Origin of the sequence: Dyella sp. 2HG41-7, from assembly GCF_021390675.1 — a bacterium.
Lineage (GTDB): Bacteria > Pseudomonadota > Gammaproteobacteria > Xanthomonadales > Rhodanobacteraceae > Dyella_B.
The window spans coordinates 172003-228059 of record NZ_JAJEJV010000004.1 but is presented as its reverse complement, the minus strand read 5'-3'; the positions used below and the strand labels follow the sequence as shown (position 1 = coordinate 228059).

Here is a 56057-nt window from a genome sequence, read left to right as displayed (position 1 = left end):
ATATTGAACGCCCCATTCGACCGCATCGACACCGCGCTTCAACGAAGCGGCTGTTACGATGCCGCTTCGATTCCCCCGATTTGATGCCTCATGAGCCTGCTTCCTGTTGTCGAAAGCGAAACGGCCGCCCATCCCCTGTACAGCGTCATCTGGCTGCACGGCCTGGGCGCGGACGGCAACGACTTCGCGCCGATCGTGCCGGAGCTGGTGTCGCCGGATTGGCCGGCGATCCGCTTTGTGTTTCCGCATGCGCCGATGCGCGCGGTCACGATCAACAACGGCATGACGATGCGTGCGTGGTACGACATCTACGGGTTCGATCTGGTGGCGCAGCAAGACGAAGTCGGCATGCGCGAATCCATCGCGCAGGTGGAAGCGTTGATCGCACGCGAGCAGGAGCGCGGCGTGCCGAGCGAACGCATTCTGCTGGCGGGTTTTTCGCAGGGCGGCGCGATTGCGCTGGCCGCCGGCTTGCGTCATCCGAAGAAACTCGCGGGCATCATCGCGTTGTCCACGTACTTGCCGATGGCCGGTTTGCTGGCGGCCGAGCGCAATGCCATCAATGGGAACGTGCCGATTTTCTGGGGACACGGCACGTTCGATCCGGTGGTGATCCTTCAGCGCGGTGTTGATTCGCGCATCGCCCTCGAAGCGCTCGGGTACAAGGTCGACTGGCACACCTATCCGATGCCGCATTCGGTTTGCCCGGACGAAATTGCGGATCTGCGCCGGTGGATCGGCGAAAGGGTGCGCTGAAAGGCTTAACGAGTGCGTGCATACTGCGCGCATGCCGCAATCCAACGCCAAGCCGCCCGCTTCGCCACGCAGCCCGTTGCCGGACTTTTGCAGCCTGCCGGTGATTTCGGCATTGCTGGTGGTCGGCGCGTTGTGCGTGACCTTGGCGTGGCTGGCGCCGCAAAGCACGCGCGGATGGCGCGGCTACAGCGTCGGCATGTTGTTTGTGGAATGGGTGGCCATGGTGATGGGCGTGGCCTTGTGCAAGCTGCGTCCGTGGTTGCTTCGATTGCCGGGCTTGCTGCCTTACGCGGGCGTGTGGCTGGTGATGGTGTTGATCGTGGTGTTGGGCAGCATCCTTGCGCAGGGCATGGATGGCATGTTGCAGATGCAGCTCGTATCTCACAGCTCATTCGCGTTCGTGCGCGACAACGCGGTGATCGCCGCGCTGCTTGGCGCGGCGATGCTGCGATATTTCTATGTATTGGCCGAATGGCAGGCGCGCTTGGCTGCCGCCGCGCATGCCAAAGTGGAAGCGCTGCAGGCGCGCATTCGTCCGCATTTTCTGTTCAACAGCATGAATACGGTGGCGGCGCTGGTGCGCGTGGATCCGGCCGCGGCGGAACGCACGGTGGAAAATCTTTCCGAACTGTTCCGCGCCGCACTGGGGCATGACGATACGCACGCCGGCACGCTGGGCGACGAGCTGCAATTGGTGGATCGCTACTTGGCGATTGAGCAGTTGCGGCTCGGCGAACGATTGCGCGTAAGGCGAGAACTCGACGACTTGCCGATGGACGCCGCGATGCCGCGCCTGCTGCTGCAACCGCTGGTCGAAAACGCGGTGCGTCACGGCGTTCAGCCGCTGCGCGAAGGCGGAGAAATCGTGTTACGCGGCATGCGCCACGGTTCGACGATGCGCATTGAGGTCGACAATCCGCTCGCCGACAATCCCGCGACGCGCGGCAGCGGCCATGGCTTGAACAACGTGCGTCAACGCGTCGCTTATCACTACGGACCGCGCGCAAACGTCGAGGCGGGACCTGCGAATGGACGTTTTGTGGTGACTTTGCATCTGCCGGTCGAGGCGCGCCATGCGCATATTGATCGTTGACGACGAGCCGCTGGCGCGCGCACGCCTCGATGCGCTGCTGAAAGAATGCGGCGACGTGGACGTGGTGGGCAGCGTGGGCGACGGCGAAGCGGCCTTGGCGGCACTGGCGGACACCAATCCGGATTTGCTGCTGCTGGATATCAATATGCCGGGCCTGGACGGCAAAGCGCTGGCGGCGAAACTTGCCCATCGCGCGCGTCCGCAGATCGTGTTTTGCACGGCGTACGAGGCGCATGCGGTGCACGCGTTCGAATTGGGCGCGACCGATTACTTGCTCAAACCAGTGGGCGTGGAACGCCTGCGCGATGCGCTCAAGCGCGTGCGCCAACGGCTGGAGTCGCAACCGCGCGAACCGGCCGGCTGGTTGCATGCGCGCGTGCGGGGCGAGCCGGTACGCATGGCCTTGGACGAAGTGATCTACCTGCTGGCGGAAGAGAAGTACGTGGTGGCGCATCGCGCGGGCGATCAGTTGCTGCTCGACGAATCGCTGCGCCAGTTGGAAGAAACGTATCCGGACCGTCTGATCCGCCTGCATCGCAACTGCCTGGTGCCGGCGCACCGGCTGGTCGGCCTGAAGACGCTCGCCGACGGTCGCGTGCTCGCGCGGCTGACGGGCACCGACTTCAGCCCGGAAGTGAGCCGCCGCAATCTGCCAGCCGTGCGCAAACTGCTGCGCATGGGTTGACGGCTGAGCGACAATAGCCGTAGTCGCCGTTTTCGGAGCCGTCATGCCGCTGTCGCTTCTCCGCATCGCCACCCGCAAAAGCGCGCTCGCCCTGTGGCAGGCCGAGCACGTCGCCAGCCTGTTGCGCGCCGCGCATCCGGGCTTGCGCGTGGACTTGGTTCCGCTCAGCACGCGCGGCGACGAGATTCTGGACAAACCGCTGGCGACGATCGGCGGCAAGGGTCTGTTCCTCAAGGAACTCGAAGTGGCGATGCTGGAAAACGGCGCCGACCTCGCCGTGCATTCGCTCAAAGACGTACCCGCGGAACTGGAACCCGGCTTCACCCTGCCTGCCATTCTTCCGCGCGCGGATGCTGCCGACGCGTTCATCAGCAACGACTTCGCCGATCTGACCGCGCTGCCGCACGGTGCGCGCGTGGGCACGTCGTCGTTGCGCCGGCAAGCGCAATTGCGCGCGGTGCGGCCCGATCTGAGCTTGCTCGATCTGCGCGGCAATGTCGGCACGCGTTTGCAGAAACTCGATGCGGGACATTACGAGGCGATCCTGTTGGCGTGCGCCGGTCTCGAACGACTTGGCCTGCACGAACGCATTCGCAGCCGACTCGCCGCACCTGCGTGGTTGCCCGCACCAGGTCAGGCGGCGATTGCGATCGAAGCGCGCGCCGACCGCGCCGACGTGCTGGAAATGCTCGCGGTGTTGGACGACGCGGAAACACGCTTGGCCGTGACCGCCGAGCGCGCGATGAATCACGTCTTGGGCGGCAGCTGCACTGTGCCGGTCGGCGCGTGGTGCACGGTCACCGAGCACGGTTTACATTTGCGCGGCATGGTGGGCGATGTGCCGAGCGGTCGTCTGCTGCTGGCCGAAGCCGAAGGCAGCAGCGCCGATGCGGTGAAACTCGGCGACGAGGTGGCGCAGGCGTTGTTTGCGCAAGGCGCCGCCGATTTCCTGGATCGTTGAGGCATCGACCTCAACGCGCGCGATAACGCATCAAAAAGAAAACCCTTCCGCGTTTGCGCGCGGAAGGGTTTGATGTGCGATGAACGCGCAGCGTGCGATCAGAGGTTGTAGACGAGGTTCGTCGTCGTCAACGTGTCGGTGCGGCGGATGCCCGGCAACACGTTGCTGTTGTGGCGGACCTGGAAGCCGATCTTGATCGCGAACTTCTTGGTCATGCTGACCGCAAGGCCCGCGTCGTTCTGCAGGTACGTGTTCTTGGTGCCCGATTCCATCAGGAACGTTTCGTCGAACGCGGTGTTGTCGGTGATGCGGTATTTGTAGTTCACCAAGCCGCGCGCCACCACCTGGCTTTGACGCGGTTCCTTCAGCGGCACTTCCACGCCGTTGACGGTTTGCGTGCCGGTGGCCGGCTGGTATTCGGTGTAACCGGGACCGATTTCGAACGAGAGCTGGGTGCGGTCGGTTTTCAGCGCCATGTAGCCGTAGCCGATGGAGACCGTGCCCTGCCAGCGATAGGCGGCGAAGTCGTCATGGTCGTAGCGGCCCGCGGTCACGATGTAGCTGCGCGGGTCGAGCTTGTAGCCGGCCGACGCGCCGAAGTCGTAGCGGTTGGCGGTGGTGTCGAATTGTTTTTCGGAATTGCCCTGGGCATCGACCACGGTGACCTGACCCTTGGAGCGCAGCGCGTCCAGGAAGAAGCTGTTCTTCCAGCGGTCGGTTTCCTGGTTCAGGGTCAGCTTCGCGTTGACGTTCTGCGAGCGGGAGTTGCCCGTCGTGGAAGCGAAGCCGACTTCACCCGAACCCGTCCATTCGCCGGTGCTGGTCTGAGTACCGGAGGACGTGTCCTGGGCCTGGGCGGTGAAGGTGGCGAGCGCGGCAAGCGCCACGCCGGTCATCAGCAGGTTTTTCATCGCTGGATCGTCCAATGTTAAAAAGCTGTTGGGGATTGCCCACTTTAGCGGGGCGGCTTGAATCCTTTGTGAATATTTAGACCGATCTTAGTGGCCAGTTCAGGGCAATTCGGTCTCAGGGGCCGCAAGACGCGCATCACGGAAGCGAGTCAGGGCGAAGTCGTAGAGCCAAAGTTCCATGCTTTTGCCGAGCACGTAGGCCCCTGCCGCGCATGGGGCGAGCCAACGCCCGCCGGGCAACACCGGAACCAGCAACAGGCTGAGGCAGGGCACCGCGCAAATCAGCGCGGCGGCCAGGAATCGGCGCAGTTGCAGGCCTTTTGGACGGGGTAGCGGGCTAGCGCCACGCAGCGATTGCCAGCCGACGCCGTCCACCAACCCCAGCAGCATGGCCATCAGCAGCAAACCGATGGCCCAGGGCCAGGGCTCAGCCATCGCGCTGGTGAGGTCGGTCTGAAAGGCGAGGCAAACCCACAGCCACAAGCCGCCGCCGTACCACGCGGACAAGAGGCGGCTGACAGGAAGTTGCGCTGCGACGCCGGCCTGAGCGGCCAGCCGTCGCGTGCGGTAGCCATAGGCGCTGGTGATCAGGCAGGAAAGGCTGCACAGAACCAGGGTCATGCTGACCAGCCGCATCGTCCAGAAATTTTCGTCGCCCCGCACCAGGCCGCCCAACGCCAGCATGGGGAAATACGTGGCTAGCGCCAGCAAGGCCTCCCGCGTGGGGCGTTGCGTTCGTCCAATCTGCCAGCCGTGCCATTCGGACATCACGCGCAAGCGCAGGCAGGCCGCTAACAGGCCGGCGCTGACGAAAACGCAGCCCAGTGCCAACGGCACCAAGGCGTCGCCCCGGCCGGAGCTGTAAAGGCCCAGGGCCAACGCCAGGCCAAGCAGCATCCACAGGCCATAGCCGCACAGGGCTAGAACCTCCAGAAGCATCGGCGCCAGGCCCGCGGACGGGGTTTCCAGGTCGCCATTGACCGTGTGTGAAGGAGTTGGGGGCATCACCATGTGGACCGGGGAAAGTCCAACGACGCTTGCGGGCGTCACGTAGCATGCTCATGCTACACAAATCCCCGCTGCTGAACGTTGACATGGATCGCTACGAGCGCATTCTCACGCTGCACCGTCTGTTGAAATCGGCGCACTACCCCGTGCCCCTGCCCCGGCTGATGGACGAGCTTGAATGCTCGCGCGCCACGCTTTACCGCGATATCGCCTTTCTACGCGATGCGCTGGGCGCGCCCATCGAAAGCGCCGGCGGCGAACACGCGGCCTTCCGCTACGAAGCCGCCGAAGGTCAACGCTTCGAGTTGCCGGGCCTGTGGCTCACCTCGGACGAACTGGCCGCCTTGCTGGCGCTGAACGAATTGATCGGCCGAAGCGGCCCGGGCGTCTTGGCTGGCGCGTTGGCGCCGTTCAAAGCGCGCATCGAACATCTGCTTTCTGATCGCGGCAGCGGCAAAGCGTTGCCGGTGGAACGCATTCGCGTGATTCCGTGGGGCGAACGCAAACTCGATCAGCAAGTGTTTCGCATTACCGCCGGCGCGGTGCTGGATCGAAAACAGCTGCGTTTTCTTTATCGCGCGCGTACGACCAACAACGAAAGCAAACGCACGGTGTCGCCGCAACGGCTTACGCACTATCGCGACAATTGGTATCTGGATGCGTGGGATCACGACCGCGAAGCGCTGCGCAGTTTTGCGGTGGATCGCATCGTCGAACCGCATACGTTGGAAGCGGCCGCCAACGATGTGGCGGAAAACGATCTCAACGAATTGCTGGCGTCGAGCTACGGCATTTTCGCCGGCAAGCCGAAAGCGTGGGCGACGATTCGCTTTTCTTCGCACGCCGCGCGTTGGGTCGCCGACGAACATTGGCATTCGCAACAGAAGGGCACGTGGCTGCCCGATGGCCGCTACGAATTGCAACTGCCCTATTCCAATTCACGCGAATTGCTGATGGATGTGTTGAAGTACGGACCCGATGCGGAAATCGTCGCACCGCTGCCTTTGCGAGAAGAGATGAAAATCATGCTGCAGCTGGCCCTTGGCGGTTATCAATGAGTCGGCCTTTGGGTACGTAACGCAATGCCCGCCACACCTTCCACCGATCTTGCATCGGGCGCCGAAAACGAAGACACGCCACGCAAACCCCGGATTGCGCTGGCGCTCGGTGCTGGCGGTGCGAAAGGTTTGGCGCATGTCGGCGCGATCGAAGAACTCGAAGCGCAAGGTTTCGAGATCGTCGCGATCGCCGGTTGTTCGATGGGCGCCTTGATCGGCGGCATTCACGCGGCGGGCAAGTTGGCGATCTATCGCGATTGGGTTTGTTCGCTGGACAAATTCGATGTGCTGAAATTGGTGGATTGGTCGTTTTCGTTCGCCGGCGGCGGGTTTATCAAGGGCGAGAAAATCATCGGCACCATGCTCGACATCATCGGCGACGTGAATATCGAGGCGTTGCCAATCGCGTTCACCGCCGTCGCCACCGATATCGAGCGCGAACGCGAGGTCTGGCTGACGCGCGGTTCGCTGTTCGATGCGATTCGCGCGTCGATCGCCATCCCGACGCTGTTCCGGCCGCACGTGGTCGACGGGCGCGTGCTGGTGGACGGTGCGCTGCTTAATCCCGTGCCCGTGACGCCGCTGATCCGCGAATCGGCCGATTACGTGATCGCGGTGAGCATCGATGGCCCCGCCGAAACAGTTCAACCGGTGGAGATATCCGCAGGGGACGCCAAGCCCAAAGGTGGCATCGGGCGCTTGATCGGGCGCCTGCTACCCGGCAATGAACTGAAGTCCGCGATCATGAACAAACCGAGCGAACCGGGGGCGCTGGAGTTGCTCGGGCAATCGATGGATTTGATGCAGGCGAATCTGTCTCGCCTTCGTTTGGCGGCGTATCAACCGGATCTGCTGGTGCAGTTGGCGCGTAATGTGTCGAGCGCTTACGAGTTCTATCGCGCGAAGGAATTGATCGAGCTGGGGCGGGAAAAGACGCGTGAGGCGTTGGAGTCGTGGCATCCGGCTTCGCGCTAGGAGCTGTTCAGGGACGCGCCGTCAACGCAAATCGTTCGCCTTCATCCAGCTGTCCAGATACGCCTTCAGCGCGACAGCCTGATTGTGTTCCTCGTCCTTCGCACCATAGACCAGCGTTACGCGGTGCCGTTCAGCACGGGTGACCAGCGGTTGCCAGAACGACTTGTGCGCATCGAGCTCGCTGGCGTAGCGATGGCGGAATCCTTCCCAGTGCGCAGCATCGTGATTGAACCATTTGCGCAACGCCGTGCTGGGCGCCAGATCGCGAGCCCATACGTCGAGCGCCGCATCTTCTTTCGTGAGGCCGCGCGGCCACACGCGATCTACCAGCACGCGATACCCATCCGTTTTGGCGGCGGGCTCGTAGACACGTTTGATGGCGATGCTCACGGACGGCCTCCCAAAGCGCTGCGTCCATCAAGCATACGCCTCGGTTATTCAAACGATGTGATCGCTATCTAAACTTCTTCGATCTGCGTGACCTTGGCGCGGCGCATAAGCCACGCGACGCCGCGCAAATCGGCGATACCCACCCACAAGCGGTCGAGCATGCCGTATTTCGACGTACCGGCGGTGCGCGGGCGATGCCCCACCGGCACGCTTTCGCTGCGGAAACCGGCGCGTTTCACCAGCGCGGGAAGATAGCGGTGCATGTGATCGAAATACGGCAAGCGCAGAAACACGTCGCGTTCGAAAAGCTTGAGGCCGCAACCGGTGTCGGGCGTGTTATCGCGCAGCATGCGCGAGCGCACCGCGTTGGCGATCTTGGACGAGATGCGCTTGTTGAAGCTGTCGCGGCGCGTGGTGCGCCAGCCGGCGAAGAGTTTCACGCCCGCTTCGGCTTTGTCGCGCGCGGCGAGCAGCTTGGGGATATCGGCCGGATCGTTCTGGCCGTCGCCATCGAGCGTGGCGACCCACGGCGATTGCGCCGCGCGCACGCCGTTCCATACCGCGGTGCTTTGTCCGCTGCGCGACACGTGGTGCAGCACGCGCAATTCCGGATAGCTCGCTTTCTGCGCCTGCAAGACCGCGCGGCTGTCGTCGCTGGAATCGTCGTCGACGTAGACGATTTCGAAATCGAGCTTGCCGCGCAAGGCAGCGGCGATTTCAGCGAGCAGCGGCGGAATGTTGTCGCGTTCGTTGAAGACGGGCACGACGACGGAGAGTTGCGGCATGGACGGAGCCTTGTAATGCAAATGTTTGTTTTAAGCCCTCTCCCCCGTAAACAAAATTGGTAAACGGGGGAGAGGGTTTGGGTGAGGGGTCGATCTTGCTTCGACGGCGACAGCGAAGCGCTTGTCCAAACGATGTCGCAAAAAAACTAAATTTTTCGCTAGATCGGCCCCTCACCCCAGCCCTCTCCCCAAAGGGGAGAGGGAGTTAGTCGTTAGCGCAGCTTGCCGAGGATGCCATCCAGCTCGTCATTGCTGTGGTAGTGGATCACCAGCTTGCCGCGACCGCCGCGACCGTGCGCGACTTCCACCTTGGTGGCGAAACGTTCGGCCAATTCGCGTTCCAGCGCATCGATGTTCGGATCGCGTGCCGGCGCGCTTTTGGCTTTGCCTTTGGGCGCGGTCTGCGCTTTGCGCGCGGCGTCTTCGAGTTCGCGCACGCTCCAGTTGTGACGCGCCGCTTCCAGCGCCAGCGATTCGGCTTGATATTCGGGCAGCGTGAGCAGACAACGCGCGTGACCCATTTCCAGTTTGCCGTCATCGAGCAGACGCTTGATGGACGCGGGCAGATCGATCAGGCGCAGCATGTTCGACACGGCGGCGCGCGAGCGGCCCACCGCATCGGCGGCTTGCTGATGCGTAAGATCGAAATCGTCGATCAAACGCTTGATGGCGTCGGCTTCTTCCAGCGGCGTGAGATCTTGGCGCTGAATGTTTTCGATCAGCGCCATCGCCGGCACGGCGACTTCCGGCACGTCTTTCACAAGCGCGGGAATTTCGCTCATCTGCGCGCGTTGCGCGGCGCGCCAGCGACGTTCGCCAGCGATCAGCTCGAAGCTGTTCTTGCCGATTGCGCGAACGACGACGGGTTGAATCAAACCTTGCGCGCGAATCGACGCGGCCAATTCGTCCAGCGCTTCGTCGTTCCAATGACGACGCGGCTGATATTTGCCGGGTTGAATGTATTGAATGGGGAGCGTGCGCAGCTCGCCTTCTTGTTCGATGACCGATGGCGTACCGGTATCGCCGCCACCGAGCAGAGCATCCAATCCGCGTCCGAGTCCGCGTTTTTTAGCAGCCGACATGCTTACTCCTGATCTGAATGGGCCGAGGCTTCCACGGATTCCTCGGGCGTGTCGCCATGCATCGCGTGCAACGCGGCGACCGCAGCTTGCGAGCCGCGTTCGCGACGGATGATTTCGCCGGCGAGGCCGATGTAAGCGATGGCGCCGCGCGAACTGCGATCGTAAAGATGGATCGGCTGACCGTGACTGGGCGCTTCGGCCAGACGCACGTTGCGCGGAATGATCGAGCGCAACACTTTGTCGCCGAAATGTTGGGTGAGCTGCGCGGACACTTCGTTGCCGAGGTTGTTGCGCACGTCGTACATGGTGCGCAGCAAGCCTTCGATTTCCAATTGCGGATTCAAATGCTGGCGCACGGCCTTCACGGTATCGAGCAAACTCGATAGACCTTCGAGCGCGAAGTATTCGCACTGCACCGGAATCAACAGACTGGTCGCGGCGGTCAACGCGTTGACGGTAAGCAGGTGCAAGGTCGGCGGGCAATCCACCAGAATGATGTCGTACTTGCTCGCGACATTGGCCAGTTGTTCTTTGAGCCGATTCTCGCGCGCGAACGCATCCATCAATTTGAGTTCGGCGGCGGTGAGATCGCCGTTGCCGGGCAGCAAATCGAAATGCGCTTCGGTGGAAACGATGGCGTCGTTGATCGGCGCTTCGCCCAGCAGCACTTCGCAACCGCTCGGCGAGACTTCGCGCTTGTCCACGCCCGATGCCATGGTCGCGTTGCCTTGCGGATCGAGATCGATCAGCAACACTTTGCGCTTCGCCGCAGCGAGCGCTGCGGCGAGATTGACAGCGGTAGTGGTTTTGCCGACGCCACCTTTCTGGTTGGCGACAGCGATGATACGGGCCATGTCTCGTCCGGTGCCGTAGGTGTGTTCGAAAGGACGGCTAGATTACCAGGAAGGGGGCGAAACAGCCTGCCACCGTCGTGGGTTACGTGCGCGGGCGCGCCGTGCGGTCGTCCCCGGCGCGGCCGAGTATCACGAGGTGACGCTCCGCCGATCCCAGCCCGGGCACGGCCAATGCGTGCGTGCAGTGGACCACGAATTCGGGCGGCACCCCGCCGAACTCGTCGTCCGGCGTTTTGCCCTTCATCGCCAGCCAGAGTCCCTCTGGCGCCAGCAGATGACCGCCCCAGGTCAGCATGTCCGCCAGACTGGCGAAGGCGCGCGCGGTGACGCAGTCGAACTGGCCTTCGACGTCCTCGACGCGCGATTGCACGACGCGCACGCCTTCGAGCTTCAACGCGCGGATCGCTTCGCGCAGAAAGCGCACTTTTTTCCCGTTCGAATCCACCAGCAGGATCTGGCGACCGGGCGCGGCGATGGCCAGCGGAATGCCCGGCAGCCCCGGGCCGGTGCCAAGGTCGGCCAAGGTCTGACCTTTGACGTAGGGCAGGATCGCGAGGGAATCGAGCAGATGGCGGATCACCATCTCCGACGGATCGCGGATGGCGGTGAGGTTGTAGGCCGCGTTCCAGCGTTCGAGCAGAGCCAGGTAATCCAGCAGGCGCGGCACGGCGGCGTCCGGCAACGCGAGGCCGAGCGCGTCGATGCCCTGTTCGAGCTTGGTTTGCAGGGCGGAGCGGTCGGTCATCGAACTTCCTTAGGCGTCGGCCGCGCAGTATCTCCAGGCGCCGCGGATAAAAGAAGACCCGCCGGAGCGGGTCGATACTTTCAGATTTCCCCTGGGCCGGTGCTCTTGGGCGGCCTGGCCAGATGCGGGTCGATCAGGCTGCGTCGAGTTCCACGCGGGTGACCATCACACCGCGGTCGCGCAACTGCCGGTTGAGTTTGGTTTTGAGGCGGGCGGCGACTTCGCGACGCTCCGTAAGCTCGTTGTCCTCATCCGCGTGAAGCGCGTCGAACACGCTGTGGCGGATGAGCTGGTCGGCTTGTTCGATCACCGCATCGGCGCGCTCGGGTTCCAGCACTTGCCAATAAACAGTGCCCTGCATGGGCGTGGCCTGAATCAGCGAGGCGTCGAAGCGCAGCAGGCGGCCGCCCAGATCGATGCGGTGACCTACTCGATCCACCAGCGGCAGCACCACGTGGGTGCCCGGCTGCAGCAGGCGCACCGGCTTGCCGTAGCGATAAAGACTGTAGACCTGACCTGTCGGCACACGCTTCACCGCCACTGCCGCGAGGGCGAGAACCGTGATGAGGAGAGTGAGTGTCAGAACAGTCATGGCCTATTAGAACAACGAGTTAACTGCGATTTCTAAAATCTTTACGGAGCATCATTGTACAGGCACATGAAGCAGCCTGGATTAATGTCAATTTAACGCTGGTCCCCGATGCGCCGCAACCCCTTTTTCCATGCAAATCTTTAACGATTTCCTGCATGGGAAGTGATGCATCGTTCGTGCCTATCCCCAAACGCACATCGCCCCGTCGATATGGCTATCGGCAGGGCGATGGGGAGACTGAAGTACCTGGGGCGTTTAGAACTTGCCGGCGCGGAAATCGGCGATGGCTTCGTGGATCTGCTCGGGCGTGTTCATCACGAACGGCCCGTAGCGCGTGACGGGCTCCTCCAGCGGCTGACCGGCCACCAAAAGCACACGGGACGGGGCTTCCCGGCCTTCGATGCGGATGGTGTCGCCGTCGGAAAGCACGGCCAATTCGCTGCGCGAGAGCGTCTCGCCGGCCACCTTGGCGTCCTTGCCGTCGAACACGTAGGCGAACGCGTGATGACCTTCCGGCAGCGGAATATCGATCACGGCGCCCGGTTCGAGAGCGATATCCAGATAAACGGGCGCGGTGACAATTCCTGACACAGGACCCGTAGCGTCACCCAACGTGCCGGCAATGACCTTCACCGTCACCCCGGCGGCCGGATGCACGACCGGGATACGTTCCGGATCGATGTCCTGGTACCGCGGCGCGGTCATCTTGTCTTTGGAAGGCAGGTTGACCCACAGCTGGAAGCCCCACATCAGGCCGTTTTCCTGCTGCGGCATTTCCGAATGGAGAATGCCACGGCCGGCGGTCATCCACTGCACGCTGCCGGGTTTGAGATCGCCCCGGTTACCGTGGTTGTCGCCGTGCTGCATATGGCCCGCCAGCATGTAGGTGACGGTTTCGAAGCCGCGATGCGGATGCTCAGGGAATCCGGCGATGTAATCGCCGGCCTGATCGGAACGGAATTCGTCCAGCAGCAGGAAAGGATCGAGCATGTCCAAACCCGGCTGGCCGATGATGCGCTTGAGCTTGACGCCCGCGCCATCGGAGGTATCGGTGCCGCGGATGCGGCGAAGAATGCGACGCTCGGTCATGGTGAGCTCCTAAGGGAAGGATCTGGCGCACATGATGGATGTGCTCCGATGCGTACCCAAGTAGCAACGAACGAACGGAATGTTTCGAGTAGGGAACAGCCTGTTTTACTCCTTTCCCCGTCGAGAAAGGAGCCCAGGTTCAGTGCACCCAGTGACCGCTGCGCTGACGCGGCGGCGCTTGATGATCGTGCTTGTCTTTGTTGGCGTCGTTGAGCGCATTGAGCTCCGCTTCGGTGGCCGGATGCTCGAACCAATAGTGATTCACCGATGCGAGCACAGCGGGAAGCTGCGCGAGGCAATCGTCGTATTCCTCGTCGCTGAGTTTTTCGAACTCCGCTTCCGCACTGAGGATGCCTTCGTCCACCGCCAAAGCCATGACCGGCCCGAGCATTTCCATCAACGGCGGATCGTCGGCCAGGCGTTTTTCCCACAACGTGGCGCGCAGATCGATGCCGCGACTGAAACCTTCGCACCAGCCCGCGGCTGAGAGCACGGGGCCGGCTTCGGTATCCACTTCGCCGAGGATCGGTTCGTAGGCGTCCACATCCAATTCGGCGCTGATGGAATCGTTGAGCTTGGCCAAGAGGGCGAGCACGCGATTGCCTTCGTCTTCGTCGGCGAACGGTTCGTGCAGTACTTCGGGCAACCATTCGTCCGGCAACACTTGGGTGGGGCCGACCGCCAACGCGCTGAGCAGGCCGTGCACGCCGTCGAGCAGCAGATGGCCGTCCTGCTCCTGCGTGTGGGCGCGCAGATAGGTATCAAGCTCGTCGAGTTCGGCGTCGTCTAGAGAACTGGGCCAATCGGTCTTGGTAGGGCTATTCGTCATCAGATATCCAGGTCAACCGTGACCGGCGTGTGATCGGAGGGGCGTTCCCAACGCCGCGGTTCGCGGTCGATGGCGGCGGCCTTGGCCGAGGATTTCAGGGCATCGCCGAGCAGGATCAAGTCGATGCGCAAACCCATGTTGCGCCGGAACGCGCCTTGCCGGTAGTCCCACCAACTGTAATGGCCGCCTTCTTCTTCAAACAGCCGGAAACTGTCGTGTAAACCCAAATCCGTGATGGCTTTCAAGGCGTCGCGTTCGGGCGGGGAACACAGAATGTCTTCGCCCCAACTGATGGGGTCGTAAACATCGCGGTCGTCGGGTGCAATGTTGAAATCGCCCAGCACGACCAGGTTGGGGTAGCGCTTGATCTCTTCCTCGAGGAACGCCCGCACCCGCTCCAGCCAGTGGAGTTTGTACGCGTATTTCTCGTCGCCAATGGCTTTGCCGTTGACGACATAGAGATCCACCACGCGCACGTCGCCGACGGTGGCCGCGAGAATGCGTCGCTGCGGATCGTCCAGCCCCGGAATATCGGTGACGACGTTTTCGAACGTCACGCCCAGGTCGTTGCGGGCCAGGATCGCGACGCCGTTATAGGTTTTCTGTCCGGCGTACACGGCTTGGTATCCGGCGGCGGCCAGCTCATCCACGGGAAATTTCGCGTCTTCCAGCTTGGTTTCCTGCAGCGCCACAACGTCCGGGCGGCTGGCGGCAAGCCATTCGGTCATGTGCGGAATGCGCACCTTGAGCGAGTTTACGTTCCATGAGGCGATCTTCATGGGTGAATTGTAAGGGATGAAGGTGACGGTCATGGACCAGGGCAGCTCGGGAATGGGTGCCTTCATACCTATGGGTGAGGTGGGTGATAGCTGCTAGGTTGGGTGCCTTCCTGTGTCTGCGGAACGACCCGAAATGCTCAAACCTTCCCGTTGGTGGCTTCCTCTCCTCGCCGCGTTGCTTGCGCCGTCGGCGTTTGCCGATACGCACAGCGCCACCGATCCGCGCATCGATGCGCTGCTCACGCAGCTGGGCAAAGTGCGCGACATCAGCGAAGTGGCGCTGTCGCCGGATGGCCATCAACTCGCCTGGGTGGTGGAAACACAAGGCAAGCCGAGCATCATGCTGGCCGACGCGGACGGCAAAAACGCGCACAGCATCGGTTTGGCGAGCAAACCAGGCGCCTGCAGCGAAGACGATCTGGCATGGGCGCCGGATTCGCGCCATTTGGCCTTCCTTTCCAATTGCGCGAGCTCGCGCGCCGGCATGGGCGGCAGCAAGCAGCCGGATCTCTACGTGCTGGATACGCAGTCGCAGGCCAAGCCGGTGCATCTGTCCAACCTCAACGGGTATGCGCACAGCTTGAGTTGGTCGCCGGATGGCAAGACGTTGGCGTTCCTCTACGTGGAAGGCGCCACGCGTCGCGCCAGCGCATTGGCGGCAGCGAAGCCTGCGCTCGGCGAAATCGGTGTGGAAGGTATCGAGGTGGAACGTCTGGCCACGGTGTCGGCGCAAGGCGGATCGCCGCAACTCGTGTCGCCGGCCGGCAGTTACATCTACGAATTCGCATGGGCGCCCGATAGCGCGCGCGTGGCGTATGTCGCAGCGGAACCGCCGGGCGACAACAATTGGTGGATCGCGCAGTTGTATGTGCAAAACGCACAGGCGAACGCGACGCGCACGGCGATCGTCGATCCCAACACCGTGAGCGGTTCGCTGCACGGTTTGCAGATCGCCTTGCCGCGCTGGTCGCCGGACGGTTCGCGCATCGTGTTTATCGGCGGCTTGATGAGCGATCAGGGTTCCACCGGTGGCGATCTCTACAGTGTTTCGTCGCAGGGCGGCGCGCCGGTCGATCTCACGCCGGGTATCCATGTGACGCCGTCGTGGTTCACGTGGAATACGCCGCAATCGCTGCTGGTGGATCAAGTCAGCAACGGTCATGTGCAGTTGGCGGAATACGCTGTGCAGGCCGACAGTGCGAAACAACAACGCGTGTTATTCACCGCGTCCGGCTACATCGGTGGTGGTGGCGCATTGCTGGCGCCGTCGTTCTCGGCCGATCATCGCAGCATCGCGTTTATGCAGTCGTCGTTCGACAAAGCGCCGGAGGTTTACGCCGGCGCCGTGGGCGATGCGATGCCGCCTGCCGTCACGTCCATCAACGCGGATGCAAAGCCGAGTTGGGGCAAGGCCGAATCGGTGGAGTGGGATAACGAAGGTTTCCACGTGCAGGGCTGGTTGTTGTATCCGGCCAACTACGATCCGCACAAACATTATCCGATGATCGTGAACGTACACGGTGGTCCGTCGGCGGCGGTGATTCCGCATTGGCCGTCGGTGGGTTATGGCGCTGTGCCGTTTTCCACGCTCGGCTATTTCGTGTTTATGACCAATCCGCGCGGTAGCTACGGCGAGGGCGAGGCGTTCGTCCAGGCCAATCGCAAAGACTTTGGTTACGGCGATTTGCGCGACACGCTCGCAGGTGTCGATGCGGTGGAGAAAAAACTACCCGTCGACGATCACCGTCTCGGCTTGACCGGCTGGAGCTACGGCGGCTTTATGAGCATGTTCGCGCCGACGCAAACGCAGCGCTTCCGCGCTGTAGTCGCCGGTGCAGGCATCGCCAACTGGCAGAGCTATTACGGCCAGAACTTGATCGACAAATGGATGATTCCGTTCTTCGGCGCATCCGTGTACGACGATCCGGCGGTTTACGGGAAAAGCTCCGCCATCAATTACATCAAGAAGGTAAAGACGCCGACCTTGATCGTGGTGGGCGAGCGCGACGCGGAATGTCCTGCGCCGCAGTCGTTCGAATACTGGCACGCATTGCGCACACTCGGCGTGCCGACGTCGCTGGTGGTGTATCCGAACGAAGGACATCACTTCTTCAACCCGACCAATCAGCGCGATGTGTTGCAGCGTGCGCTGAATTGGTTCGAGAAATATCTGCCGCCCAGCGAATAAGCCACCCTTTTTTCAATCGGCGTTTGCGTACGCTCGACCCCTTTCTTGCCAGGCAGGAAAGGGGTCGAATTTTATGCGCGGCTCAAAAAAGTTCGCCTTGCGGAGAGGATTTGCGAGGAGGCACAAAGAGAGATGTATTCAATTGCAGCTCGCGCGCGCGTCCAAAACCGTGACGTCGGCACGCGACGTCGAAACGACGACGCAATAGCTGCGCGAAGACGCCCTGACCGCGCATGCGCGTAGCGAAGTCGCTGTCGTAATCGTTGCCGTCGTTCATTTGTTGCACCAGGCTCATGACGTGCGCGGCGCGTTGCGGCGCATGCAAGGCCAGCCATTCTCGAAACAGCGCTTTCAGTTCGTACGGCAAGCGAAGCACGGTATAACCGGCGCAACGCGCGCCGGCGTCGGCGGCTTGCTCAAGCACCGCTTCCATATCGCGATCGTTCAACGCGGGAATGATGGGTGCTACCAATACGCCGACTGGTATGCCGGCTTCCGCCAGCGTTCGAATCGCCTTCATACGACGATGCGGAGCGCTTGCGCGTGGTTCGAGTTTCGCCGCCAGATGATTGTCCAGCGAATTGATGGAAACGAAAACTTGCACAAGATTTTCCCGCGCCATCGGTGCGAGAAGATCGATATCGCGCTCCACCAACGCATTCTTCGTCACGATCGTGCACGGATGCTGGCATTCGGCGAGCACCTGCAGTGCGGCGCGCGTGATACGCCATTTCTTTTCGATCGGTTGATAAGGATCTGTATTGCTCCCGATATTGATCGGACTGATCGCGTATCCCGGTTTGGCTAACTCCATGCGCAACACGTCGGCGAGATTGCTCTTGGCTCGCAGTTTGGTTTCGAAATCGAGCCCCGGCGACAGGTTCAAATAACTGTGGCTAGGGCGGGCAAAGCAATAGATACAACAGGCCTCGCATCCGCGATAAGGGTTCATCGCCAGCGTGAACGCAAGGTCCGGTGAATCGTTGCGCGTGATGACGCTGCGCGCGCGTTCTTCGGTCACTTCGGTACGCGGGCGTGGTTGCTCTTCATCGAGCACGCCGTGCTGCCAACCGTCGTCTTCAGCATGATGACGGATCGTTTCGAAGCGACCCTCAGGATTGGAGGCGGCGCCACGACCTTTGTGTGCGCGGGGAAGATCAGTCATCGCGCAATGATGCGCCAGGCGCATCTCAAGCGATGCGACACTTAAGGTTGTTTTGCTTGCTTCAAGCGTTGCGCAAGCCAAGTGGCCATGGTGTTGATGGGATAGTCCTGCTCGAGTTGGCGATGCATTTCGTCGAATACAGGTGGCGAGATAGTCCATCCCAAGGGAAGCGGATAGTTGCCCGGACATAGCCGCAGATGCCACAACACGTCGCTGTTGCCAGGTTCGGTAGGATTGGTTTGCAGCGACGCGAGCAGATTCGCTCTGGCCAATTCGCCGCGCGCATTGCGCGTCTCCAGTAGCGCGACGAGCGGCGCCGTCGCTTCGCCGTAACTGTGCAACTCAGTGGGACTCGGCGTGCGCGGGCACGCTGCGGAGTAGAGCGGCAATGGTTGCTTGGGATTGTGCGCATCGACGAAGTCGCGCAAGCTGGGATCGTTGCTGATATGAACCACGATGAATTGCAACGGCTGGGCTTGCTGCGCAGCGATGGTGCGCAAGCGCTGCATAAGTTCGCGCAAGGTTTCTGTTCCCGAATTTTCGAAGTAGCCGCCGTCCACCAATTGAAATGCCGCAGGCGAAAGCGCCGGCGATGGATCAGCAGCGGTTTGCAGAGTTCCTGCGGGGCTCAGATAGGTGAATCGTGCGCTATTGAGTATGACTTCGCTCAACGGCACGCGTGGATCTAACCAGCGCGCGCCATCGTAAGCCGACGTCCACGGGTTGACCGCGAAAGGTCGAAACGGATGCTCGACGAAACGCCATCCCTGTGCGACGGTGGTGCTGTTAAAAAATAGAGCCGGCGTATTCGTGTCGATGTCGCCGTTGGCGGTTACGTAGAGATTAGAAAAGGGCTGCGCGAGCGCGGTAATGCCTTCGTCTTGCGCGACCTGTTCCCAGGCGCGAGTCAGCGCGCGGCCTCGATCGTCGAACAATGCGCCCGGCAACCATCGTTGGGTGAAATCCAGGAACCAGGCATTCGCCATCACGGGAGCGAGAAAGTCGTGATCGAGTATGCGCTCGCTGCGAGCTTGCGCGGACAGTCCCGTTTGCGGCGCTTTCTGTAGCGACGTGACATACGTCGCCAGACCCAGGCTTCCACCGGATACGCCGCTTGCCGCAAACAGATAGCGCTCAAATAGCGGCTCGCTGCCGTTCGGTGGCAACGCTTGATCGATCTGCACGGTGAATTGGCTGAGCACCATCGCCGTCCACGCCGCCGCGCGCAAACCGCCGCCTTCGGTGGAGACCATGATGACGGGACACGCGCGGTTCGGCGCGCAGCGGCTTTGCAACCACGCTTTGGCGTAGGCGTCGAAGTCGGGTCGACGATCCTGCGGCGCAGGCAGCGGCTTTTCATGCGTCGTCATCGTCGGGTATTGCCGCACGCGGTGATTGTCGTTGAGATGAAGCGCGTGCAGGCTGGCCGCCACCACAGCAAGCAGACTGAGCAAGGGCAGCCCGCGGCGATCCGCAAGCATGCATAGAAAGCCGCCGCTCATGCAGAAGAAACTACTGGTGATAAGTAAGACCGCGAGCGATCCCATGCCGTCGAATTGGCGCGGCTGAAACACCACCAATACCGTAATGAACACGTTCAAGATCAGTACCGCTAGAAACAAGCTCAGCGATCGTGTACCCAGTTCCTTGATGGATTCGACGCGTGGCTCGACGAGTTTTGCGTGAGCGGTTTTTTTTCGCAGTCGCTGACGCCCGATAAAGAACACGATCAGCGCCGCCGCTTCGATCAACAATCCGGCGCTGCGCACGTTGCGACGCAAGCATTGCGTGTGCGTGTTGCACACGGCATGCGGCGTGCCCTGCAACGCCATCAGATAGCCGAACAGCATCAGCAGCGGCACGAGCATGCCTAGCACGCGAGGAATCCATTGCCGCAGTCCCGCAGCGCGAGGATCTTGCAGCGCTGGCCAGCGCGGGTACGTCAGTCGGTAGGCCTTATAGGCGGTGTACCAGACGGCGAGCCCGGTCAACGCCGCCGTCGCCAACAACCATAGATACCGCGTGCTGCTCGGATCGGCCCACATGGCGATCAGGAATAACTCCGACGCCTGGTTCACATTGGTCATAACGATCGTGGCGAACGCCAGCACCAGCAGCGTCACTCGGATCGGTTTGCAGTGATCCAGAACGATCCCCAGCCAATCGACGATGGCCCACCGTACTGCGCGCACGCGCTGCCATGTGGATGAATTGTGCTCAGCCATCGCTCCGCAATCCGTGCCGTGTCCAATCGGCGCCCATATTACGGACATCGCGCGTGTCGGGCGGGTGGACAGGGCCCCACTTCAGGCGCAGCGGCGGCGCTATGATGGATTTATTACATGGCCTATTCGACGACGGGGCCGCTATGCGCTGGATATTGCTGGTTGCAACCTTGCTGTCGTGGTTGGCTTGTTTCACGCGTCACGGTGGAGGCGCGATGGGGTTTTGGCTGTTTGTCGGCATTATCGGCGCCATCGCCACCGCGCTCGCGTTTGCGCAGGCGCGTATCGAAGCCCGCGCCCGGCCGGAAACCATGTTCGAAGTCACCCCGACCGGAAAGAACCGCGACAAGTCTTCGCCGTCGTGATTGCTGCATCGCAACGCTTGGTCATTTAGCCGCCTAAACGCTACACTCGGGCAGTTGACCCCGTAAAAAGAAGTCGCGCGATCCTTCACTCGAGTGCGCTCCCGGCAGATCGGTGAGCAGGAGGCAAATATGTCAAAGGTCTATCCGGTCGATCCCGCCTTCGCCGCCAAGGCGCGCATTCGCAAGGCCGATTACGAACGCTTGTATGCCGAGTCGGTGAAAGACCCCGAAGGTTTCTGGGGACGTATCGGCGAGCGGTTGGATTGGAACAAGAAACCCACGCGCATTCGCGACGTTTCTTATGATCCGAAAGATCTGCATATTCGCTGGTACGACGACGGCGAACTCAATGTGTCGGCCAATTGCTTGGATCGCCATCTGGCGACGCGCGGCGACAAGACGGCGATTATTTTCGAAGGCGACGATCCTTCCGAATCGCGCCGCATCAGCTATCGCGAACTGCATACGGAAGTGTGCAAGTTCGCCAACACCTTGAAGCATCTGGGTATCGCCAAAGGCGATCGCGTGGCGATCTATATGCCGATGATTCCCGAGGCGGCCGTGGCCATGCTGGCATGCGCGCGTATCGGTGCAGTCCACTCGGTGGTTTTTGGCGGCTTTTCGCCGGATTCGCTGGCAGGGCGCGTGGCGGATTCGGCCGCGAAATTGGTCATCACCGCCGATGAGGGCGTGCGCGGCGGCAAAAAGATTCCGCTCAAAGCGAACGTCGATGCGGCGCTGGAGCGTCCCGGCACCAACAGCGTGGAAACGGTGATCGTCGTGCGTCGTACCGGCGCCGCGGTGGCGATGCAGTCGCCGCGGGACCGCTACTATCACGTGCTGATGGAAGGTCAATCTGCGGACTGTCCGCCAGAACCGGTGGAAGCGGAGCATCCGCTGTTTATTCTTTACACGTCCGGTTCCACCGGCAAACCGAAAGGCGTGCTACACACGTCGGCGGGTTATCTCGTCTACGCCAGCTATACGCATGAGCTGGTGTTCGACCTGCAGGAAAGCGATGTCTACTGGTGCACCGCCGACGTAGGCTGGGTGACCGGACACAGCTATGTGGTCTACGGACCGCTCGCCAATGGCGCGACCACGGTGATGTTCGATGGCGTGCCGAACTATCCGGATTTCAGCCGCTTTTGGCAGGTGGTGGACAAGCATAAGGTCACGTTGTTTTACACGGCGCCTACCGCAATCCGCGCATTGATGCGCGAAGGCGAAGGTCCGGTGAAAAAGTGTTCGCGCGCGAGTTTGCGTTTGTTGGGTTCGGTGGGCGAGCCGATCAATCCGGAAGCGTGGGAGTGGTATCACCGCGTGGTAGGCGACGATCGTTGCCCGATTGTGGATACGTGGTGGCAAACCGAAACCGGCGGCATTCTGATTACGCCGCTGGCCGGTGCGATCGATGAGAAACCGGGTTCGGCGACGTTGCCGTTCTTCGGCATCAAGCCTGCGGTGGTCGACGCCGGCGGCACAGTGATCGAAGGCGCCGCCGAAGGCAATTTGCTGATCACCGATTCGTGGCCGGGGCAGATGCGCACGGTGTATGGCGATCATCAGCGCTTTATCGACACGTACTTCAAAGCGTATCCCGGCAACTATTTCACTGGCGACGGCGTGCGTCGCGATGAAGACGGTTACTACTGGATCACCGGTCGCGTTGACGACGTGATCAATGTGTCCGGCCATCGTATCGGCACGGCGGAAGTGGAAAGCGCGTTGGTCGCGCATCCCAAAGTGGCCGAAGCGGCAGTGGTGGGTTGTCCACACGAGATCAAAGGTCAAGGCATTTACGCGTATGTCACGCTCGTCGCTGGCGAACAAGGCAACGACGACTTGCGCAAAGAACTGGTCGCGTGGGTGCGCAAAGAAATCGGCCCGATCGCTACGCCCGATTACATTCAGTGGGCGCCGGGTTTGCCCAAGACGCGTTCGGGCAAAATCATGCGCCGGATTCTGCGCAAGATCGGCGAAAACCAGCCGGATCAGCTCGGCGATATTTCCACGCTGGCCGATCCGGCGGTGGTGAAAAATCTGGTCGACGAGCGCTTGATTCGCTAAGGCGCGCCAGCCCTTCATTCGACGCAGCGGCGCTTGTATCGCGCGGCTGCGTTCCGGCAGCATGCGCGTATGCAAACCTCTTTGGGCCAAGACGTCGCCGACATGGCGGCCGCATTGGATGGCGACACGATCCATGTGTGGCAGCTTCGCTACGAGCGCACACAACGTCGCGAACCTTTGCGCGCGTTGTTGGGGGCGTATCTGGGCTTGTCGGCGGACGCGGTTGCGTTTGTGGAAGGCGAACACGGACGGCCGGAACTTGCGGAGCCGTGGAACCGGCATCTCCAATTCAACTGGTCGCATAGCGGCGATATCGCGCTGGTCGCTCTAGCGCGTGGCATTGTTCCGGGCATCGATGTCGAACGTCTTCGTCCGCGTGCGCACGCCATGGAAATCGCGGAACGCTTCTTTCATCCGGACGAAACATCCGCCTTGACGGCGCTCGACGATGCGCAACGGGATCAGGGCTTTCTCCAGCTCTGGACGGGTAAAGAAGCCGTACTTAAAGCGATGGGCCGCGGTATTGCGTTTGGATTGGATCGCCTCCGATTGACAGTGTCTCCCGCAACACCGCAGCTGATCTGGCTCGATGGGGACGACGCCACACAGTGGCAACTCCAACCGATATCGCTGAATGCCGGCTACGTCGCCTGCGTCGCTTGGCGAGGGCCCGCGCAGGCCATTGTCATGGGGACACTTGCCGACAGCGCTTGAACGTAGCACTGTGTCCGACCCACGAGATCGGTCTCGAATCTTCATGACCCTGCTTAGCGTCAATCTCAACAAGATCGCCGTGCTGCGCAATTCGCGCGGCGGGAATGAACCCGATATCGCGCGCGCCGCGGTGACATGTATCGAAGCCGGATGCGGCGGCATCACCGTGCATCCGCGCCCGGATATGCGGCACGTGCGGCCCGACGACGTGCGCACTTTGGCATCGGTGTTGCGCGGACGTGTGGAATACAACATCGAGGGTAATCCCTTCGCTGCGCCGCGCGGGGAATATCCGGGTTTGATTGCGCTCGCGCGCGAAGTGCGGCCGACCCAGGTGACGCTGGTGCCCGACAGCGACGGGCAGATTACGTCCGATCACGGATTCGATCTCGCTCACGATATGGAGCGTCTGCGACCGCTCGTTGCGGAGCTTCGCGAATTGGGTTGTCGCGTAAGTCTCTTTGTCGATCCGGGTGCGACGGGTTTCGAGCACGCTGCCGAGATCGGCGCGCAACGCGTCGAAATTTATACCGGGCCTTATGCGCACGCGTTCGCCGAAGGCGACGCGAAGGAACCACTTGAATTGTGCGTGGAGACGGCGCGCCGTGCGCAGCAGGCGGGATTGGCGGTCAACGCGGGTCACGATCTGAGCCAAGCGAATCTTGGAACGTTGCGCGCCGCGATTCCCGGCCTGGCCGAAGTATCGATCGGACACGCCCTGATCGGCGAAGCGTTGTACGAAGGCATGGTGTCGACCGTGCGCAACTATCTGCAGATTCTTCGCTGACGTTTAGCCGTCTAAACGGCTGTCGGTTTTCCTCGCGTTATTTCCCCGCTTCACAAACAGAAACCCCCGCTTGCGCGGGGGTTCTGCGGGTAACGCTTGGCGATGCGGTTGAACTGTTCCGATTCAACCGCCGCTAATTACTGCCCATTGCTATCGGTAAAGCCGATCTTGTTCAGACCATAGCTCTTCGCGTCAGCCAGCACGCGAGCAACAACCTGGTACGGGACCTGATCCGCTGCATCGATTTGTACTTCCGGCTGATCCGCTTCGCTCTTGGTCGCAATGACCGCGATCTGCGTTTTCAGCTGTGCCTCGTCGACCGGCGTGTCGTTCCAATAGAACGCACCCGACTGGTCGATCTTCAAGTGCACCGGCTCCGGCGGATTCGACGGCGGAATCACGTTCGGGTTCGGCTGCGGCAAGTCGATCTTGATTTTGTGGGTCATGATCGGCGCCGTGATCATGAAGATGATCAGCAGCACCAACATCACGTCGACGAGCGGCGTAACGTTGATGTCGGCCATCGGGCCTTTGCCACTTCCACTACTGAATGCCATGGCTCGTCACTCCTTGCCGGTCGTCATGAAACCGACGTGGACCATGCCCGAATCCTTGGCTTCACCAAGCACTTTGCGGACCGTCTTGAACTCGGTGTCCTTGGCGGCGCGAATCTGCAGCTCGGGCTGCGGAGTCATCGACGCAAAGACCACGAATTTCGACTTCAACTCCGTGTCAGTAATCGGCTGCTGACTGTCGTTGAGGTACATGTTGCCATCGTCCTTGATGGCCAAGTCAATCGGCTCAGTCTTCGGCGCTTCATCGGCAGTCTTGGGGTTTGCCGTTGGCAGCTTCACCGTAATCCGGTGCGACATCAGGGGTGCCGTAATCATGAAGATGATCAGTAGCACCAACATCACGTCGACGAGCGGCGTGACGTTGATTTCCGACATCGGCGAGCCGGATTCGTTTCCGGAACTCATCGCCATGGGTCAATCCCTCACTTATGAGTCGGTGCAGTGCCTTCGACGCGTGCACCGGTAGCGAAGAAGTCGTGCAGGTCGTGCGCGAATTCGTCGAAACGAGCATAGGTCAGGCGGTTCGAACGGGTGAAGAAGTTGTAGGCGAGCACGGCCGGGATAGCGGTGAACAGACCGAACGCGGTCATGATCAGAGCTTCACCCACCGGACCGGCCACGGCTTCCATCGAAGCGTTACCGGAAGCGGCGATGCGGATCAGCGCGCCGTAAATACCCCACACCGTACCGAGCAGGCCGACGAACGGAGCCGACGAACCGACGGTGGCGAGCAGCGTCATACCGCCTTCCATGCGCAGGCTTTCGCGAGCGACGGCCTGGCGCAGAGCGCGATCGATGAATTCCGAGCGGCTCAGCGATTCGGCGAGACGACCGCCACCGGCGGAAGCTTGCTGATGGTGAGCAACCGCGGAAGCGGCATCGAGAGCGATCTTCGAGAAGGGCTCGCCCTTGGGCTGGGCTTCCAGCTCACGGATGGCGTCTTGGGTCGAATTATTCGACCAGAAGCCGTTGATCACGCCATCGGCGCGACCACGAACCATCGAATTGCGGATGGCGTTGGCGATGATGAAGTACCAGGAGGAGAAGGACATCACCACCAGTACCACGAACACCGTCCACCCCAAGAAATCGAAGTTGTGGAGAAGGTCGTGGAAACCCATTTGTTGCATCGCCATTGCATTGGCGTTGCCACCTAGAGCCGGTGCGGCTTCGGACGGAGCAGGAGTCTGTTGGAACATAAACGCTACCCTTAGAAAGTCAGGCGTGAACTGTAACTGTAATAGGTATTACAGCTGATTGAGATTGAAGTTGACGGGTACGCGTACGTAACCTTCAACCTTTTTACCGTTTTTCATTTCAGCATTGAAACGCCATTTCTGGGCTGCCTCAATTGCTGCGCGATCCAATTCGCGGAAGCCGCTGGACTGGTCAACCTTGATGTCCTTCGGCGTGCCGTCCACGGCCACCAGGATCAACAGCGTTACCGTGCCTTCATGCCGTTGGCGAATAGCCTGCGGCGGATATTTCGGCTGGATGCGGCTGTTGTAGCTGATGTCTTGGGCGGCCTGGATATCCGCTGGCGGCGCCGGAGGTGCCGGGGGTGCCGGCGGCGGCGACGGAGCAGGATTGTTGGACGCTTCCTCGACAGCCGGCGGCGGTGACGGCGGCGGCGGAGTCGGCGGCGGAACCACCTGCTTGATGATCTTCGGCGGCGGCTGCTTCGGCGGCTCCGGCGGCGGAGGCGGCGGCGGAGGTGGCGGAGGCGGCGGCTCGATGAAGTTCACCTGCACGATCTTTTCTTTCTGAACTTCCGCCGATTTCGGGGGCGCCATTGGCGCGATCAGTATCAGGAAAGCAAAAGCATGCAGCGCGATGGCTACCGCCAGCGCCCATGTGCGTCCCCAACTGAACGGCTTTACGCCGGTGTCTTCGTTACTTGAGGCCATCTGTCGCTTTCAATCAGGATCTAGTCAATCGGAATGACGTGGTCGCAGCATCCAGCGGCAAAGCTGTTCCCAAAGAGGGTGACATTTGCCACTGGACAATACGGGAAAAGTCCAACGGTACAACAGCACATGGCGTTTGTATAGCTTTTGTGTAGGCGAAGGATGACATTCTTATAGACGTCCATTCGCCTAGCTAACACTCACCTAACGCTTCGAAAATCAACCGCCAATGTTGGCGTCTTTCAGCCATTTCTTCGCTTGCGCGGCGGTTTCCGGATCCTTCTCGGCTTCCATGACTGCTGTCGCTGCAGCGGCCTTGTCCTTGAGACCTACGTTCGCTTGAGCGAGTGCCATATAAGCCTTGCCCTTATGCTTCACGCCTTTGCTGATGGCTTGCTGCAGTAGCGGTTTGGCGGCGCTGTACTCGTTCTGTGTCACAAGTGCGACACCGGCTTTGTAAGCGGCTTCGCCATCGCTGGAAAGCGGCACGGCCTTCTTGTACGAATCGGCAGCGGCGTTTCCGTCTCCACCGATCATGTGCGCATCGCCCATCAGCACATAGTTTTCTGCGGAGGATTTCACGACGCCCTTGCTCATGCCTTCTTGCAGCACTTGCACGGCTTTTTCCGAATCGACGCTCGGATCTTGCGTAGAAGAATCCTGCGCGACGTTCAAATACAACTTGGCCATTGTCACGTAATCGCTTTCGGTCGTGAGCAAGCCTTTCTCTTTACCTTGCTCCATCAGCTTCAACGCGTCGGGATATTTCTGCATCTGGATGTCCAGACTCAGCGCGTTGTGGAAGCTGTTGGGATCGGTAGGCGTGCTAGAAACCTGTTGGTTCGCGATTTCAGCAGCTTTATCTTTTTGTCCGGAATCGTTGTAGTCGAGCAGCAGCAACTGATTCCAACGCGGATCCGGTTTGTCCGTCATCGACTGCGCTTTCTTCAGCGCTGCAATCGATTCCGGATATTTCTGCATGCGGTAATACGCTTCGCCTTCGAGCGCGTACGACTCGGGCGTTTCCTTCTTACCTTCGGCGCGCCACTTTTCGACAGTGTCGATCGCCGGTTGATATTGCTGGTTGAGCACGTAGAAGGTCGCCAGTTCGAACTCGAGCTGGAAGTAGGCATCATTCGGCATGACGCCGTTGTCGAGAGAACGCTTCAGCAAATCGATGCCGCCCGGCACGTCGTTGTTGATCGCGTGGACGCGAGCGAGACCTTGCATCGCCATGGCTTGCACGTATTTGCTCTTCGCGCTGTCGGCGAGCGGTTGCAGAATTTGCGTCGCCTCGTCTTTGTTGTTCGCTTGTGCGGCGTCGAGACCTTTGTTGAGCGCTTCCTGCTCTTTCTTGTCCGTCAAATCCAGCTTGGGTTCTTTGCGGGTCGCGTTGGGATACAGCGGTGCCGCTTTCTGCTGGTCGCTCGACGACGATTTGTCGCTCGCTAGCGCCGGAGTGCTTGCCAACATCAGCGCAATCGCTGCACCGGCCAGCATCTTCAGGGAAGCGTGTGTCATGGCGTTCCTCAAAAATGGAAAGGAGTCGAATTTCACGCACAAGCTGTGCGGGGGATCACTGAGATTAACCTGACAGTGCTACCGATAACAAGCTGCATTGCCGCATTAAACCCTGATTAAAATCAAACAGTTACAACCTCGCGGCCATACGCGTACGCATCCTTCGTCGAAAAGTTACGCGATTTCGTCCGAAAGAATTGAGTGCTAGCCGTGACGAGCGTGTATACGTGTGTTGTCTTGTATTAATGCGTTAATGCGAGGCTGCGCACCAAAGCGAGCTGCGAGCAATTCTCGCAGCTCGTGTTGTCGATCAAATATCGAGATTGGCAACCTTCAATGCATTCGCTTCGATGAAGTCGCGACGCGGTTCGACCGCTTCGCCCATCAACATCGAGAACATCTGATCGGCCGCGATCGCATCTTCGACGCCGACCTGCAGCATGCGACGCGTTTCCGGGTTCACCGTGGTTTCCCACAGCTGCTCCGGGTTCATTTCGCCGAGGCCTTTGAAGCGCTGAATGGTGCGGCCTTTTTTGGCTTCGTCGAGCAACCACGTGCGGACGTCCGCGAAACGAAGCACGCCGCGCGTTGCGTTGCCGCGCCGTACAACGGCGTCGCCTTGGATCAATCCCGCGAGCGCCTGGCTGATCGTAAGAATCGGGCGGAATTCCGAGCCATTGAAGAACGGCTGCGGCAGGAGCCACGTGTGGCTGAGACCGTGCTGGTCGCGCACCACTTCGATGGCCGCCGGTTGTTCGCCGTGCGAAGCGCGGAACGAAAGTCGATAACGCGGTTTGCCAAGGCCGCTGGTGGCCAGGTTGCGCGCGATGCCATCCAGCCAAATTTGCATTGCTGCCTGATCGGTCCACAACTGCGATTCGATCGGCGCGTGCTCGAGCATGGCCGTAAGCACATTGGCATCGAAGCGATGACCGAGACGTTCGATCTGATCCAGCGCGGTCTGATAATCGCGCAGCAATTTTTCCAGCGCTTCACCGCTGATGGGCGGCGCAGAGGGACTGTACGTCAGCTCAGCATTGTCGACCGCGCTGGAAATCAGATACGCATTGAGCGCCGCGTCGTCTTTGAGATACAGCTCCTGCTTGCCTTGCTTGAGTTTGTACAGCGGCGGCAGGCCGATATAGACGTGACCGCGCTCGATCAGGTCGGGCATCTGACGGTAGAAGAACGTCAGCAACAACGTGCGGATATGCGAGCCGTCCACGTCCGCGTCGGTCATGATGATGATGCGGTGATAGCGCAGCTTGTCGGGGTTGTAATCCTCTTTGCCGATGCCGGTGCCCAGCGCGGTGATCAGCGTGCCGACTTCCGCGGAGGAAAGCATTTTGTCGAAACGCGCTTTTTCCACGTTGAGGATCTTGCCCTTCAACGGCAGCACGGCCTGCGTTTTGCGATTGCGTCCCTGCTTGGCCGAACCACCTGCGGAGTCACCCTCGACCAGGAACAATTCGCACAGCGACGGATCTTTTTCCTGGCAATCGGCCAGCTTGCCCGGCAGGCCGGCGATATCCAAGGCGCCCTTCCGGCGCGTCATTTCGCGGGCTTTGCGAGCCGCTTCGCGAGCGCGAGCGGCGTCCACCACCTTGCTGGCGATGGCTTTGGCTTCGTTCGGGTGCTCCAGCAAGAATTCGCCGAGCTTCTCGTAAACCACCTGCTCCACCACCGTTTTCACCTCGGACGAAACCAGCTTGTCCTTGGTCTGGGAGGAGAACTTGGGATCGGGCACCTTGACCGACAGCACGGCAATCATGCCTTCGCGCATGTCGTCGCCCGACAGGGTGACCTTGGCGTTCTTGGCGAGCCCTTCTTTTTCGATATAAGCCTGCAGCGCGCGCGTGAGTGCGGCGCGGAAACCCGTGAGATGGGTACCGCCATCACGCTGTGGGATGTTGTTGGTGAAGCAGAACATCGTCTCCTGGTAGGAGTCGGTCCACTGCATGGCCAGTTCGACCGAGATGGCGTCCTGCATCGCGCTCAAGCTGATCACATTGGGGTGCAGTGCGGTCTTGAGCTGCGCCAAGTGCTGGACGAACGATCGGATGCCGCCTTCGTAGGCAAACGTATCCTTGCGCCCTTCCCCGCGCTCATCACGCAGTTCGATCGTGACGCCGGAATTGAGGAAGGCCAGTTCGCGCAGGCGCTTGGCCAGCACGTCATAGTGGAACTCGATGTGGGTAAAGGTCTGCGGGCTCGGCAGAAAGCGCACCGTGGTGCCGCGCTTTTCCGAGGGTCCGATTTGCTTGACCGGATAAAGCGGCTCGCCGAGTTTGTATTCCTGGTGATACTCGTTCCCATCGCGATAGATGGTCAGCCACAGGTGATCGCTGAGCGCGTTCACCACCGACACGCCTACGCCGTGCAGGCCGCCGGAAACTTTGTACGAATTCGCATCGAACTTGCCGCCGGCGTGCAGCACGGTCATCACTACTTCCGCGGTGGAACGGCCCTCTTCCGGATGCATGTCCACCGGAATGCCGCGGCCGTTGTCCTGCACGCTGACCGATTCGTCCTCGTGAATGGTCACGATCACGTAGTCGCAATAGCCGGCCAAGGCTTCGTCGATGGAGTTGTCGACGACTTCGAACACCATGTGGTGGAGACCGGTGCCGTCATCGGTATCGCCGATGTACATACCGGGGCGCTTGCGCACCGCTTCCAGGCCTTTCAGTACCTTGATGCTGTTCGAATCGTAAGATGCGTTCATGCAGTAACCATGTTCCGACGCCTGTAATCCGCCCGGTGTGGCGCCAAGAGGGCCGGGCTGGATGCAACCTTGCAATTATACCTGAGGCGTCAAATGTCCTTGTTCCACGTGGAACAATTTCACGGGTGAACGCTCCAGGACCCTAGGCAGCTCGGTTCCGGAGATCAGTACTTGCGCCTGAGTGCCTGCCAAGCTGCCCACCACGGCTGCCTGGTGGTCCTGGTCGAGCTCCGAAGCGAGGTCGTCCAGGCAAATAACCGGCCACTCACCGCGATACTGGGCGTCCAGCCAGGCCTGGGCCAGCACGCAGATCAGCGCGGTCAATTTCTCCTGGCCTCGGGATAGATGTTCCCGTTGGGGGGCAAACTGGAACGAGATGGACCAATCGGCCCGATGCGCACCCGAGGTCGTATGGCCCCGCCCCTGGTCCCTCCCGCGTTGAGAGGCAAGCACCTCAGCCAAATCGGAATCATCCGGCCAGCCAGCACGATAGCGAAGCTCTACCGTACCCAACTCAGGCAGGAGCAGGGCTGCCTGTTCGCGAAGGTACGGCAGCAAGGCGTCCAAGTACTCCCTGCGCCATTGGTCGATCTGAGATCCTGCGCGAGCCAGCTCGTGCTCCCATGGTCCGAGAAGGCTCTCCTCCGGCATGGCATTGCCACGGAGAAGACTGTTTCGCTGCTTTAACGCCCGTTGATAGCGCCGCCAAGTCGACAAGAACTCGTGTTCCACGTGGAACACACCCCAGTCCAGGAATCGACGTCGCTCTTCCGCCGATCCAGCGATCAACGCATGAGAGCCTGGTTCGAAACAAACCACAGCGCATTCGCGGATCAATTGACCGACCTGAACATCCTCGCCGTCAAGACGCGCTTCCCAGCGCGAGCCTACCCGACCCAAACCCAAGCGGTGAATCTGCCCATCGTCGTGCCGAACCGCTGAAAAAATATTCAACCCGCCCGCCCCTCGCTGTATCAGCGCCTCGCGAGCACCGCTGCGGAAAGACCTGCCGTGCGACAACAAAAAAGCCGCCTCCAGCACGGACGTCTTCCCAGCGCCATTGGCGCCCACCAAAACGTTGAATCCGGCCGCGAGATCGATGGCGACATCGCCGATGCACCGCAGCCCCTGAAGATGTAATCGCTCCAGCCTCATGCCTACCGAGCTTCCAAACGACAACGCCGGAGCTTTGGGCTCCGGCGCTGCAAAAAGGCAACCAAACGAGTTAACCGCATGAAATAGGAAGTCAGAGCCGCAACGGCATGATCACGTGACGAGACTGCTCGCTATCGTCTTCTTGCACCAAGCAGCTCGACTGCGCGTCACGGAGACTCAAGCGCGCCTTCTCGCCACGCAGCGCACTGAGCGCATCCAGCAAATACCCGACATTGAAGCCCACGGTCAGATCCGACACGCCAGTTTCGGCCTCGACCTCTTCCACTGCCTCTTCCTGCTCCGGGTTATGCGCCACGATACGCAGCTTGTTCGGCGAGAACTCCAGTTTCACGCCGCGATATTTCTCGTTCGACAAAATGGCTGCGCGTTGCAAGGCTCCGCGAAGGACCTCGCGATCCAGCGTAGCGCGCTTGTCGGCGCCAAGCGGAATCACCGCCTCGTAATCGGGGAATCGACCGTCGATCAGCTTCGAGGTAAACACCACTTCACCACGACGCACGCGCAAATGGTTGCGCCCGAATTCCAGCTCGACCGAACCGTCGCCCGATTCCAGCAATCCGACCAGCTCATTCACGCCTTTGCGCGGAATGATGATCTGCCTTCTCGCAGCGACCTTGCTCTCCAAATGCGTTTCTTTCAGCGCCAGACGGTGGCCGTCGGTCGCCACGCAGCGCAGCGCGTGTTCTTGAAGATCCAGCAACATGCCGTTGAGGTAGTAGCGAACATCTTGGTTCGCCATCGCGAACGACGTGCGTTCCATCAGATCGCGCAGCACCTCTTCGGGAAGGCTTACGCGCTCGACCAATTCGATTTCATCGATGGTCGGAAATTCCGTGGCCGGCAGCGTCGCAAGCGTGAATCGGCTGCGTCCAGCGTTCAACGCAACGCGGTCGCCGTTTTGTTTCAGCTCGATCTTTGCGCCATCCGGCAGCGCGCGAACGATATCGAACAGCTTTCGCGCCGGAATGGTGGTTTCGCCATCAACCAGTTTGTCGGCCTCGGTGGCGGCAATCATCTCCACTTCAAGATCGGTGCCGGTGAAGGAGAGTTTTCCATCACTCACTTTGACTAGAAGATTGGCCAGTACCGGCAACGTCTGACGACGTTCTACGACACCGACAACCTGCTGCAAGGGTTTAAGCAGAGCTTCTCGTTGGATGCTGAATTGCATGTTTGTGCTTTCCCTATCCTGCAGTTCTGTTTTTAAAAGAAGAGTAGTGGTTGCAGCAGAGGCGGTGGACAACTTGAAAACTCAAATTTATCCTTTACAAACAAAGGGTTAATGATCAACCCCCTTGTGCCTGGATGTCTTTACGACTTGTGCATCGCCAGTGGATAAGTTTGGAGCATCAAAGCGTCTTCATATTATCCACAGGATACCCGCCCAGTTTTCAAGCGCTTATTCAATAACGCGCCATCAGCCGGTCAACGTCCGAATCAATTGCTCCCAATCCTGCCGCATCCGCGTATCCGTTTCGCACAGCTTGCGGATGGTGCGGCAGGCGTGCAGCACCGTCGTATGGTCGCGGCCACCGAACGCTTCGCCGATTTCCGGCAGGCTGTGTTCGGTCAGTTCCTTGGACAGCGCCATCGCAATCTGGCGCGGCCTAGCCAGCGAACGCACGCGACGCTTGGACAGCAAATCCTGCAAACGCACACCGAAATATTCGGCGACGATCTTTTGAATGTTCGGTACGGTGACCGCTTGCGCGTGCGTCGCGAGTAGATCGCGCAAGGTCTCTTCCGCAAAATCGGTGGTGATCGGTTTGCCGTAGAAATTCGCGCGCGCCGCGAGCGTGTTGAGCGCGCCTTCCAGATCGCGCACGTTCGAGCGAATGCGTTTGGCCAAAAGCATCGCAACGTTCTCGGTGACCGATACGCCTTTGTCGTGCGCTTTCGACAACAAAATTGCAGCGCGCGTTTCGAAATCCGGCGGCTCGATCGCTACCGACAATCCCCAACCGAGACGCGATTTCAAGCGCGGTTCGAGCTTGTCCACTTCCTTCGGATAACGATCGCAGGTCAAGATGATTTGCTGCTTGGATTCGAACAGCGCATTGAACGTGTGGAAGAACTCTTCCTGCGTCGTGTCTTTGCCGGCGAAAAACTGGATATCGTCGATCAGCAGCGCATCCACCGAACGGAAGCGGCGCTTGAATTCATCCATGCTCTTGGTGCGCAGCGCTTCGATCATGGAACCCACGAACTGCTCCGAGCGCAGATACAGCACTTTGAAATTCGGATTGTGTTCGCGCATCAAGTTGCCGGCGGCGTGCATCAAATGCGTTTTGCCCAGACCCGTGCCGCCGTACAACAGCAGCGGGTTGTAGGCGCGGCCGGGATTCTGCGCAACCTGCATGGCGGCCGCTTTGCCGAGCTGGTTCGATTTGCCCTCGACGAAGGTCTCGAAGGTGTAGTGCGGGTCCAGGTTGTGGGTGAAATTCACCGGGGCGGCTTCCCCCACCGCCAGGGTCGGCCTGGCGGCCGTCGTCGACGCCGCGGGACGGCTGACGCCGGCCGCTGCGCTGCTGGAGCCCACTTCCAGGCGCACGGGTAGGCTGTGACCGTTCAAGAGCGTCAGCACCGCCTCGATCTTGGGCAGGTAACGATCACGAACGGCATCCAAGGTGTAGGGATTGGGCGCGTAAAGCTGTAAGCCGTCCGCGTCGTCGCGCGCCTGCAGCGGCATCAGCCACGTGTGCAGATCCTCGGCGCTCAATTCACCTTCAAGACGCTCCAGACAGCGCCGCCACAAATCACTCATGGATACTTTTCAGCCACAGCAAGGGCGCTTTCGCGCAGGGTGGACCAGGGAGTCTAGCAGCACCGATGGGGCAACTATCCACACGGATATCCACAACTTGCCGCCACTTTAGTATTTGACACGAACCGGGGCCATTCCGCATAATTCCCAATCTTTTTCACCCATTTAACAGGAGGAAGCCATGAAGCGGACCTTCCAGCCCAGCAAGCTCAAGCGCGCCCGCACGCACGGCTTTCGTGCTCGTATGGCCACGGCCGATGGTCGCAAGGTGCTCAATGCACGTCGCGCCAAGGGCCGCAAGCGCCTGATCCCGTAAGCGACTGCGCTTATGGGCACCGCCGGCCTACCGCGCGAGGCGCGGATTCGCCGAGCCGGTGACTTTGCCGTCTTGCGTCAAGACAGCGGCCGCCTCGGCAGCCGCTGTTTTTCTGTGCGCTATCGCCAGAATGACCTCGGGCACGCCCGCCTAGGTCTAGCCATCTCCAAACGGGTTTCCAAGCTTGCTGTCGACCGCAATCGCATCAAGCGGCTCGTGCGTGAGTCGTTTCGACGCGCCCGGCATCGGCTTCCACCCGTGGATCTGATGATTCTGGCCCGCGAACAAGCCTGCAACATTGCCGGACCGGCGCTGTTGGCCGAGCTCGATGCGCTGTGGCGCAAATTGCCGCCGTTGAAGCACGACGGCGACACCTCCACAATGATCCGCTGATCTCCCTCTTTTCCATCCCTCCGGATCGCTACGCGATGAATCAAACGCGCACCTTCCTTCTCTTCGCCCTGCTGGCCGTCGCGTATCTGTTGTGGACGCAGTGGGAACAAGACTACGGTCCTCATCCGCTTCCAACCACGAATACGTCGACGACGGCTGAAAACAGCAATGCCACGCCGGGCGCTACGCCCAGCATTGCGAACAGCAGCGGCGGCGGCGAAACGGGTACGGGGCAGCTCGTCACCGTTACCACCGACGTTCTGCGCCTGACTATCGACACGCGCGGCGGCAGCATCGTTCGCTCGGAATTGTTGAAGTATCCAGTGACGCCGCGCACGAAGAAGGATCCTGATCCGGCTTCGATCCGTCTGCTCGACGACGGCAGCATCGATTACTTCGCTGCGCAAAGCGGTTTGGTGAGCGCGGACGGCGCGGCGCCCGATCATCGCGCGATCTTCCAGAGCGCGCAGACCAGCTACGTGCTTGCCGATGGTCAAGACGCGTTGAACGTCGACCTTACCTGGACCGATGCGTCCGGCGTGAAAGTCGTCAAACGTTACACCTTGCATCGCGGCAGCTACGTGATCGATCTGGATCAACAGATCGACAACGGCAGCGGTAAAACCTGGGACGGCAACGCGTATCGTCAATTCCTGCGCGCCAATCGCCCCGAACCGGTGTACAGCAACTTCCTGCAGCGCATGTCCGATCAATCGCGCTACGGATTTTTCGGCGCCGCGTGGTACACGCCGGATCAGAAATTCGACAAGCTGACCTTCGACAAATTTGAGAAGAGCCCGCTGCAAAAGCAGGCCACCGGCGGTTGGGTGGCGATGATGCAGCAGTACTTCCTCGGCGCGTGGATTCCGCCGTCGAGCGAAGCGGACACCTTCACCACCACCATCGTTAACGAAGAACACGGCGCGCCGCGCTATGCGATTCGCAGCGTCGGTCCGCAAATCAGCGTTGCGCCCGGTCAACAGGCGAGCAGCAAAGCGCAGCTATATATCGGTCCCAAACTGCCCGATCAGCTGGCCACCATCGCGCCGGGTCTTGATCTCACCATCGACTACGGTTGGCTGAAAATCTTCGCCGAACCGCTGCACTGGATTCTGGCCCAATTCGACAAGCTCACCGGCAACTGGGGTGTGTCGATCATCCTGCTGGTGCTGCTGATCAACCTGGCTACGTTCAAGTTCACCAATGCGCAGTTCGCCTCGTCGAACAAGATGCGCAAGCTGAAGCCGCGCATCGATGCGTTGAAAGAACGCTACGGCGATGATCGCCAGAAAATGCAGCAGGCGATGATGGAGCTGTACAAGAAGGAAAAGGTGAACCCCGCAGCCGGTTGCTTGCCGTTGCTGATCACCATTCCGATCTTCTACGGCTTGTATTACGTGCTGCGCGATAGCGTGGAGCTGCGTCAGGCGCCGTTCTTCGGCTGGATTCACGATCTGTCCGCCGCCGATCCGTATTTCGTCTTGCCGGTGCTCTACACCGTCGTGATGCTGGTGCAGCAGTGGTTGATGCCGGTGCAGCCGGGTATGGATCCGGCGCAACAGAAAATGATGAAGTTCATGCCGCTGATGTTCGCGGTGATCTTCCTGTTCTTCCCGTCCGGTCTCGTGCTGTATTACGTCGTCAACGGTTTGTGCCGACTGTTGCAGCAGTGGTGGATGATGCGCCGAGCCGACGCCGAGCCAGCCAAGGCAGCTGCCTGATCGACCTCGCGCGGGCGGCCATGTGCCGCCCGCTGCGGTTATGCTGATGCGCCATGGCCGCACCACTTCCCGATAACGACAACGACACCATCGCCGCGATCGCCAGCGCGCCTGGCGCGGCGGGTATTGGCGTGGTGCGCGTATCGGGTCCGCACGTACCGGCCATCGCGGCAGCGTTGCTGCGCAAATCGCCATCGCCGCGTCACGCGCATTTCGCTGCGTTTCGCGATACGGACAATCGGCTGATCGATCGTGGTCTGCTGCTTTATTTCCCCGCCCCCGCGTCGTACACCGGCGAACATGTGCTGGAACTGCAGGGTCACGGCAGCGCGGTGTTGTTGGACTTGTTGTTGCGTCGTGTCTGCGAACTCGGCGCGCGTCTGGCCCGTCCCGGCGAATTCACCGAACGCGCCTTCCTCAACGGCAAACTCGATCTAGCGCAGGCGGAAGCCGTCGCCGATCTGATCGCCGCGCGCTCGCAAGCCGGCGCGCGGGCGGCGTTGCAGTCGATGGAAGGTGTGTTCTCGCGCAAAGTCGACGCATTGCTGCAATCCTTGATCTTGTTGCGCGTACACATCGAAGCGGCGATCGACTTTCCCGAAGAAGAAATCGACTTTCTCGCCGATCCCGCCATCGCGCAAAAGCTGCACGCGTTACGCGCGCAACTGACTGACTTACTGCGCGAAGCGCAACGCGGCGTGCGGCTCAATGACGGCTTGCGCATCGCCATCGTCGGTCGCCCCAACGCCGGCAAATCGAGTTTGCTCAACGCCATGGCTGGCAGCGAACGCGCCATCGTCACCGAAATCGCCGGCACGACGCGTGATGTATTGCGCGAAAGCATTTCGCTGGACGGTATCGCACTTGAGTTGGCCGATACCGCAGGCTTGCGTGACACGCACGATCCGGTCGAACGCGAAGGCGTGCGTCGCGCGCACGGTGAACGCGAGCGTGCCGATGTCGTGTTGTTGGTGACCGACGTGCAGCATGCGAAAGACGATCTCGCATGGCTGACGGATCTACCTGCCGGCGTCGAACGAATCGTCGTCATCAACAAGATCGATCTCGATGCGATGCCATCCCATGTCGAAGAGCGCGACGGCGCGCACTGGTTATGGCTCTCGGTAAAAACAGGCCAAGGCCTCGACGCCTTGCGCGGACATCTAAAACAACTGGCCGGTGCGGGCAGCGGCGAAGGCGCGTTTAGCGCGCGTCGCCGTCACGTGTTGGCGCTCGAACGCGTATCCGATCATTTGGATCGCACCGCGCACGTGCTGATCGATGCGCGCGCCGGCGAACTGGCTGCCGAAGAACTGCGTCAGGCGCAGCACGCACTCGGCGAGATCACCGGTACTTACAGCAGCGACGATCTGCTCGGCGCTATCTTCAGCTCGTTCTGCATCGGCAAGTAATCACACGCGCTGTCGCGCCAGCAACGCCTCTACTTCCGCCGGATGCGGCATGCCGCCGCGTGCGCCAAGGCGTGTGACTGACAACGCCGCCGCCGCGCACGCTTTGCGTACGGCGATCGGCAAACCCTCGTGCAGATACACCGCGAATGCGGCGTTGAACGTGTCGCCCGCCCCGGTGCTGTCCACCACTTCCACATCGAACCCCGCTTGATGTTGCGGTTCGCCCTCTTCCCGAAACCACGCGCCTTCGCCGCCGCGCGTCAACACCACCGGACACGGCGCGCGACGCATCAGGCTGCGAAAATCCTCCGACGCGTCCGCGCCAAGCAACGTCGCCAATTCGTGTTGATTCGGCGTGATATAGCGCGCCAGGCGTAACCATTCGGACGGCAACGGTTGTGCCGGCGCAGGATTGAGAATCACCGGCACGCGTTGCGCATCCGCGATACGCAGCGTGGCTTCCACCGTTTCCAAAGGGATTTCCATTTGCACCAGCACCGCGTCGGCGCTGGCGATGACTTGCTGCGCTTTCGAAACGTGCGCAGGCGTGAGTTGTGCATTGGCGCCGGGAACCACCACGATTTCATTTTCGCCGTTGGCGACCGTGATCGACGCCGTGCCGCTGCTGCCTTCCACGCGCGCGATGTGTTCGATGCTGACGCCCTCGCTGGCGAGTCCGTCGCGCAGCGGATCGCCGAACGCGTCGTCGCCGATTGCGGCAATCATATGCACTTCCGCGCCCAAACGTGCGGCAGCGACCGCTTGGTTGCCGCCTTTGCCGCCATGCACGGAAACAAACCGGTCGCCGATCAAGGTTTCGCCCGGTGCGGGAAAACGCGCCGCCACCGTCACCAGATCCATATTGATGCTGCCGACGACAACCAGGCGTGTCATAAATGCTCTCGCATTGCGAAGGATGGGCGAGAGCGTAAACGTACAAGCGCGCGAACGGTAGCGCGCGCCTGTACGAGCCGACGTGTTGGCTCAGTGACTGTCGCTATCCGATCCATTATCCGATGAGCTCGACCCATTCGGATTGCCGCGCGCATTCTGCCGGCGATTCTTCATGTTCTGCTTCATGGTCGCGTATTGCGACTGTTGGTCCGGCGTGAGGACGGCGTTGATTTGCGAATCCGTATTCTGCTGGATCGATCGCATCTTGGCGCGGCGATCCTGCGGCGAAAGCGAACTGTCGCTGCGCGTCGCCATGAGTTGCTGTTGACGATTTTGCAGAATCGAGGCGATCTTGGACGACTGATCGTCGTTCAGTCCCAGGCGCTTGCTTAGTCGTGCGGCTTGTTTCTGTGGATCGGGTGCACGATGTTGCATACCGGTAGATGAAGCATCTTGCATGCTGGCCGGCGCACTGCTGTCCTGCGCGAAACCAACGGGTGCGAAGGTCGTGGCGCTGAGCGCCAGGCCAAGCACGGCGAAACACGTGGCGATGGTCTTCATGGGTCTCTCCGAGTCTTCGGGTTGAGGCCTTCTGTCGAGGCCGGCCATCGCGGAAACGAAGCAGGCGCTCTGTCGTTTACAGAACCCAGCGTTCTTCTTCGCGCCGTCGCGCGTAATGTTTCGCAACCTTGAAAGCCTGCGACCCGACCCCGACGCTGATGACATACCCGCCTAGGAGCCGACCATGATCGAGCTGCATTACTGGCCTACCCCGAATGGTCACAAGATCACGATGTTTCTCGAAGAAACCGGTCTGCCCTACACCATCAAGCCGGTGAACATCGGCAAGGGCGAACAATTCGATCCCGCGTATCTCAAGATATCCCCCAACAACCGTATGCCGGCGATGGTCGATACAAAACCTGCGGACGGCGGCGAACCGATCAGCGTGTTTGAGTCGGGTGCGATCTTGCAGTATCTGGCCGAAAAAACCGGGCGATTTCTGCCCTCGGATCTGCGCGGTCGCACCATGGTGATGGAATGGTTGTTCTGGCAGGTGGGCGGCCTGGGGCCGATGCTGGGGCAGAACCATCACTTCAATCGCTACGCGCCGGAAAAGATTCCTTACGCGATCGATCGCTATGTACGCGAAACGCAGCGTTTGTACGGGGTGCTCGACAAACGCCTGGCAGGGCGCGATTTTCTTGCAGGCAAGGAATACAGCATCGCCGATATCGCGGCGTATCCGTGGACGGTGTCGCACGAAAATCAAAGCATCGATCTCGCCGACTATCCCAACGTGAAGCGTTGGTTCGAGCGCATTCGCGATCGCGAGGCGACACGTAAAGCCTACGCGATCGCCGATACCATCGAAGGACGAGTCGATTTGCGCACAGACGAAGAGGCGCGACGTCACCTGTTCGGTCGTTAGCAATACGCCAAAAACAAAGCCCGCCAAACGGCGGGCTTCTTTGTGTCGAAAGATTCAGTGCGCCTGGCCGACGCCGGAATCGCCTTGTACGAGCGGCGGCGGCGCGCCCGCCACGGCGAGCAGGGATTGCGCGTAGCCGTCTTCCATCGTCACGGTGGACACTTCGTCCCACGCGAAGAAGGACGGTTCGCGCAGCCACTCCGCGTCGGGGGTGATTTCCTGCATGTTGAAACCGTCTTCTTCGACGCTGATCAAGCGACCGATATAGCAGACTTCCGACTCGTCTTCGCTGTCCACATGCACGCCGATCACCGGCGCCGTCGCGCTGGCCGATTGCACCACCTCGCGAATAGTGTCGAGCGGGAAGCTCGGCGGGAGACGCGGCACCAGGTTCTTCAGCGTCAGCGCCTTCTCCATAAAGTTCGCGTGCTTGTCCGGCGTTTCGAGCTCGGTGATGTCGCGGTGACGCATGACGTACATGCCGTCGTAGGTGATGCCGTCACCGACGACCCACAACAGGAAAAATTCCCGGCCCACACTGGCGACGTAACCGCAGAAGCTGCCGTGTTCGAGTTCGCCGCGCCATAACCTCACCAGTTGCTGCTTCTGTTGCGCTTCGCGGAGTTGCGCACGCTGACCGGTGGTCTTCAGTTCAATGATCTTGCCCATGGTCAATATTTTACCAGAGGGGGTCCGACCGCTTGTTTACAGCCCGCTAACCGCCTCGATGAACCTATAATATTCTTACTATACAATCACTTAATGTATATCCCCCGAGTCAGAGGATATACCGGCTCAAATCCTCGTCCTGCACCAGGCTGGCGAGATTCTTATCCACATATTCGGCGCTGATCACATAGTTTTCGCCGGATTTGTCCGCAGCTTCGTAGGAGATCTTCTCCAGAAGACGCTCCATCACGGTGTGAAGGCGGCGGGCGCCGATGTTTTCGGTGCGCTCGTTCACTTGGTAGGCCACCTCGGCCAGCCGGTCGATGCCGGTCTCGTCGAAGGTGAGGGAGACGCCCTCGGTGCCGAGCAAGGCCACGTACTGTTTGGTCAACGCATTGTGCGGTTCGCGCAGGATGCGCTTGAAGTCGTCCACCGACAGCGCCGACAGCTCGACGCGAATCGGCAGGCGGCCTTGTAGCTCCGGAATCAGATCCGAGGGCTTGGCTAGCGAGAACGCGCCCGACGCAATGAAGAGCATGTGATCGGTCTTGATCGGCCCGTACTTGGTAGACACAGTGGAGCCTTCCACCAATGGCAGCAGGTCGCGCTGTACGCCCTCGCGGCTGACGCCCGCGCCGCCCCATTCGGAGCGCTGCGCGACCTTATCGATCTCGTCGATAAAGACGATACCGTTCTGCTCGGCGGCTTCCATCGCCTGCGCGCGAATTTCTTCGTCGTTGAGCAGGCGGCTGGCTTCTTCTTCGATCAACAGCGGACGCGCGGCCTTGATCGGCAGCTTGCGCTTTTGCGTGCGCGCGCCACCGAGGTTCTGGAACATCTGGCGCAACTGCTGGCCCATCTCTTCCATGCCCGGCGGCGACATGATTTCCACGCCGACATTCATGGCGACATCGAGTTCGATCTCGCGATCGTCCAGCGCGCCTTCGCGCAACTGCTTGCGCAACTTCTGACGCGTATCGTTTTCGATCGACGAGGCGGCCGGCGCCGGATCGTGCGTCCAATCGGTGGGCGCTTGGCGGCGCGGCAGCAACGCGTCCAGGATGCGATCTTCGGCGCGATCTTCGGCCTGCGTGCGCACGCGTTTCATCGCTTGCTCGCGTGTGAGTTTGTAGGCGACGTCGGCGAGATCGCGCACGATCGATTCCACGTCTTTGCCGACGTAACCGACCTCGGTGAACTTGGTGGCTTCCACCTTCACAAACGGCGCATTCGCAAGCGTCGCCAGGCGACGCGCGATTTCGGTCTTGCCAACGCCGGTGGGACCGATCATCAAAATATTCTTCGGCGTGACTTCCTCGCGCAGCGCGGGCTCGAGCTGCATGCGGCGCCAGCGATTGCGCAGCGCGATCGCCACCGCGCGCTTGGCGTTGTGCTGGCCGATGATGAAGCGATCGAGTTCGTTGACGATTTCGCGGGGAGTGAGTTCGGACATGATTTAACCCAGGGGGCAGGATCGGGAAACGGAGAACGTCGGCATCACGGGAACGCAATGTCCCGCGCGCGCATTACAGCTCTTCGATCGTGGTGTTGTGATTGGTGTAGATGCAGATGTCGCCAGCGATCTTCAATGCGCGCTCGACGATGGCGCGCGCATCCAGATCGGTGTTTTCCATCAAGGCGAGCGCGGCCGACTGTGCGTACGGGCCGCCGGAGCCGATGGCGATCAAGCCGTGTTCGGGTTCCAGCACGTCGCCGTTGCCGGAAATCAGCAGCGAGGCGTCTTTGTCGGCCACCGCCAACATCGCTTCGAGACGGCCCAGGCGGCGATCGGTGCGCCATTCCTTGGCCATCTCCACGGCAGCGCGGGTGAGGTTGCCACTGTGCTTGTCCAGCTTCTGCTCGAACAGTTCGAACAGCGTGAACGCATCGGCGGTCGCGCCGGCGAAGCCGGCGAGCACGTCGCCCTTGCCCAGGCGGCGGATCTTGCGCGCATTCGCCTTCATCACGGTATTGCCCAGCGTGACCTGACCGTCGCCGCCGATCACCACGCGCCCGTTGCGGCGCACCGAGATGATGGTGGTTGCATGGAACGATTCCATGAAAATCTCCGAAAGAAACCCAGACCCGCAAAAGTGGGGCCGTCAGGCCCGAATCCAAGGCGTTGGGGGTGGATTCGCCGGGAGGGTCGGCGCCGCCGCCGCGTACCAGGGCGCCGGGCGGCACCGTGGCGATCCAGTCACGGTGGTCGCGCTCAGCCTTTGCGCCGTGCGCGCGGATGCGCGGCGTCGTAGACCTTCGCCAGATGCTGAAAATCCAGATGCGTATAGATTTGCGTGGTGGCGATATCTGCGTGACCGAGCAACTCTTGCACCGCGCGCAAATCGCCGGACGATTCCAGCATATGGCTGGCGAACGTGTGACGCAGTAAATGCGGATGCACGTGCTTGGCGAAACCTTGCCGCATGGCGAGCGTCTTCATGCGCGCCTGCACCGTGCGCGGACTGATCGGCGCGCCGTGTCGTCCGCGAAAAACCGGCGTTTCCGGTTCGCGTCCTTCCGCGTCGCCCAACGCGCGAAGTGCGGCGATGGCGTGTCGCCCGACGGGAACGATGCGCGTCTTTCGGCCCTTGCCCAGCACGCGCACTTCGCCCGCGTCCAGATCGAGATCCAGCCAGCGCAAGCCGATCAATTCGGAAAGACGCAGGCCCGACGAATAAAACAACTCAAGCATGGCGCGGTCGCGTACGCCGAGCGCATCGTCGCCTTCGCCTTCTACCAAGGTGGTCGCTTCGTCGACATCCAATACCTGTGGCAACTTGCGATGTACCTTCGGTCCGCGCACGCCGACCAGCGGATCGTGCGACAAGGATCCTTCGCGCGTGAGTTGACGAAACAAGCTTCGGCAGGAGGAAAGCAGGCGCTGCAAACTCTTCGGCGACAAACCCGCGCGATGTTCAGACGCCACGAAACCGCGCATGCGATGCGCATCCAGCTTGTCGAACGATGCAATCTGTTGACGTTGCATATACGCCATCAACTTCGCCAGATCGCGGCGATAACCGTCGATGGTGTGCGGCGATGCCTTCCGTTCGCCGGCCAGTCGCGCGAGCCACGCATCGACTTGGGCCTGTGCGTCCATCGCTACGCTCAAGCGCCGTCCTGCAAACGCGCGAGCGTTGCGGTGACGGTGGCGGCAATCATCTTGAGAAACAGCGTGCCCATGCCCGGCTGAAAGTGATCGGGATCGCGACTGCCGAGCGCAAGCAACCCCAACTCGCCCAGCGGCATCAGCGCGGCCGACTTGATGTGCGGCGCCTGCGATCCGAACAAACGGTTCAGACGTTCGGCCGAAAGGCGGCCGGAGATGGGTTCGTGATGCGGCAGAAAATCGGCGAATTCCGGCATGGCGGAGCGACCGGCCGGTTCGTACAACAGCCAGTCGGCCGGCGGCAGCACCACGTCGCCGAACAGCACTAGGCGAATTTGATCGGTGCTGAAATCTTCCGACAGCCGGGCCACCACGCTGCGCGCGGCGACGCCCGGCGTGTTGGCGCGCAGGATGGCGACATTAAGCTCATGCACGCGCAACATCAGGCGTTCGTTTTCCGCCGCGATGGTCGTCAGCTCGCGAAGCTTCTGCTCCAGTTCGCTGTTCTTGTCGCGCAGGGTTTGCGATTGATACGCCGCCAGCGATGCCGCGGCGCCCTGTTCGCGCGGCAAGGTCAGCAGCATGGCCAGATCGGGGTAATCGCTGAGAAAAGCCGGATGCTGGCGCAGATACGCGGCCACATCGCTGGCTTTGATCGTGTCGTCGAGCAGGGCGTGAGTCATGCGCAAAAACCTCTCTGAACGCGGTCAAGTCGGAGTGTGCGATGAGTGGGCCCCTGCATCAATCACCCAGCCACTCGCCTTCGAATACAAAGGTAGCAGGACCGGTCATCCAGAGTCTGTCGCCAGGACCGGTCCAGTCGATTTGCAGTGTGCCGCCGGGAAGGTCGACACGCACCTGCCCATCGACTTCGCCCCGGCGACGAAGTACGGCCATCGCTGCGCATGCGCCCGTGCCGCAAGCCAACGTCCAGCCCGAACCGCGCTCGTGAACGCGCAGGCGCACGTGTTGCGTGCTCAATTTCTGCACAAATCCGGCATTCGCGCCTTCCGGGAAATGCGCATGGGATGTCAACGCGGGACCGAGGCGCGCCAAGCGCGGCGCCTGCAGATCGTCCACCGTCATCACGGCGTGAGGATTTCCCATCGACACCGCGCCGATATCGACCGTTTCGCCGTCCACTGATAATGCATAGCGATCGGCGGGGTTGGAGGCGTTGAATGGAATGCGCGCCGGTTCGAAAATCGGCTCGCCCATATCCACCGTCACGCGATCCGCATCGACCATTCGCACGACCACAGGACCGGACGGACTCTGGATCTGCACCGTATCGCCAATGCCCAGCTCGCCCGCGCGCTGCAGCCACGCCGCCACGCAGCGCACGCCGTTGCCGCACTGGCCCGACGGCGAACCGTCCGCATTCCAGATGCCGTAATAGAACGCGCTGGAACCGTCGCGCGCCGGCTCCACGCTCAACAATTGATCAAATCCGACGCCGGTATGGCGATCCGCCATGGCCCGAATCGTGGATGGGTTCAAGGCCAGCGCGCGGTCGCGGCTGTCGATCACGGCGAAGTCGTTGCCGCTGCCGTGCATCTTGGAAAAACGCAACGTCATGCTCGCGTCAGTTTCCGCTCGTCGGCTTGGTCGACACGCTGCTTGTCGAAGCCGGTGTCGTCGCGGTGCTCGACGTCGCCGGCGCGGGCGCTGGATGCGCGGCGGCAGGCGCAGCTCGCGGGTAGTACAACGGACCCTTGTTGCCGCAGCCGGAGATCGCGGCGATGGCGAGGCAGGTCGGCAGCAGCAAAATCGATCGACGCATGGGCGAATCCTCGGAAAACGCTCGCAGTATAGCCAAGCCGCGAGCTCGGCACCGTTTATCATGGATGTCTTGCAAGGGAGTTGCGGAACGTCGGAGTCCCCATGAATTGGAATGAATTGCTACGCCTTCCCACCACCCTGCTGGCGATCGGGGCAGGCATCGTTGTGCTGATTGCGCTGACCCAGTTGCTGTCGGCGCGCCACCACGTGCATCACCGTCGTCATCTCGCGGCGGTTGTGCATACCTTGCTGCTGTTGGTCTTTGTCGCGCTGGCGGCGTTGCTGGGCGGCGCCGCGATGACGCTGCGCGGTTATCGCTTTCTCAGCGAAGAGGAACCGGTCGTGCAGATCGATGCGCGCATCCTGACGCCGCAACGCTGGGCGCTCACGGTGACCTGGCCCGACGGCACATCGCGCAATGCGCAGCTGGCCGGCGACGACTTCCAGGTCGACGCTTATGTGCTGAAGTGGAAGCTGCCCGCCATGTTGGCCGGCGTAGCGCCGCTATACCGCCTCGACCGCATTTCAGGCCGCTACGACGACGCCAGCCAGGAAATGAACGCGCCGCGCACGGTGATCGATTTCAGCCAGGCCGGCACGGGCGATCTGTTCGATTTGAAGAAACAAGTACCGACGTGGTTTCCCGAAGTGGATACGGTATTCGGCAGCGCCGCATTCCTGCCGCTGGTGGACGGCGGTCACTACAGCGTGAGCCTGATGCGGACCGGCGCCTTGGTTGCGCGTCCGGACGACGCGACGGCGCAACGCATTGGACAACGGTTGGGCGGTTGATCGGCGCGCCGTCGAAAGAATGCGTCGCAAGAAATCCTCGTAGCTGCGGTCATAAGGCGATGCTAGATTCGCCTCTCCGTCCAACTGCATCGCAGACAAAGGGGAACAACGCATGAAACGCATCGCACTCGTCGCCATGACGGCAGGTCTCGCCGTGTTCGCCACCGCGGCCATCGCCCAGCAGCCGGTTCGCGACGTCAGCGGCAAACGCCATCCGAACATCGCCGCCGCACAGCGCCTGGTCGACCAGGCATACAAGCGCGTCGTCGATGCGCAGAAGGCCAACGAATTCGATTTGGGCGGTCACGCGCAACACGCGAAGGAACTGCTCGATCAGGCCAACGCCGAACTCAAGCAGGCAGCGGAAGCCTCCAACGAAAACCATCGCTGATCGCGGACGCAACGAAAAGGCCTCCCAGTGGGAGGCCTTTTTCATGTCAGCGTTTTCTCGTAGACAAACGCATCCGAGCCGTCTTCATAGAACGCTTTCTTGATCGGATGCACGCGGCGGTAACCCAGCCGCTCGTACAAACGGATGGCGCTGTCGTTGTCCGTGCGCACTTCCAGCCGCAAGGCGTCGCAGTGTCGCTGCTGTGCGGCCATCTCGGCCGCTTCGATCAAGGCCGTGCCCACGCCCTTGCCGCGCGCCTCCGGCAGACTGGCGATCGAATACAAGCGCGCCGCGCGACTGCCCTTGCGAAAGAACACCATGGCCGTGCCGAGAAAGCGGCGATGATTCGCGCTCGCCACCAACACCCGCGCCGTATCGCTGTCCAGGTGACGGCGAAACTGCGCGCGGCTGATCTTGTCGCTGTCGAACGTCGCCTCTTCCAGCGCGACCAGGTCGTCCAGGTCGGAAAGTTCGGCGCGGCGCACCCGCACGGCGGCGGTAGCTGGCGATCGGGTCATCAGGTCTCTCGTCGAAGGCGCCGGCAGCGGGCCGGGCGCGTCTACCCAAGGTGATACGCGGTGGTTTTGAGCAAGCGCGGCACTCTAGTGCAGTCGCGCCCGGAAATCATCCCGCAGAAGGCACACGCGCGCAGATCGGGCCGCGCATTTAGGCTTGCTTCATCGGGTGCTCTTGTGTGCTTCGCCGAGGTGCAAGAAACTGCCGCCTTGCGCTGCGCCGCCTCGTTCCCCGACGTGACGACGTCCACCTTCCGGTTTCTTTGAGGTGCCATGACCCGACTCGTCATCGTCGTCGAGAAAGCTTCTGACTGGGGCTCCTACTATCCGTCTGTCGACGTGGTCACCGCCATGGATTACCTGCGCGAGCCGGTAGGCGGCGACGACGAGCGCACGCACGTGATCAATCTCTGTCGCAGCTACAAGTACCTGGGCACGGGTTACTACGTGTCGCTGTTGGCCGAAGCGCGTGGACATCGCGTGATGCCCTCGGTGCGCACGGTCAACGATCTGCGCCGGCGGTCCCTGTACGGCCTGGCGATCGACGACCTCAACGCCAAGCTCACGCACTTCCTGCCTGCGGGCGGCCGCGACACCACCGATTTCGGCACCCTCGTGTACTTCGGCGAAACCTCGCACCCGGCGCTGCAGGACTTGGCGCGGCAGGTGTTCGAAATGTTCCCGTGCCCGCTGCTGCGCATCGAATTCGAGCGCGAGCGCCTTTGGCAGATCTCGTCGATCAAACCGGTCGGCCTGCACACGCTGGACGACGCGCAGGAAGACGCCTTCGCCGACGAACTGGATCGCTTCTCCAAAAAGCTGTGGCGCAAGCCGCGCCAGCGGAAGGCATATCGCTACGACGTCGCCATGCTGGTCGACCCGAACGAAGCGATGCCGCCGTCCAACAAGAAGGCGCTGAAGTCGTTTATCTCAGCCGGCAAGGAACTGGGCATCGAAGTCGATCCCATCGGCAAGAACGATTACCAACGGCTCGCCGAATACGACGGCCTGTTTATTCGCGAAACCACGGCGAGCGACAACCACACCTATATCTTCGCGCACAAGGCGGAACGCGAAGGCATGGTGGTGATCGACGATCCGAGCTCCATCTTGCGTTGCACGAACAAGATCTTCCTCAACGACTTGATGGTGTCGCGCAAACTCGCCGTGCCGCGCACGGAGATTCTGTATCGTGACGACGCGAAAGGTCTGAAAGACGTCGCCGAAAAACTCGGTTATCCGCTCGTACTGAAAATTCCCGACGGCTCGTTCTCGCGCGGCGTCGTCAAAGTGGAAAGCGAAGCGGAATTCGAAAAGGCCACCGGCGAACTGTTTCAACACAGCGCGCTGTTGCTGGCGCAGGAATACGTCTACACCGATTTCGACTGGCGCATCGGCGTGCTCAATCGCGAGCCGCTGTACGCATGCAAGTACTACATGTCGCGCGGTCACTGGCAGATCTACAACCATGGCGCGAAAGGCACGGCGAAATCCGGCGGCTTCGAAACCATTCCGCCGCGCGATGTGCCGGCCGAAGTGGTGAAGCTTGCGCTCAAAGCCACCAGCGCAGTGGGCGATGGTCTCTACGGCGTGGACTTGAAACAGGTCGGCGACAAAGCGGTGGTGATCGAAGTCAACGACAACCCGTCCATCGATGCCGGCGTGGAAGACGCGTATCTCGGCGAAGATTTGTATCGCCGCATCATGCAGGAGTTTTTGCGGCGCATGGAACGCAAGCGCATGGGCATCATCGCCTAATCATGAGCGCGCTCGTGGGTTGTTCCGACCTACCCGTCCCTGGGTAAGCCGGAATCGTGGCGCGCTCCATCGCGCCGGCCGCCAGTTGCGACCACTCCATTCCAACCGGCGACTTTCCCTGGCTGCGGCGTTCCTGCCGCAGCGGCTCCACTGCCAAGCGGAATTCCGATCAGTTCCAGATCAACTGCGATGTCGTGCGACGGCGCTGTCTGCGTACGTTCAACAATTGCCGCGGCAAACGCGGTTCCAACGTCAGCGCCACCGCCAGCGGCGCGATAAACAGCCAGAAGAATGGCGTCCAGCCGAGCAGCTCGGTGTGGGCAGGAACGAGCGTCGTGGCAAGCAGCAAACTGCCGCCGAACCACCACAGCAACGATGCGGCGAGCAGGCGCGCGTGTCGGCTGGAATCGATGGCGTTGCGATGCATGGCGAACTCCGAAGCGGGACGATGGATGGAGCTTGCCCGGCGCTCGTCTCATAGGCTGCGATGGCGACTCTCTCGACGACTTGGGTGTCGCGATGACGGCGCGCGGCGCACTGCGCTTGGGTTTCAAACGCTGCTGTGTTCACTGATAAAACCGATGTGCAAATGAGATGCGGTGTTTCCTTTGCATCGCCCACATCGCGCGTGATTCCTTCGTGATATAGCGACGAGCTTGCTCATAACTGACAGACGAGTCGCGCAATATGTGCAATCCATCGCAACGTGCGTCGTGCGCGCGCACTTGTCTTGACCCAGGCATGACTTTCGACCTACTTTCGAATCGGCAGCACGAGGGGAGTGCGCGCCAACGTGTCGGGGAGACACGTTTTTAATTCCAATTCCATTTGCATTTTCATCCTTTTGAAACGGGGAGGGGTCTCTCATGCCTCATGATTTGCATTTGCCGTCGTTCCGACGACATGCGCTTTGGCTTTCGATGGTGTCCGCCTTACTGCTTTCCGCTACGGTGGTTCATGCGCAAGACACCACATCACAAGACACCACGACACAAGATCAGAAGAACGCCAAACAATTGCAGCAAGTCGTCGTCACGGGCACGCGCACGAACACTCGCACCGTCAACGAATCACTCGCGCCTATCGATGTACTGACGCCCACCGATCTGGCGTCCACCGGCGCCGGCGATCTGGCGACCGCACTGAATCGACTGCTTCCTTCCTTGGATTTTCCCAAGCCGGCCATTAACGACGGCAACGATGCGTTGCGTCCGGCCTCGCTGCGCGGACTTTCTCCCGACGACGTACTCGTCTTGGTCAACGGCAAGCGTTATCACACCTCGGCACTGGTCAATTACAACGAAAGCGTGGGCCGCGGTTCGGCGCCGGTGGATCTCAACTCGATTCCGATCGCCGCCATCGACCATATCGAAGTGCTACGTGATGGCGCATCGGCGCAATACGGTTCCGACGCGATTGCGGGCGTGGTCAACATCATCCTCAAAGGCGCGCCCGGCCCCGGCAAGAACAGCGTGGACGTGTATGGCGGCGTGATGGATGTCGGCGACGGCGCCAACAACGGCGTGGAAGGTTCGGTCGCGATTCCGCTCGGCGGCGAAGAAGGCAAGGCGCCGGGTTGGGCGCGGTTTAGCTGGAATTATCAGAGCGTGATGAATACCAATCGCGCGGAAACTACCGATCCTACGTTCAATTATCCACCGCGCGATTTCGTCAACAATCCGTATCCGCCACCGACACCTTATGAACGCTACGGCGAACCTGCCGAGAAGGTGTATCAGGGCGTCCTCAACATGGAATACAAACTCGGCGGCGGCGTCGAGCTGTACGGCGATTTGATCATGGGCAAGCGCGACGTAACCTCCAACGGTTACTGGCGCATGTGGAACAACCCCGATCGCAACGTCACCGCGGTGTATCCCGATGGTTTTCTGCCGCACATCGTCAATCCGACGCGCGATTATCAAGGCACCTTGGGACTCAAAGGGCAGGCCTGGGATTGGAATTGGGATCTGTCGGGCACGTACGGCGAGAACGACCTGATCTTCGACGTCACCAACTCCATCAACACCAATCTTTATCACTCCACCGGGTCGTCGCCGACATCCTTCTTCGCCGGTCGTTACGCCACCAAACTTGGCGTGATCAATTTCGATGCGGCGCGCGAATTCAGTCTGGGCTTCTTGAAGAATCCGCTGACCGTCGCCTGGGGCGTGGAATACAAGAAAGACGAATACGACGTCGGCGCGGGCGAGCCCGCATCGTATTACTTCAATCCCTTAGCGCTCGATCCCAGCGGCAGCGTTTATCCGGGCGGATCGCAGGTGTGGCCGGGCATCACGCCGAATCTTGCCGGCAACTTCAGCCGACACAACTACGCCGCGTACTTCGATCTAGAAAACGACATTACCGACAAGTTCTCCGCCGGCGTGGCCGGTCGCTATGAAAACTACTCGGGCGGCGTCGGCTCGGTGGTGTCGGGCAAACTATCCGGACGCTACCAAGTGACGGACACGTTTGCAGTGCGCGCCACGGCCTCCAACGGTTTCCGCGCGCCGTCGATGGCGCAGGTGAACTACAGCTCCACCGTGACCCTGGTATCGAACGCACAGCTCGTGCAGGTGGGTACGTTGCGACCGAACGATCCGTTGGCGATCGCCTACGGCGCCAAACCGCTGACGCCGGAGAAATCGTCGAACTACTCGTTGGGTTTCGTGTTTCAACCGTTCGACAAGCTCAACGCGACGTTGGACGTGTATCAGATCCGCATTTGGCATCAAATCCTTTACAGCGATCCGCTCACCAACACCAACCCGAACTTTCCGCAGATTGCGCAGCTTCAATTCTTCGTCAATGGCGGCAACACGCGCACGCGCGGCGCGGATTTGGTGGTGAACTACAACACCGATCTGGGCGATTGGGGACACCTCAACAACGGTGTGAGCGCCAACTACAACCAGGTGCATATCGAGCAGATCGACAATCCCAATCTGCTGGGTCCGTACAACCAGGGTTTGTTGACCAAGGGCACGCCGCGCACCAAATACGTGCTGTACAGCGATTGGCTGCGTAGCGGATGGGATGTGCACGCGGACCTGACGCGCTACGGTTCGGTGACCGATGTTTCCGATCCCGACATCGGGCTGGTCGGCCAGAAGTTCGCGCCGCGCTGGTTGTTGGATTTGTCCATCAACTACAGCTTGGAACACTGGATCTTTGCAGCCGGCGCCGACAACGTCACCAATCAATTTCCCACCAAGGTGGCGCTGTCGAACAACGGCGGTTACGAAGATCGCACGAACGGTTTGCAGTACTCGGCGCTTTCGCCGTTCGGTTTCGATGGCCGCTATTGGTACGGCAAGGTGACGTACCGCTGGTAAGCGATGCGAAAACGCCCTCCCCTGCATGCAGGGGAGGGTTGTTCAAAAGGGACAGCGTCAAAGCGCTTACAATGATGGGCCACGCAGGAGCCCACGCATGTCACGTCCCTTGCAGTTCGCCGTCTTCGGCCATCCGATCGCGCACAGTCTGTCGCCGCACATTCATCGCGCGTTCGCGCAGCAGTTTGGTATCGATTTGGCCTATCGCACTATCGACGCCGAGCCGTTGGCCTTCGCCGATGCGGTGAAGCACTTCTTTGGCGAGGGCGAAGGTCGCGGCGCAAACGTTACGTTGCCGCACAAAGCGGCCGCGTTCGCATTAGCCGACGAACGCACGCAAGCCGCGACGCGCGCGGGCACGGCCAATGTGCTGACGCGTTTGCCGGATGGACGTCTATCCGCCCATAACACCGACGGCGCTGCCTTGGTGCGCGACCTGACCGATCGCCACGATCTCGATCTGCGCGGCCACGATGCGTTGCTGCTCGGCGCAGGCGGCGCGGCGCGCGCGGTGGCATGGTCGTTATTCGAAGCGGGCGTGCAGACGCTCACCATCGTCAATCGTTCACCCGACGCGGCCGACGCGCTGGCCGATGCGATCGGCGAACCGTCGCGCGTGCATACGCGCTATTGGGAAGATCTAAGTAACATTGGCAGCTTCGACCTGATCGTCAACGCCACCTCGGCCGGCACCTTGGGCCAATCGTTCACGTTACCGTTTACGCTGGCCGCGTCGCGCGCGGTTTGCTACGACCTCGGCTACGGCAAGGCGGCGATCAGTTTTCTCGCGTGGGCGCGCACCGCGGGTGCACGTTATGTCTACGACGGCTTGGGCATGCTGGTGGAACAGGCAGCCGATGCATTCCAGTTATGGCATGGCAAGCGACCCGAGACGGAGCCGGTGTATCAATCGTTGCGCACGCAGAGTCCGTGAACGCGACGCTGCACTGCCGAATGGGGTGCGGCGCGTGCTGCATTGCGCCATCGATCACTTCGCCGATTCCCGGCATGCCGCACGGCAAGCCGGCCGGCGTGCGCTGCGTGCAATTGACCGATGACAATCGCTGCGCGCTATTCGGCGATCCGCGCCGTCCCGCGGTATGCGCAAACCTGCGACCCGAGCCGGCGATGTGCGGGCCGGATAGAGCACATGCACTGCGTTGGTTGCAGGAGCTGGAAGCCGTCACGAGCAGCGCGTGATGGCGGCCACCGAAACGCACTCCAATTTGGCTTGTTTAAATATAAATCGAGTTAGCCTCAGTGAACGGGGGAGTCGCTTATTGCCGGGGAGGGTTGTGCAATGCTTTCCATGGGGTGTTTCCGTCAGTGCCTGGTTGCGGCCGGGCTTTCGCTAGTACTCGCCGGTGTCGCGCAAGCGGCGCCAAATAACAGTCCGGTCGGTTCGGGCAACGTCACCGTCGCCGATCCCACGGTGCCGCGTCCGCCGGGACAGCCGTGCGTGGTGCAGCTTTTCACCGGTGACACGTTCAACGATTACAGTCCGAGACCTTTCAGCTACGCGCCGCCCACGGGTTGCGGAACGCGCTGGTCCAAGGTCGTGCTGGAAGGCGATTTCTCAATCACGGCGGGCGTGCAGTACGACCGCACCGCGACCATCTTCCTGGATGGCGTAAATCTCTATTTCGGCACCACGCAGGAACCCACCTCGACCGAGGGCCGCAGCTGGCATATCGAACGCGATCTCACCGACTACAGCGCGTTGTTCCGTAATACGGGGCAAGGCCAGGTATTTATCGGCAACATCGTCAACAGCACCTACACCGGCGTACTGCATGGCAATGCGCGGTTGTTGTTCTATCCCGCCTCGGGAGCGGCGCCCGCCTCGCGTGCGCCGGATGCGGTCTATCCGCTCGGCAGCGATCCGGTCGGCAGCACCGTTGCGTTGAACACCTCCAGCGATCAGCTGGCGGCGACGCTGACCTTGCCGACCAATGTGGAACGTGCGTATCTGGATGTGTTTACGCAGAGCCAGAGCAATGACGAATTCTGGTACACCTGCGTGCCGGATCAGTACGCAGCGGAAACACAAGAATGCGGCGGCGGCAATTTCCGCGAAGCGGAAGTGAGCATCGATGGCCAGCCGGCCGGTGTCGCGCCGGTGTATCCGTGGATCTATACGGGCGGCGTCGACCTTTTCATCTGGAAGCCCACGCCGGGTGTGCAGACGCTCAATTTCATGCCATATCGCGTCGACCTGACACCGTTCGCCGGCGTGCTCAGCAACGGTTCGCCGCATACGGTCGCCGTGAGTGTGCAGGGTGCCAATAGCTACTTCTCGGCAACCGCGAGCCTGCTGGTGTATCAGGACGCCGGCTCCAGCCAAGTGAGCGGTGCGTTGGTGAGCAATACCTTGGCGAATCAGCCGCCCACGCCAACTATCGGCAGCACGCTGAGCCAGGATTCTTCGGGCAACGTCACAGGCGATATCACCACCGATCTGAGTCGTCACTTCAAGATCGCCGGTTACGTGAATACCTCGCACGGCCGTGTCGACACCACGGTGGATCAAACCGTCAGCTTCGCCGATACGCAAACGTTCGACATCACCGCCAGCGACTATCGCCAGATCAGCGATCAGCTCACCAAGGTGGAAGCTGTCAGCCGTAGCACGATCGGCAAGTTCGTCAGCGGCGAATTCACCTCGCGCTTCCGTTATCCGCTGCATGTGGACGTCAACGAGGCCTTCCTGTCGGATGGCGACATTTCCATCCTCACCTCGATCAAGCAGGGTTACGACCAG

At 60.9% G+C, this 56057-nt stretch carries 56 protein-coding genes (1 of these 56 running past the window's edge); 23 read left to right on the top strand and 33 right to left on the bottom strand.

The genetic code is table 11. The features are described from left to right. The first annotated feature begins 90 nt into the window (after positions 1–90). From L0U79_RS02435 to hemC, 4 genes are read left to right on the top strand one after another with little or no spacing between them, the layout of a single operon-like run. Complete coding sequence (locus L0U79_RS02435) at positions 91–756, top strand: alpha/beta hydrolase-fold protein (protein WP_233840300.1); 666 nt, start codon at positions 91–93, stop codon at positions 754–756. Positions 757–787: 31 nt separating this feature from the next. After that, complete coding sequence (locus L0U79_RS02430; protein WP_233840299.1) at positions 788–1849, top strand: histidine kinase; 1062 nt, start codon at positions 788–790, stop codon at positions 1847–1849. Continuing rightward, positions 1830–2534 (top strand): LytTR family DNA-binding domain-containing protein, encoded by a 705-nt coding sequence (locus tag L0U79_RS02425; RefSeq protein WP_233840298.1) that lies wholly within the window; start codon positions 1830–1832, stop codon positions 2532–2534. Before L0U79_RS02430 ends, L0U79_RS02425 begins: the two co-directional genes overlap by 20 nt. 49 nt (positions 2535–2583) lie before the next feature. After that, complete coding sequence (gene hemC / locus L0U79_RS02420) at positions 2584–3495, top strand: hydroxymethylbilane synthase (RefSeq protein ID WP_233843814.1); 912 nt, start codon at positions 2584–2586, stop codon at positions 3493–3495. Between the two features lie 98 nt (positions 3496–3593). Here hemC and L0U79_RS02415 read toward each other — a convergent pair whose 3' ends face one another. Next, on the bottom strand, positions 3594–4406 hold the full coding sequence (locus tag L0U79_RS02415; protein ID WP_233840297.1) for a DUF481 domain-containing protein: 813 nt from the start codon (positions 4404–4406) through the stop codon (positions 3594–3596). 99 nt (positions 4407–4505) lie between these two features. After that, on the bottom strand, positions 4506–5345 hold the full coding sequence (locus L0U79_RS02410; RefSeq protein ID WP_233840296.1) for a hypothetical protein: 840 nt from the start codon (positions 5343–5345) through the stop codon (positions 4506–4508). A 155-nt stretch (positions 5346–5500) separates the two neighbouring features. Between L0U79_RS02410 and L0U79_RS02405 the strand changes: the two genes are divergently transcribed. After that, entirely contained in the window at positions 5501–6472 is a 972-nt protein-coding gene (locus L0U79_RS02405; RefSeq protein ID WP_233843813.1) for a YafY family protein, read from the top strand. A 24-nt stretch (positions 6473–6496) separates the two neighbouring features. Further along, positions 6497–7447: a patatin-like phospholipase family protein gene (locus tag L0U79_RS02400; protein ID WP_233840295.1), complete on the top strand. Its 951-nt coding sequence runs from the start codon at positions 6497–6499 to the stop codon at positions 7445–7447. A gap of 21 nt (positions 7448–7468) precedes the next feature. On the opposite strand, the gene L0U79_RS02395 is transcribed toward L0U79_RS02400, so the two are convergent. The 9 genes from L0U79_RS02395 to xth all read right to left on the bottom strand — a co-directional run bounded on the left by L0U79_RS02395 (position 7469) and on the right by xth (position 14592). Then, entirely contained in the window at positions 7469–7837 is a 369-nt protein-coding gene (locus L0U79_RS02395; RefSeq protein ID WP_233840294.1) for a DUF488 family protein, read from the bottom strand. A 68-nt stretch (positions 7838–7905) separates the two neighbouring features. Further along, positions 7906–8622 (bottom strand): glycosyltransferase, encoded by a 717-nt coding sequence (locus L0U79_RS02390; protein WP_233840293.1) that lies wholly within the window; start codon positions 8620–8622, stop codon positions 7906–7908. Between the two features lie 212 nt (positions 8623–8834). Then, entirely contained in the window at positions 8835–9704 is an 870-nt protein-coding gene (locus L0U79_RS02385; protein WP_233840292.1) for a ParB/RepB/Spo0J family partition protein, read from the bottom strand. 2 nt (positions 9705–9706) lie between these two features. Then, positions 9707–10558 carry a ParA family protein gene (locus L0U79_RS02380; protein WP_233840291.1) on the bottom strand — a complete coding sequence of 284 codons (852 nt, stop codon included), beginning with the start codon at positions 10556–10558 and terminating at the stop codon, positions 9707–9709. 82 nt (positions 10559–10640) lie between these two features. Then, positions 10641–11303 carry a 16S rRNA (guanine(527)-N(7))-methyltransferase RsmG gene (gene rsmG, locus L0U79_RS02375; RefSeq protein WP_233840290.1) on the bottom strand — a complete coding sequence of 221 codons (663 nt, stop codon included), beginning with the start codon at positions 11301–11303 and terminating at the stop codon, positions 10641–10643. Positions 11304–11436: 133 nt separating this feature from the next. Next, the gene (locus L0U79_RS02370; RefSeq protein ID WP_233840289.1) at positions 11437–11895 is read right to left on the bottom strand and encodes an SPFH domain-containing protein; all 459 of its coding nucleotides are present in this window, start codon (positions 11893–11895) and stop codon (positions 11437–11439) included. A 255-nt stretch (positions 11896–12150) separates the two neighbouring features. Further along, positions 12151–12984 (bottom strand): pirin family protein, encoded by an 834-nt coding sequence (locus L0U79_RS02365; protein WP_233840288.1) that lies wholly within the window; start codon positions 12982–12984, stop codon positions 12151–12153. A 139-nt stretch (positions 12985–13123) separates the two neighbouring features. Beyond that, on the bottom strand, positions 13124–13813 hold the full coding sequence (locus tag L0U79_RS02360) for a YecA family protein (RefSeq protein WP_233840287.1): 690 nt from the start codon (positions 13811–13813) through the stop codon (positions 13124–13126). Next, the gene (gene xth, locus L0U79_RS02355; protein WP_233840286.1) at positions 13813–14592 is read right to left on the bottom strand and encodes an exodeoxyribonuclease III; all 780 of its coding nucleotides are present in this window, start codon (positions 14590–14592) and stop codon (positions 13813–13815) included. The genes L0U79_RS02360 and xth overlap by 1 nt, the downstream gene beginning before the upstream one ends. Positions 14593–14725: 133 nt before the next feature. Here xth and L0U79_RS02350 point away from each other — a divergent pair, with 133 nt between their 5' ends. Next, positions 14726–16780: a S9 family peptidase gene (locus L0U79_RS02350; protein ID WP_233840285.1), complete on the top strand. Its 2055-nt coding sequence runs from the start codon at positions 14726–14728 to the stop codon at positions 16778–16780. Between the two features lie 82 nt (positions 16781–16862). On the opposite strand, the gene L0U79_RS02345 is transcribed toward L0U79_RS02350, so the two are convergent. Further along, on the bottom strand, positions 16863–17945 hold the full coding sequence (locus L0U79_RS02345; protein ID WP_233840284.1) for a PA0069 family radical SAM protein: 1083 nt from the start codon (positions 17943–17945) through the stop codon (positions 16863–16865). Between the two features lie 41 nt (positions 17946–17986). Beyond that, positions 17987–20218, bottom strand: a complete 2232-nt coding sequence (locus L0U79_RS02340; RefSeq protein ID WP_233840283.1) for a hypothetical protein — start codon at positions 20216–20218, stop codon at positions 17987–17989. A 95-nt stretch (positions 20219–20313) separates the two neighbouring features. Here L0U79_RS02340 and L0U79_RS02335 point away from each other — a divergent pair, with 95 nt between their 5' ends. The 4 genes from L0U79_RS02335 to L0U79_RS02320 all read left to right on the top strand — a co-directional run bounded on the left by L0U79_RS02335 (position 20314) and on the right by L0U79_RS02320 (position 24106). After that, positions 20314–20535 (top strand): hypothetical protein, encoded by a 222-nt coding sequence (locus tag L0U79_RS02335; protein ID WP_233840282.1) that lies wholly within the window; start codon positions 20314–20316, stop codon positions 20533–20535. A 129-nt stretch (positions 20536–20664) separates the two neighbouring features. Continuing rightward, positions 20665–22605 carry an acetate--CoA ligase gene (gene acs, locus L0U79_RS02330; RefSeq protein ID WP_233840281.1) on the top strand — a complete coding sequence of 647 codons (1941 nt, stop codon included), beginning with the start codon at positions 20665–20667 and terminating at the stop codon, positions 22603–22605. A 69-nt stretch (positions 22606–22674) separates the two neighbouring features. Further along, positions 22675–23319 (top strand): 4'-phosphopantetheinyl transferase superfamily protein, encoded by a 645-nt coding sequence (locus L0U79_RS02325; RefSeq protein WP_233840280.1) that lies wholly within the window; start codon positions 22675–22677, stop codon positions 23317–23319. Between the two features lie 43 nt (positions 23320–23362). Further along, positions 23363–24106 carry a pyridoxine 5'-phosphate synthase gene (locus tag L0U79_RS02320; RefSeq protein ID WP_233840279.1) on the top strand — a complete coding sequence of 248 codons (744 nt, stop codon included), beginning with the start codon at positions 23363–23365 and terminating at the stop codon, positions 24104–24106. A 137-nt stretch (positions 24107–24243) separates the two neighbouring features. On the opposite strand, the gene L0U79_RS02315 is transcribed toward L0U79_RS02320, so the two are convergent. The 9 genes from L0U79_RS02315 to dnaA form a co-directional block, all read right to left on the bottom strand. Then, positions 24244–24663 carry a biopolymer transporter ExbD gene (locus L0U79_RS02315; protein WP_233840278.1) on the bottom strand — a complete coding sequence of 140 codons (420 nt, stop codon included), beginning with the start codon at positions 24661–24663 and terminating at the stop codon, positions 24244–24246. A 6-nt stretch (positions 24664–24669) separates the two neighbouring features. Beyond that, positions 24670–25092 (bottom strand): biopolymer transporter ExbD, encoded by a 423-nt coding sequence (locus tag L0U79_RS02310; RefSeq protein WP_233840277.1) that lies wholly within the window; start codon positions 25090–25092, stop codon positions 24670–24672. A gap of 11 nt (positions 25093–25103) precedes the next feature. After that, positions 25104–25880 (bottom strand): MotA/TolQ/ExbB proton channel family protein, encoded by a 777-nt coding sequence (locus tag L0U79_RS02305; RefSeq protein WP_233840276.1) that lies wholly within the window; start codon positions 25878–25880, stop codon positions 25104–25106. 48 nt (positions 25881–25928) lie between these two features. Continuing rightward, positions 25929–26588 carry an energy transducer TonB gene (locus L0U79_RS02300; RefSeq protein WP_233840275.1) on the bottom strand — a complete coding sequence of 220 codons (660 nt, stop codon included), beginning with the start codon at positions 26586–26588 and terminating at the stop codon, positions 25929–25931. Between the two features lie 219 nt (positions 26589–26807). Continuing rightward, a complete protein-coding gene (locus L0U79_RS02295; RefSeq protein WP_233840274.1) occupies positions 26808–28109 on the bottom strand; it encodes a tetratricopeptide repeat protein in 1302 nt (433 codons plus the stop codon). Between the two features lie 310 nt (positions 28110–28419). Beyond that, complete coding sequence (gene gyrB / locus L0U79_RS02290; protein ID WP_233840273.1) at positions 28420–30834, bottom strand: DNA topoisomerase (ATP-hydrolyzing) subunit B; 2415 nt, start codon at positions 30832–30834, stop codon at positions 28420–28422. A gap of 75 nt (positions 30835–30909) precedes the next feature. After that, entirely contained in the window at positions 30910–31989 is a 1080-nt protein-coding gene (gene recF, locus L0U79_RS02285) for a DNA replication/repair protein RecF (protein ID WP_233840272.1), read from the bottom strand. 91 nt (positions 31990–32080) lie between these two features. Further along, entirely contained in the window at positions 32081–33181 is a 1101-nt protein-coding gene (gene dnaN, locus L0U79_RS02280) for a DNA polymerase III subunit beta (RefSeq protein ID WP_233840271.1), read from the bottom strand. 246 nt (positions 33182–33427) lie between these two features. Beyond that, positions 33428–34774 carry a chromosomal replication initiator protein DnaA gene (gene dnaA / locus L0U79_RS02275; RefSeq protein ID WP_233840270.1) on the bottom strand — a complete coding sequence of 449 codons (1347 nt, stop codon included), beginning with the start codon at positions 34772–34774 and terminating at the stop codon, positions 33428–33430. Between the two features lie 181 nt (positions 34775–34955). Between dnaA and rpmH the strand changes: the two genes are divergently transcribed. From rpmH to mnmE, 4 genes are read left to right on the top strand one after another with little or no spacing between them, the layout of a single operon-like run. Beyond that, positions 34956–35090 (top strand): 50S ribosomal protein L34, encoded by a 135-nt coding sequence (gene rpmH / locus L0U79_RS02270; RefSeq protein ID WP_007510029.1) that lies wholly within the window; start codon positions 34956–34958, stop codon positions 35088–35090. Positions 35091–35102: 12 nt separating this feature from the next. After that, the gene (gene rnpA, locus L0U79_RS02265; protein ID WP_233840269.1) at positions 35103–35483 is read left to right on the top strand and encodes a ribonuclease P protein component; all 381 of its coding nucleotides are present in this window, start codon (positions 35103–35105) and stop codon (positions 35481–35483) included. Positions 35484–35518: 35 nt separating this feature from the next. Further along, positions 35519–37204 carry a membrane protein insertase YidC gene (gene yidC / locus L0U79_RS02260; protein ID WP_233840268.1) on the top strand — a complete coding sequence of 562 codons (1686 nt, stop codon included), beginning with the start codon at positions 35519–35521 and terminating at the stop codon, positions 37202–37204. A 53-nt stretch (positions 37205–37257) separates the two neighbouring features. Beyond that, positions 37258–38616 carry a tRNA uridine-5-carboxymethylaminomethyl(34) synthesis GTPase MnmE gene (gene mnmE, locus L0U79_RS02255; RefSeq protein ID WP_233840267.1) on the top strand — a complete coding sequence of 453 codons (1359 nt, stop codon included), beginning with the start codon at positions 37258–37260 and terminating at the stop codon, positions 38614–38616. Here mnmE and rbsK read toward each other — a convergent pair whose 3' ends face one another. Both rbsK and L0U79_RS02245 read right to left on the bottom strand, forming a co-directional pair. Further along, a complete protein-coding gene (gene rbsK / locus L0U79_RS02250; protein WP_233840266.1) occupies positions 38617–39510 on the bottom strand; it encodes a ribokinase in 894 nt (297 codons plus the stop codon). A 90-nt stretch (positions 39511–39600) separates the two neighbouring features. Then, positions 39601–40071, bottom strand: a complete 471-nt coding sequence (locus L0U79_RS02245) for a hypothetical protein (protein WP_233840265.1) — start codon at positions 40069–40071, stop codon at positions 39601–39603. A gap of 184 nt (positions 40072–40255) precedes the next feature. Between L0U79_RS02245 and L0U79_RS02240 the strand changes: the two genes are divergently transcribed. Further along, on the top strand, positions 40256–40942 hold the full coding sequence (locus L0U79_RS02240) for a glutathione binding-like protein (protein ID WP_233840264.1): 687 nt from the start codon (positions 40256–40258) through the stop codon (positions 40940–40942). 54 nt (positions 40943–40996) lie between these two features. On the opposite strand, the gene L0U79_RS02235 is transcribed toward L0U79_RS02240, so the two are convergent. From L0U79_RS02235 to L0U79_RS02205, 7 genes are all read right to left on the bottom strand, one after another. Further along, positions 40997–41611, bottom strand: coding sequence for a hypothetical protein (locus L0U79_RS02235; RefSeq protein ID WP_233840263.1), 615 nt, complete (start codon positions 41609–41611; stop codon positions 40997–40999). Positions 41612–41720: 109 nt separating this feature from the next. Continuing rightward, a complete protein-coding gene (gene hslU / locus L0U79_RS02230) occupies positions 41721–43064 on the bottom strand; it encodes an ATP-dependent protease ATPase subunit HslU (RefSeq protein WP_233840262.1) in 1344 nt (447 codons plus the stop codon). Positions 43065–43137: 73 nt separating this feature from the next. After that, positions 43138–43671 (bottom strand): ATP-dependent protease subunit HslV, encoded by a 534-nt coding sequence (hslV, locus tag L0U79_RS02225; protein ID WP_188794044.1) that lies wholly within the window; start codon positions 43669–43671, stop codon positions 43138–43140. A gap of 152 nt (positions 43672–43823) precedes the next feature. After that, entirely contained in the window at positions 43824–44711 is an 888-nt protein-coding gene (gene xerC / locus L0U79_RS02220) for a tyrosine recombinase XerC (RefSeq protein ID WP_233840261.1), read from the bottom strand. Positions 44712–44719: 8 nt separating this feature from the next. Further along, positions 44720–45403: a DUF484 family protein gene (locus L0U79_RS02215; protein WP_233840260.1), complete on the bottom strand. Its 684-nt coding sequence runs from the start codon at positions 45401–45403 to the stop codon at positions 44720–44722. A 58-nt stretch (positions 45404–45461) separates the two neighbouring features. Then, positions 45462–46298: a diaminopimelate epimerase gene (gene dapF, locus L0U79_RS02210; protein ID WP_233840259.1), complete on the bottom strand. Its 837-nt coding sequence runs from the start codon at positions 46296–46298 to the stop codon at positions 45462–45464. Between the two features lie 7 nt (positions 46299–46305). Further along, positions 46306–46503, bottom strand: a complete 198-nt coding sequence (locus tag L0U79_RS02205; protein ID WP_233840258.1) for a lipoprotein — start codon at positions 46501–46503, stop codon at positions 46306–46308. Between the two features lie 101 nt (positions 46504–46604). Here L0U79_RS02205 and L0U79_RS02200 point away from each other — a divergent pair, with 101 nt between their 5' ends. Continuing rightward, complete coding sequence (locus L0U79_RS02200; protein WP_233840257.1) at positions 46605–47294, top strand: hypothetical protein; 690 nt, start codon at positions 46605–46607, stop codon at positions 47292–47294. Between the two features lie 112 nt (positions 47295–47406). Continuing rightward, the gene (locus L0U79_RS02195) at positions 47407–47685 is read left to right on the top strand and encodes a hypothetical protein (RefSeq protein WP_233840256.1); all 279 of its coding nucleotides are present in this window, start codon (positions 47407–47409) and stop codon (positions 47683–47685) included. Positions 47686–47726: 41 nt separating this feature from the next. Here the strand turns inward: L0U79_RS02195 and L0U79_RS02190 are convergent, their stop codons facing one another. Beyond that, entirely contained in the window at positions 47727–48203 is a 477-nt protein-coding gene (locus tag L0U79_RS02190; RefSeq protein WP_233840255.1) for a GNAT family N-acetyltransferase, read from the bottom strand. A 270-nt stretch (positions 48204–48473) separates the two neighbouring features. Between L0U79_RS02190 and L0U79_RS02185 the strand changes: the two genes are divergently transcribed. Next, complete coding sequence (locus L0U79_RS02185; RefSeq protein ID WP_233840254.1) at positions 48474–49958, top strand: RimK family protein; 1485 nt, start codon at positions 48474–48476, stop codon at positions 49956–49958. A gap of 169 nt (positions 49959–50127) precedes the next feature. Here the strand turns inward: L0U79_RS02185 and L0U79_RS02180 are convergent, their stop codons facing one another. Further along, complete coding sequence (locus L0U79_RS02180) at positions 50128–50385, bottom strand: hypothetical protein (protein ID WP_233840253.1); 258 nt, start codon at positions 50383–50385, stop codon at positions 50128–50130. 439 nt (positions 50386–50824) lie between these two features. Between L0U79_RS02180 and L0U79_RS02175 the strand changes: the two genes are divergently transcribed. The 4 genes from L0U79_RS02175 to L0U79_RS02160 form a co-directional block, all read left to right on the top strand. Further along, on the top strand, positions 50825–53296 hold the full coding sequence (locus L0U79_RS02175) for a TonB-dependent receptor (protein ID WP_233840252.1): 2472 nt from the start codon (positions 50825–50827) through the stop codon (positions 53294–53296). A gap of 97 nt (positions 53297–53393) precedes the next feature. Continuing rightward, the gene (gene aroE, locus L0U79_RS02170) at positions 53394–54230 is read left to right on the top strand and encodes a shikimate dehydrogenase (protein WP_233840251.1); all 837 of its coding nucleotides are present in this window, start codon (positions 53394–53396) and stop codon (positions 54228–54230) included. Next, positions 54227–54496: a YkgJ family cysteine cluster protein gene (locus L0U79_RS02165; protein WP_233840250.1), complete on the top strand. Its 270-nt coding sequence runs from the start codon at positions 54227–54229 to the stop codon at positions 54494–54496. The genes aroE and L0U79_RS02165 overlap by 4 nt, the downstream gene beginning before the upstream one ends. A 100-nt stretch (positions 54497–54596) precedes the next feature. Further along, positions 54597–56057 carry the 5' portion of a peptide-N4-asparagine amidase gene (locus L0U79_RS02160; RefSeq protein ID WP_233840249.1) on the top strand. The gene runs 309 nt beyond the window's last position, so 1461 of the gene's 1770 nt are visible here — the first part of the coding sequence; its start codon is at positions 54597–54599; its stop codon lies beyond the right edge, outside the window.

Excerpts from the sequence above, each read along its gene's own strand:
- L0U79_RS02435 (WP_233840300.1), top strand. The coding sequence starts at position 91 with ATGAGCCTGCTTCCTGTTGTCGAAAGCGAAACGGCCGCCCATCCCCTG.
- L0U79_RS02430 (WP_233840299.1), top strand. The coding sequence starts at position 788 with ATGCCGCAATCCAACGCCAAGCCGCCCGCTTCGCCACGCAGCCCGTTG.
- L0U79_RS02425 (WP_233840298.1), top strand. The coding sequence starts at position 1,830 with ATGCGCATATTGATCGTTGACGACGAGCCGCTGGCGCGCGCACGCCTC.
- L0U79_RS02415 (WP_233840297.1), bottom strand. The coding sequence starts at position 4,406 with ATGAAAAACCTGCTGATGACCGGCGTGGCGCTTGCCGCGCTCGCCACC.
- L0U79_RS02410 (WP_233840296.1), bottom strand. The coding sequence starts at position 5,345 with ATGCTTCTGGAGGTTCTAGCCCTGTGCGGCTATGGCCTGTGGATGCTG.
- L0U79_RS02405 (WP_233843813.1), top strand. The coding sequence starts at position 5,501 with ATGGATCGCTACGAGCGCATTCTCACGCTGCACCGTCTGTTGAAATCG.
- L0U79_RS02400 (WP_233840295.1), top strand. The coding sequence starts at position 6,497 with ATGCCCGCCACACCTTCCACCGATCTTGCATCGGGCGCCGAAAACGAA.
- L0U79_RS02390 (WP_233840293.1), bottom strand. The coding sequence starts at position 8,622 with ATGCCGCAACTCTCCGTCGTCGTGCCCGTCTTCAACGAACGCGACAAC.
- L0U79_RS02385 (WP_233840292.1), bottom strand. The coding sequence starts at position 9,704 with ATGTCGGCTGCTAAAAAACGCGGACTCGGACGCGGATTGGATGCTCTG.
- L0U79_RS02380 (WP_233840291.1), bottom strand. The coding sequence starts at position 10,558 with ATGGCCCGTATCATCGCTGTCGCCAACCAGAAAGGTGGCGTCGGCAAA.
- rsmG (WP_233840290.1), bottom strand. The coding sequence starts at position 11,303 with ATGACCGACCGCTCCGCCCTGCAAACCAAGCTCGAACAGGGCATCGAC.
- L0U79_RS02370 (WP_233840289.1), bottom strand. The coding sequence starts at position 11,895 with ATGACTGTTCTGACACTCACTCTCCTCATCACGGTTCTCGCCCTCGCG.
- L0U79_RS02365 (WP_233840288.1), bottom strand. The coding sequence starts at position 12,984 with ATGACCGAGCGTCGCATTCTTCGCCGCATCCGCGGCACCGATACCTCC.
- L0U79_RS02360 (WP_233840287.1), bottom strand. The coding sequence starts at position 13,813 with ATGACGAATAGCCCTACCAAGACCGATTGGCCCAGTTCTCTAGACGAC.
- xth (WP_233840286.1), bottom strand. The coding sequence starts at position 14,592 with ATGAAGATCGCCTCATGGAACGTAAACTCGCTCAAGGTGCGCATTCCG.
- L0U79_RS02350 (WP_233840285.1), top strand. The coding sequence starts at position 14,726 with ATGCTCAAACCTTCCCGTTGGTGGCTTCCTCTCCTCGCCGCGTTGCTT.
- L0U79_RS02345 (WP_233840284.1), bottom strand. The coding sequence starts at position 17,945 with ATGACTGATCTTCCCCGCGCACACAAAGGTCGTGGCGCCGCCTCCAAT.
- L0U79_RS02340 (WP_233840283.1), bottom strand. The coding sequence starts at position 20,218 with ATGTCCGTAATATGGGCGCCGATTGGACACGGCACGGATTGCGGAGCG.
- L0U79_RS02335 (WP_233840282.1), top strand. The coding sequence starts at position 20,314 with ATGCGCTGGATATTGCTGGTTGCAACCTTGCTGTCGTGGTTGGCTTGT.
- acs (WP_233840281.1), top strand. The coding sequence starts at position 20,665 with ATGTCAAAGGTCTATCCGGTCGATCCCGCCTTCGCCGCCAAGGCGCGC.
- L0U79_RS02325 (WP_233840280.1), top strand. The coding sequence starts at position 22,675 with ATGCAAACCTCTTTGGGCCAAGACGTCGCCGACATGGCGGCCGCATTG.
- L0U79_RS02320 (WP_233840279.1), top strand. The coding sequence starts at position 23,363 with ATGACCCTGCTTAGCGTCAATCTCAACAAGATCGCCGTGCTGCGCAAT.
- L0U79_RS02315 (WP_233840278.1), bottom strand. The coding sequence starts at position 24,663 with ATGGCATTCAGTAGTGGAAGTGGCAAAGGCCCGATGGCCGACATCAAC.
- L0U79_RS02310 (WP_233840277.1), bottom strand. The coding sequence starts at position 25,092 with ATGGCGATGAGTTCCGGAAACGAATCCGGCTCGCCGATGTCGGAAATC.
- L0U79_RS02305 (WP_233840276.1), bottom strand. The coding sequence starts at position 25,880 with ATGTTCCAACAGACTCCTGCTCCGTCCGAAGCCGCACCGGCTCTAGGT.
- L0U79_RS02300 (WP_233840275.1), bottom strand. The coding sequence starts at position 26,588 with ATGGCCTCAAGTAACGAAGACACCGGCGTAAAGCCGTTCAGTTGGGGA.
- L0U79_RS02295 (WP_233840274.1), bottom strand. The coding sequence starts at position 28,109 with ATGACACACGCTTCCCTGAAGATGCTGGCCGGTGCAGCGATTGCGCTG.
- gyrB (WP_233840273.1), bottom strand. The coding sequence starts at position 30,834 with ATGAACGCATCTTACGATTCGAACAGCATCAAGGTACTGAAAGGCCTG.
- recF (WP_233840272.1), bottom strand. The coding sequence starts at position 31,989 with ATGAGGCTGGAGCGATTACATCTTCAGGGGCTGCGGTGCATCGGCGAT.
- dnaN (WP_233840271.1), bottom strand. The coding sequence starts at position 33,181 with ATGCAATTCAGCATCCAACGAGAAGCTCTGCTTAAACCCTTGCAGCAG.
- dnaA (WP_233840270.1), bottom strand. The coding sequence starts at position 34,774 with ATGAGTGATTTGTGGCGGCGCTGTCTGGAGCGTCTTGAAGGTGAATTG.
- rpmH (WP_007510029.1), top strand. The coding sequence starts at position 34,956 with ATGAAGCGGACCTTCCAGCCCAGCAAGCTCAAGCGCGCCCGCACGCAC.
- rnpA (WP_233840269.1), top strand. The coding sequence starts at position 35,103 with ATGGGCACCGCCGGCCTACCGCGCGAGGCGCGGATTCGCCGAGCCGGT.
- yidC (WP_233840268.1), top strand. The coding sequence starts at position 35,519 with ATGAATCAAACGCGCACCTTCCTTCTCTTCGCCCTGCTGGCCGTCGCG.
- mnmE (WP_233840267.1), top strand. The coding sequence starts at position 37,258 with ATGGCCGCACCACTTCCCGATAACGACAACGACACCATCGCCGCGATC.
- rbsK (WP_233840266.1), bottom strand. The coding sequence starts at position 39,510 with ATGACACGCCTGGTTGTCGTCGGCAGCATCAATATGGATCTGGTGACG.
- L0U79_RS02245 (WP_233840265.1), bottom strand. The coding sequence starts at position 40,071 with ATGAAGACCATCGCCACGTGTTTCGCCGTGCTTGGCCTGGCGCTCAGC.
- L0U79_RS02240 (WP_233840264.1), top strand. The coding sequence starts at position 40,256 with ATGATCGAGCTGCATTACTGGCCTACCCCGAATGGTCACAAGATCACG.
- L0U79_RS02235 (WP_233840263.1), bottom strand. The coding sequence starts at position 41,611 with ATGGGCAAGATCATTGAACTGAAGACCACCGGTCAGCGTGCGCAACTC.
- hslU (WP_233840262.1), bottom strand. The coding sequence starts at position 43,064 with ATGTCCGAACTCACTCCCCGCGAAATCGTCAACGAACTCGATCGCTTC.
- hslV (WP_188794044.1), bottom strand. The coding sequence starts at position 43,671 with ATGGAATCGTTCCATGCAACCACCATCATCTCGGTGCGCCGCAACGGG.
- xerC (WP_233840261.1), bottom strand. The coding sequence starts at position 44,711 with ATGGACGCACAGGCCCAAGTCGATGCGTGGCTCGCGCGACTGGCCGGC.
- L0U79_RS02215 (WP_233840260.1), bottom strand. The coding sequence starts at position 45,403 with ATGACTCACGCCCTGCTCGACGACACGATCAAAGCCAGCGATGTGGCC.
- dapF (WP_233840259.1), bottom strand. The coding sequence starts at position 46,298 with ATGACGTTGCGTTTTTCCAAGATGCACGGCAGCGGCAACGACTTCGCC.
- L0U79_RS02205 (WP_233840258.1), bottom strand. The coding sequence starts at position 46,503 with ATGCGTCGATCGATTTTGCTGCTGCCGACCTGCCTCGCCATCGCCGCG.
- L0U79_RS02200 (WP_233840257.1), top strand. The coding sequence starts at position 46,605 with ATGAATTGGAATGAATTGCTACGCCTTCCCACCACCCTGCTGGCGATC.
- L0U79_RS02195 (WP_233840256.1), top strand. The coding sequence starts at position 47,407 with ATGAAACGCATCGCACTCGTCGCCATGACGGCAGGTCTCGCCGTGTTC.
- L0U79_RS02190 (WP_233840255.1), bottom strand. The coding sequence starts at position 48,203 with ATGACCCGATCGCCAGCTACCGCCGCCGTGCGGGTGCGCCGCGCCGAA.
- L0U79_RS02185 (WP_233840254.1), top strand. The coding sequence starts at position 48,474 with ATGACCCGACTCGTCATCGTCGTCGAGAAAGCTTCTGACTGGGGCTCC.
- L0U79_RS02180 (WP_233840253.1), bottom strand. The coding sequence starts at position 50,385 with ATGCATCGCAACGCCATCGATTCCAGCCGACACGCGCGCCTGCTCGCC.
- L0U79_RS02175 (WP_233840252.1), top strand. The coding sequence starts at position 50,825 with ATGCCTCATGATTTGCATTTGCCGTCGTTCCGACGACATGCGCTTTGG.
- aroE (WP_233840251.1), top strand. The coding sequence starts at position 53,394 with ATGTCACGTCCCTTGCAGTTCGCCGTCTTCGGCCATCCGATCGCGCAC.